48 protein-coding genes and 2 pseudogenes (1 of these 50 only partly in view) are annotated in these 56,806 nt (G+C 72.5%); 27 read left to right on the forward strand and 23 right to left on the reverse strand.

From position 1 onward, the window contains the following. Window positions 1–218: 218 nt before the first annotated feature. Together ACIQOU_RS11295 and ACIQOU_RS11300 are read right to left on the reverse strand one after the other, a co-directional pair. Entirely contained in the window at window positions 219–698 is a 480-nt protein-coding gene (locus ACIQOU_RS11295; protein WP_401536107.1) for a lamin tail domain-containing protein, read from the reverse strand. Window positions 699–1,034: 336 nt separating this feature from the next. After that, the gene (locus ACIQOU_RS11300) at window positions 1,035–2,030 is read right to left on the reverse strand and encodes an aldo/keto reductase (RefSeq protein ID WP_401536109.1); all 996 of its coding nucleotides are present in this window, start codon (window positions 2,028–2,030) and stop codon (window positions 1,035–1,037) included. A gap of 136 nt (window positions 2,031–2,166) precedes the next feature. Between ACIQOU_RS11300 and ACIQOU_RS11305 the strand changes: the two genes are divergently transcribed. Beyond that, a complete protein-coding gene (locus tag ACIQOU_RS11305; RefSeq protein WP_401536110.1) occupies window positions 2,167–3,018 on the forward strand; it encodes a helix-turn-helix transcriptional regulator in 852 nt (283 codons plus the stop codon). A gap of 46 nt (window positions 3,019–3,064) precedes the next feature. Here the strand turns inward: ACIQOU_RS11305 and ACIQOU_RS11310 are convergent, their stop codons facing one another. Continuing rightward, on the reverse strand, window positions 3,065–3,469 hold the full coding sequence (locus tag ACIQOU_RS11310; protein ID WP_401536111.1) for a VOC family protein: 405 nt from the start codon (window positions 3,467–3,469) through the stop codon (window positions 3,065–3,067). Window positions 3,470–3,697: 228 nt separating this feature from the next. Here ACIQOU_RS11310 and ACIQOU_RS11315 point away from each other — a divergent pair, with 228 nt between their 5' ends. After that, window positions 3,698–4,678, forward strand: coding sequence for a threo-3-hydroxy-L-aspartate ammonia-lyase (locus tag ACIQOU_RS11315; RefSeq protein ID WP_401536113.1), 981 nt, complete (start codon window positions 3,698–3,700; stop codon window positions 4,676–4,678). A gap of 73 nt (window positions 4,679–4,751) precedes the next feature. On the opposite strand, the gene ACIQOU_RS11320 is transcribed toward ACIQOU_RS11315, so the two are convergent. Further along, entirely contained in the window at window positions 4,752–6,044 is a 1,293-nt protein-coding gene (locus ACIQOU_RS11320; protein WP_401536712.1) for a VWA domain-containing protein, read from the reverse strand. A gap of 59 nt (window positions 6,045–6,103) precedes the next feature. After that, window positions 6,104–6,961, reverse strand: a complete 858-nt coding sequence (locus tag ACIQOU_RS11325) for an AAA family ATPase (protein WP_401536713.1) — start codon at window positions 6,959–6,961, stop codon at window positions 6,104–6,106. A 246-nt stretch (window positions 6,962–7,207) separates the two neighbouring features. On the opposite strand from ACIQOU_RS11325, the gene ACIQOU_RS11330 reads away from it, so the two are divergent. From ACIQOU_RS11330 to ACIQOU_RS11340, 3 genes are read left to right on the forward strand one after another with little or no spacing between them, the layout of a single operon-like run. After that, complete coding sequence (locus tag ACIQOU_RS11330; RefSeq protein WP_401536114.1) at window positions 7,208–7,888, forward strand: ABC transporter permease; 681 nt, start codon at window positions 7,208–7,210, stop codon at window positions 7,886–7,888. Continuing rightward, window positions 7,885–8,556 (forward strand): ABC transporter permease, encoded by a 672-nt coding sequence (locus tag ACIQOU_RS11335; protein ID WP_401536116.1) that lies wholly within the window; start codon window positions 7,885–7,887, stop codon window positions 8,554–8,556. Before ACIQOU_RS11330 ends, ACIQOU_RS11335 begins: the two co-directional genes overlap by 4 nt. Then, on the forward strand, window positions 8,553–9,491 hold the full coding sequence (locus ACIQOU_RS11340) for an ABC transporter substrate-binding protein (RefSeq protein WP_401536117.1): 939 nt from the start codon (window positions 8,553–8,555) through the stop codon (window positions 9,489–9,491). The genes ACIQOU_RS11335 and ACIQOU_RS11340 overlap by 4 nt, the downstream gene beginning before the upstream one ends. 96 nt (window positions 9,492–9,587) lie before the next feature. Here the strand turns inward: ACIQOU_RS11340 and ACIQOU_RS11345 are convergent, their stop codons facing one another. The 7 genes from ACIQOU_RS11345 to rhaI form a co-directional block, all read right to left on the reverse strand. Continuing rightward, window positions 9,588–10,742 (reverse strand): betaine/proline/choline family ABC transporter ATP-binding protein, encoded by a 1,155-nt coding sequence (locus ACIQOU_RS11345; RefSeq protein ID WP_401536119.1) that lies wholly within the window; start codon window positions 10,740–10,742, stop codon window positions 9,588–9,590. 25 nt (window positions 10,743–10,767) lie between these two features. Continuing rightward, window positions 10,768–11,442: a lactate utilization protein C gene (locus ACIQOU_RS11350; protein ID WP_401536121.1), complete on the reverse strand. Its 675-nt coding sequence runs from the start codon at window positions 11,440–11,442 to the stop codon at window positions 10,768–10,770. Further along, window positions 11,439–12,914, reverse strand: a complete 1,476-nt coding sequence (locus tag ACIQOU_RS11355) for a LutB/LldF family L-lactate oxidation iron-sulfur protein (RefSeq protein WP_401536123.1) — start codon at window positions 12,912–12,914, stop codon at window positions 11,439–11,441. The genes ACIQOU_RS11350 and ACIQOU_RS11355 overlap by 4 nt, the downstream gene beginning before the upstream one ends. After that, window positions 12,911–13,666, reverse strand: a complete 756-nt coding sequence (locus ACIQOU_RS11360; RefSeq protein ID WP_401536124.1) for a (Fe-S)-binding protein — start codon at window positions 13,664–13,666, stop codon at window positions 12,911–12,913. The genes ACIQOU_RS11355 and ACIQOU_RS11360 overlap by 4 nt, the downstream gene beginning before the upstream one ends. Before the next feature lie 506 nt (window positions 13,667–14,172). Then, complete coding sequence (locus tag ACIQOU_RS11365; RefSeq protein WP_401536714.1) at window positions 14,173–15,624, reverse strand: rhamnulokinase family protein; 1,452 nt, start codon at window positions 15,622–15,624, stop codon at window positions 14,173–14,175. Between the two features lie 8 nt (window positions 15,625–15,632). Then, entirely contained in the window at window positions 15,633–17,672 is a 2,040-nt protein-coding gene (locus tag ACIQOU_RS11370; RefSeq protein ID WP_401536126.1) for a bifunctional aldolase/short-chain dehydrogenase, read from the reverse strand. A gap of 55 nt (window positions 17,673–17,727) precedes the next feature. Further along, entirely contained in the window at window positions 17,728–18,888 is a 1,161-nt protein-coding gene (rhaI, locus tag ACIQOU_RS11375; protein ID WP_401536128.1) for an L-rhamnose isomerase, read from the reverse strand. Between the two features lie 344 nt (window positions 18,889–19,232). Here rhaI and ACIQOU_RS11380 point away from each other — a divergent pair, with 344 nt between their 5' ends. From ACIQOU_RS11380 to ACIQOU_RS11435, 12 genes are all read left to right on the forward strand, one after another. Continuing rightward, the gene (locus ACIQOU_RS11380; protein WP_401536130.1) at window positions 19,233–20,528 is read left to right on the forward strand and encodes an MFS transporter; all 1,296 of its coding nucleotides are present in this window, start codon (window positions 19,233–19,235) and stop codon (window positions 20,526–20,528) included. 76 nt (window positions 20,529–20,604) lie between these two features. Beyond that, window positions 20,605–23,238 (forward strand): family 78 glycoside hydrolase catalytic domain, encoded by a 2,634-nt coding sequence (locus ACIQOU_RS11385; RefSeq protein WP_401536132.1) that lies wholly within the window; start codon window positions 20,605–20,607, stop codon window positions 23,236–23,238. 327 nt (window positions 23,239–23,565) lie between these two features. After that, window positions 23,566–24,099 (forward strand): chloramphenicol phosphotransferase CPT, encoded by a 534-nt coding sequence (gene cpt / locus ACIQOU_RS11390; RefSeq protein ID WP_401536134.1) that lies wholly within the window; start codon window positions 23,566–23,568, stop codon window positions 24,097–24,099. A gap of 183 nt (window positions 24,100–24,282) precedes the next feature. Next, on the forward strand, window positions 24,283–25,800 hold the full coding sequence (locus ACIQOU_RS11395) for a sugar ABC transporter ATP-binding protein (RefSeq protein ID WP_401536137.1): 1,518 nt from the start codon (window positions 24,283–24,285) through the stop codon (window positions 25,798–25,800). A 25-nt stretch (window positions 25,801–25,825) separates the two neighbouring features. Then, on the forward strand, window positions 25,826–26,920 hold the full coding sequence (locus tag ACIQOU_RS11400; RefSeq protein ID WP_401536138.1) for an ABC transporter permease: 1,095 nt from the start codon (window positions 25,826–25,828) through the stop codon (window positions 26,918–26,920). Further along, window positions 26,913–27,899: an ABC transporter permease gene (locus tag ACIQOU_RS11405; protein WP_401536139.1), complete on the forward strand. Its 987-nt coding sequence runs from the start codon at window positions 26,913–26,915 to the stop codon at window positions 27,897–27,899. The genes ACIQOU_RS11400 and ACIQOU_RS11405 overlap by 8 nt, the downstream gene beginning before the upstream one ends. 30 nt (window positions 27,900–27,929) lie before the next feature. Beyond that, window positions 27,930–29,009 (forward strand): rhamnose ABC transporter substrate-binding protein, encoded by a 1,080-nt coding sequence (gene rhaS / locus ACIQOU_RS11410; protein WP_401536140.1) that lies wholly within the window; start codon window positions 27,930–27,932, stop codon window positions 29,007–29,009. 33 nt (window positions 29,010–29,042) lie between these two features. Beyond that, window positions 29,043–29,363, forward strand: coding sequence for an L-rhamnose mutarotase (locus tag ACIQOU_RS11415; protein ID WP_401536141.1), 321 nt, complete (start codon window positions 29,043–29,045; stop codon window positions 29,361–29,363). A 19-nt stretch (window positions 29,364–29,382) separates the two neighbouring features. Then, complete coding sequence (locus ACIQOU_RS11420; RefSeq protein WP_401536143.1) at window positions 29,383–30,795, forward strand: BNR repeat-containing protein; 1,413 nt, start codon at window positions 29,383–29,385, stop codon at window positions 30,793–30,795. Between the two features lie 82 nt (window positions 30,796–30,877). Then, a complete protein-coding gene (locus tag ACIQOU_RS11425) occupies window positions 30,878–31,906 on the forward strand; it encodes a LacI family DNA-binding transcriptional regulator (RefSeq protein WP_401536144.1) in 1,029 nt (342 codons plus the stop codon). 102 nt (window positions 31,907–32,008) lie between these two features. Next, window positions 32,009–33,310 (forward strand): alpha/beta fold hydrolase, encoded by a 1,302-nt coding sequence (locus tag ACIQOU_RS11430; RefSeq protein WP_401536145.1) that lies wholly within the window; start codon window positions 32,009–32,011, stop codon window positions 33,308–33,310. Next, entirely contained in the window at window positions 33,307–34,119 is an 813-nt protein-coding gene (locus tag ACIQOU_RS11435; protein ID WP_401536147.1) for a pentapeptide repeat-containing protein, read from the forward strand. Before ACIQOU_RS11430 ends, ACIQOU_RS11435 begins: the two co-directional genes overlap by 4 nt. Before the next feature lie 255 nt (window positions 34,120–34,374). Here the strand turns inward: ACIQOU_RS11435 and ACIQOU_RS11440 are convergent, their stop codons facing one another. After that, window positions 34,375–35,856: a cytochrome P450 gene (locus tag ACIQOU_RS11440; protein ID WP_401536148.1), complete on the reverse strand. Its 1,482-nt coding sequence runs from the start codon at window positions 35,854–35,856 to the stop codon at window positions 34,375–34,377. Window positions 35,857–35,973: 117 nt separating this feature from the next. On the opposite strand from ACIQOU_RS11440, the gene ACIQOU_RS11445 reads away from it, so the two are divergent. After that, entirely contained in the window at window positions 35,974–36,582 is a 609-nt protein-coding gene (locus ACIQOU_RS11445; protein ID WP_401536149.1) for a TetR/AcrR family transcriptional regulator, read from the forward strand. A gap of 98 nt (window positions 36,583–36,680) precedes the next feature. Continuing rightward, on the forward strand, window positions 36,681–37,406 hold the full coding sequence (locus ACIQOU_RS11450; protein ID WP_401536150.1) for a DUF2470 domain-containing protein: 726 nt from the start codon (window positions 36,681–36,683) through the stop codon (window positions 37,404–37,406). Here ACIQOU_RS11450 and ACIQOU_RS11455 read toward each other — a convergent pair. The 3 genes and pseudogenes from ACIQOU_RS11455 to ACIQOU_RS11465 form a co-directional block, all read right to left on the reverse strand. Beyond that, the gene (locus ACIQOU_RS11455; protein ID WP_401536152.1) at window positions 37,374–38,567 is read right to left on the reverse strand and encodes a lactonase family protein; all 1,194 of its coding nucleotides are present in this window, start codon (window positions 38,565–38,567) and stop codon (window positions 37,374–37,376) included. The two genes, ACIQOU_RS11450 and ACIQOU_RS11455, sit on opposite strands and share 33 nt — an antisense overlap. A gap of 105 nt (window positions 38,568–38,672) precedes the next feature. Then, window positions 38,673–38,993 (reverse strand): annotated as a pseudogene (locus ACIQOU_RS11460) (hypothetical protein); the annotation flags it as partial. Between the two features lie 54 nt (window positions 38,994–39,047). Next, window positions 39,048–40,310, reverse strand: coding sequence for an aromatic acid exporter family protein (locus ACIQOU_RS11465; RefSeq protein WP_401536153.1), 1,263 nt, complete (start codon window positions 40,308–40,310; stop codon window positions 39,048–39,050). Window positions 40,311–40,507: 197 nt separating this feature from the next. Here ACIQOU_RS11465 and ACIQOU_RS11470 point away from each other — a divergent pair, with 197 nt between their 5' ends. After that, a complete protein-coding gene (locus ACIQOU_RS11470; RefSeq protein WP_401536155.1) occupies window positions 40,508–41,839 on the forward strand; it encodes an erythromycin esterase family protein in 1,332 nt (443 codons plus the stop codon). Between the two features lie 3 nt (window positions 41,840–41,842). On the opposite strand, the gene ACIQOU_RS11475 is transcribed toward ACIQOU_RS11470, so the two are convergent. Continuing rightward, a complete protein-coding gene (locus ACIQOU_RS11475; protein ID WP_401536156.1) occupies window positions 41,843–42,337 on the reverse strand; it encodes an FBP domain-containing protein in 495 nt (164 codons plus the stop codon). A gap of 84 nt (window positions 42,338–42,421) precedes the next feature. On the opposite strand from ACIQOU_RS11475, the gene ACIQOU_RS11480 reads away from it, so the two are divergent. Next, window positions 42,422–43,360 (forward strand): DUF3626 domain-containing protein, encoded by a 939-nt coding sequence (locus ACIQOU_RS11480; protein WP_401536157.1) that lies wholly within the window; start codon window positions 42,422–42,424, stop codon window positions 43,358–43,360. Here the strand turns inward: ACIQOU_RS11480 and ACIQOU_RS11485 are convergent. Next, the gene (locus ACIQOU_RS11485; protein ID WP_401536158.1) at window positions 43,312–43,935 is read right to left on the reverse strand and encodes a PAS domain-containing protein; all 624 of its coding nucleotides are present in this window, start codon (window positions 43,933–43,935) and stop codon (window positions 43,312–43,314) included. The genes ACIQOU_RS11480 and ACIQOU_RS11485 overlap by 49 nt on opposite strands. A gap of 152 nt (window positions 43,936–44,087) precedes the next feature. Between ACIQOU_RS11485 and ACIQOU_RS11490 the strand changes: the two genes are divergently transcribed. From ACIQOU_RS11490 to ACIQOU_RS11510, 5 genes are all read left to right on the forward strand, one after another. Then, window positions 44,088–47,267, forward strand: coding sequence for a cytochrome P450 (locus ACIQOU_RS11490; protein ID WP_401536159.1), 3,180 nt, complete (start codon window positions 44,088–44,090; stop codon window positions 47,265–47,267). A 24-nt stretch (window positions 47,268–47,291) separates the two neighbouring features. Beyond that, the gene (locus tag ACIQOU_RS11495; protein WP_401536161.1) at window positions 47,292–48,257 is read left to right on the forward strand and encodes a phosphotransferase family protein; all 966 of its coding nucleotides are present in this window, start codon (window positions 47,292–47,294) and stop codon (window positions 48,255–48,257) included. Between the two features lie 91 nt (window positions 48,258–48,348). Continuing rightward, window positions 48,349–49,638: an ROK family protein gene (locus tag ACIQOU_RS11500; RefSeq protein WP_401536162.1), complete on the forward strand. Its 1,290-nt coding sequence runs from the start codon at window positions 48,349–48,351 to the stop codon at window positions 49,636–49,638. Between the two features lie 70 nt (window positions 49,639–49,708). Further along, window positions 49,709–49,990, forward strand: a complete 282-nt coding sequence (locus ACIQOU_RS11505) for a helix-turn-helix domain-containing protein (protein ID WP_401536163.1) — start codon at window positions 49,709–49,711, stop codon at window positions 49,988–49,990. After that, window positions 49,987–51,600, forward strand: coding sequence for a helix-turn-helix domain-containing protein (locus ACIQOU_RS11510; protein WP_401536166.1), 1,614 nt, complete (start codon window positions 49,987–49,989; stop codon window positions 51,598–51,600). The genes ACIQOU_RS11505 and ACIQOU_RS11510 overlap by 4 nt, the downstream gene beginning before the upstream one ends. 6 nt (window positions 51,601–51,606) lie before the next feature. Here ACIQOU_RS11510 and ACIQOU_RS11515 read toward each other — a convergent pair whose 3' ends face one another. Together ACIQOU_RS11515 and ACIQOU_RS11520 are read right to left on the reverse strand one after the other, a co-directional pair. Then, complete coding sequence (locus ACIQOU_RS11515) at window positions 51,607–52,569, reverse strand: SDR family NAD(P)-dependent oxidoreductase (RefSeq protein ID WP_401536168.1); 963 nt, start codon at window positions 52,567–52,569, stop codon at window positions 51,607–51,609. A gap of 114 nt (window positions 52,570–52,683) precedes the next feature. Further along, window positions 52,684–53,700, reverse strand: coding sequence for a PHP domain-containing protein (locus ACIQOU_RS11520; RefSeq protein ID WP_401536170.1), 1,017 nt, complete (start codon window positions 53,698–53,700; stop codon window positions 52,684–52,686). 84 nt (window positions 53,701–53,784) lie between these two features. Here ACIQOU_RS11520 and ACIQOU_RS11525 point away from each other — a divergent pair, with 84 nt between their 5' ends. Next, a complete protein-coding gene (locus ACIQOU_RS11525) occupies window positions 53,785–54,021 on the forward strand; it encodes a hypothetical protein (RefSeq protein WP_401536172.1) in 237 nt (78 codons plus the stop codon). Between the two features lie 16 nt (window positions 54,022–54,037). On the opposite strand, the gene ACIQOU_RS11530 is transcribed toward ACIQOU_RS11525, so the two are convergent. The 3 genes and pseudogenes from ACIQOU_RS11530 to ACIQOU_RS11540 all read right to left on the reverse strand — a co-directional run. After that, window positions 54,038–55,276 carry an RICIN domain-containing protein gene (locus tag ACIQOU_RS11530; protein ID WP_401536174.1) on the reverse strand — a complete coding sequence of 413 codons (1,239 nt, stop codon included), beginning with the start codon at window positions 55,274–55,276 and terminating at the stop codon, window positions 54,038–54,040. A gap of 266 nt (window positions 55,277–55,542) precedes the next feature. Next, window positions 55,543–56,091: pseudogene (locus ACIQOU_RS11535) on the reverse strand (VanZ family protein); the annotation flags it as partial. 164 nt (window positions 56,092–56,255) lie between these two features. Continuing rightward, window positions 56,256–56,806, reverse strand: partial view of a DUF4230 domain-containing protein gene (locus ACIQOU_RS11540; protein ID WP_401536175.1) — the 3' portion only. Its footprint extends 112 nt past the window's final position; 551 of the gene's 663 nt are visible here — the last part of the coding sequence; its start codon lies beyond the right edge, outside the window; the stop codon is at window positions 56,256–56,258.

Consider the following 56,806-nt stretch of genomic DNA (forward strand, 5'->3'; position numbering starts at 1 on the left):
CCGGTTGGCCCCGCCGGTTTGGGCCCCACCATTTGTTTTTGGTGGGGGGTGTGGGGGGGGGGGGGGGGGGGGGGGGGGGGTTGTTGGGGGGGGGGGGGGGGGGGGGGGGGGGGGGGGGGGGGCGCGCCGGCCCCCCCCCCGGGGGGGGGGGGCCCCCCGCCGAGTTCAGGCCCCGCGCGACCGTCGCGCGCCGGTCGCGTCAGGGCCGGAGGTCATGCTCAGTGGCGGCCGCCGTGGTGCCGGCCCCAGGAGAAGTCGGCGACGACGCGACGGTGGTCGTTGCGCAGGGTCACGGTGCCGGCGCGGTTGTCCAGCACCTCACGGCGACGGTCCTGGTAGAGGTCGCGCGCGGTGTCGTGACCCCGGCCGGTGTGGATACGGACGGTGGCCCGGCCGTTGAGACGGTAGTGGTGGAACGTGTAGGTGTGGCCGGCGTTGTCCGACAGCGTCCAGCCGTTCAGGTTCACGGCGCCGCGCGTGGTGTTGGTGACGTCCACCCACTCCTGGTTGAGGGAGCGCGGGGAGTTGTCGTCCCGGCCCGGGGCGTCGTACTGCACGGCACTGATCTCCACGGCCGAACGGTGCGGAGCGGCGTGGTCGGCCGCGGTCGCCGGCAGTGCCGCCGCCCCGACCAGAGCGCCGGCCGCGAGTGCGGCGGCGGCCAGCCGACGGGTGGTGGCGGAAGTGGAAACGGACAAAAGATCCCCCTGCGTGTGCGGCACCTCCGCCCGAGGGCGGTGGCGGTGCGATGTGCGGGTGCGGCCGGTCGGTCGCACACCGCAGACCCTGCCCGCCAGGTGAAGGAGATGGGGGCGATACGTGAATGGTGTTACCGATCGTCCATATCACTGTGATTCTTAGATGTAACGTCCATTTATGTGCCGAATGCACAGGGTTGACGCCCGTCGCGGCCGCCGCCGCTGCGGCACCGGGCCACCCCCGCGCGTCCGCCACGGCACGCCACCCCACCCCGCCCCCGATCTTCACCCCCACGTGGGTAACGGCACCCCCCACCGGCGGCCGGGAGGCTCGGCTCAGTTGCCCACACCGAGGCCGGACATGAACGCCGTCGGATACCGGTCGCCGCGTGCCGTACCCGAGGGCACCGCCTTCTCGATCTCGGCGAGGTCGGCCGCCCCGAGCACCAGCTCCGTCGCGGGCAGCGCCTCCGCCAGCCGCTCCCGGGTCCGCGCACCCACCAGCGGCACGATGTCCGCGCCCTGCGCCGCCACCCAGGCGATGGCCAGCTGCGCGACCGTGCACCCCTTGGCGTCGGCGACCCGGCGCAGCGCCTCCACGAGGGCGAGGTTGTGTTCCACGTTGCCCTCGGAGAACCGCGGGGAGAAGCTCCGCAGGTCACCGAGGTCCGTGCGGCGCCCGGCCGACCAGTGCCCGGAGATCAGGCCCCGGCTGAGGACGCCGTACGCGGTCATGCCGATGCCCAGTTCCCGCAGCGTGGGCAGCACCTCCGCCTCCACCGCGCGGGAGATCAGCGAGTACTCGATCTGGAGGTCGACGACCGGATGCACCGCGTGCGCCCGGCGGATCGTCGCCGCGTCGACCTCGGACAGCCCCAGATACCGGACGTACCCGGCGTCGATCATCTCCTTGACCGCGCCCACCGTCTCCTCGATCGGCACCGCCGGATCGCGGCGGGCGGGCCGGTAGATGTCGATGTGGTCGGTGCCGAGCCTGGTCAGCGAGTAGGCGAGGAAGTTCTTCACCGCCTCGGGGCGGCCGTCGGTCCCGCCGAAGTGCCCGTCGGGGCCCCGCAGCGCCCCGAACTTCACGCTCAGCGTGTAACTGTCCCGGTCCCGGCCGCGCAGCGCCTCGGCGAGCAGCAGTTCGTTGTGGCCCATGGCGTAGAAGTCGCCGGTGTCGATGAGGGTGACGCCCGCCTCCAGCGCCGCGTGCACGGTGGCGATGCTCTCCGCGCGGTCGGTCGGCCCGTAGGCGTCCGACATCCCCATCGCGCCCAGGCCCAGCGCGGAGACGGCCGGCCCGGTGCTGCCCAGGGTTCGTGTCTGCATGACGGTTCTCCTTCGTCGCCTTGATCGTCGTGCTGCCTCCACCGTGCCCCCGTGCGGCGCCCGGGGGCAGCGGAGCGTTGATCGTGGGAGCGCCGCTCCCTGGATCGGCCGGCCCGCCGCGAGGCACGATGGAGGCATGGAACGTGACGAGCTGGCCGACTTCCTGCGCCGCCGCCGTGAGGCGATCCGCCCGGCCGAGGTCGGCATCGCCGACGGCCCCCGCCGCCGCACCGCGGGTCTGCGCAGGGAGGAGGTGGCGATGCTCGCCGGGATGTCGGTGGACTACGTCGTCCGCCTGGAGCAGGGCCGCAGCAGCCAGCCCTCGACCCAGCTGCTGGGCGCGCTGGCCCGGGCGCTGCGCCTCTCCGACGACGAACGCGACCACCTCTTCCACCTGGCCGGGCACCAGCCCCCGCCCGCCGACGGTGTCGCGGCGCTGGCCCGCGCCGGTCTGGTGCGGATGCTCGACCTGCTGGGCGACACCCCGGCCCTCGTCGTCTCCGACCTCGGCGAGATCCTGGCCCAGAACCGGGCCTCCGTCCTGCTGACCGGGGACCACGCCGCGTACACCGGCGACCGGCGGTACGCCGTGTACCGCTGGTTCACCGACCCGGTCTTCCGCACCCTGTACCCGGCCGACGAGCAGGAGGCGCTGACCCGCCGGATGGTGGCCGACCTGCGGGCGGCGGCCGGGCGCCGGGCGGGGGACGCGACGGTCGCCGGGCTCGTGGAACGCCTGCGGGCCGCGAGCGAGGAGTTCCGCCGCCTGTGGGCCGAGCACGAGGTGGCGGTCCGGCGGGCCGACCGCAAGACGATTCTGCACCCGAGGGTCGGCCGCATGCTGATGGACTGCGAGACCCTGGTCACCCCCGACCAGGGCCAGCTGCTCCTGGTCCTCACCCCGGCCGACGCCGAGGCCCGCGAACGCCTCGAACTGCTCCTGGTCCTCGGCACCCAGGCGTTCCCGACGAGCGGCCCGGTGCGCTGACCCGGACCGGCCCGCAGGAGTGGACGGCGGCGGGGCCGTCCGTGGCTCAGCTCGGGTTCGGCTCCGGTGCCTGGAGGGGGCTGCGCACCGAGAACGGGTGGCCCGCCGGGTCCGCGTACAGGCGGTCGTCGGTACGGCCGTGGTCGGCCCGCGTCTCCAGCGGGCGCCCGCCGCGCCCGACGATCAGGCGCTCCACCTCGTCCAGGTCCTCCGGTGCCGCCAGCAGCTCCAGATGAGCCTGCTGGGAGTCGTCGGGGCGCGGCCAACTCGGCGCCACGGCGTTCAGATCGAGCTGGAACGTGATGCGGGTGCCCTGGGTGCCGATCAACTCGACCCGGGTACCGCCCGGTTCGGGACGCACCTCCCCCTCGATCAACTCGCTGTAGAAAGCTGCAAGTTCCAGCGGCTCCGCACAGTCCAGTACCAGTACCGCAGCCTGTATCAGGCCCATGGCCCCTCCCCAACTGACCTCTGTCGCAAGACTTTTCGCGCGAGTACCCCGTCCCCCCGATCCGAACCGGCACCCCGACCAAACCGGCCACCCGGCCCCGCTCGCACGTCCGGCGCGCCGGGGGAACGCGGCCAGTGGACTGTCTATCTACATGCTGGACTCATCGTCTAAAGTGAGGCCTCCGAGCAGGAGCCCGAGCCGCAGCCCCGCTTCCGATGGAGGACACGCGTGACGATCAGCACCCCGCCGGTCACCTTCGACGACATCCAGGACGCCGCCGCCCGCATCAAAGGCGTCGCGCACCGCACGCCCGTCCTGCGCTCGCGGACCCTCGATGAACGCGTCGGCGCCGAGGTCTTCCTCAAGTGCGAGAACCTCCAGCGCGTCGGCGCCTTCAAGTTCCGCGGCGCCTACAACGCGGCCTCCCGGCTGACCCCGGAGCAGCTCGCCCGGGGCATCGCCGCCTACTCCTCCGGCAACCACGCCCAGGCCATCGCCCTGTCCGCCCGGGAGCTGGGCACCACCGCCGTCATCGTGATGCCCGAGGACACCCCCCGTTCCAAGCTCGCGGCGACCGCCGGATACGGCGCCGAGATCGTCACCTACGACCGCTACACCGAGAACCGCGTCGACGTCGGTGAAGCCCTCGCCGCCGAACGGGGCCTGACCCTCATCCCGCCCTACGAACACCGGCACGTGATGGCGGGACAGGGCACGGCCGCCCTCGAACTGCTCGAAGAAGCGGGGGAGTTGGATGCCCTGGTGGTGCCGGTCGGCGGGGGCGGGCTGATCGCCGGAAGCGCCACGGCCGCCAAGGGGCTGCGCCCCGGCATCCGGGTGATCGGCGTCGAACCGGAGGCGGGCGACGACACCCGGCGGTCCCTGGCGGCGGGGCGGCGCGTCAGCATCCCGGTGCCCCGCACCATCGCCGACGGCCAGGCCGCGGAGACGCCCGGCGAGCTGACGTTCTCGGTGAACCGGCGGCTCGTCGACGACATCGTGCTGGTCTCCGACGACGAGATCAGGGACGCGATGCGCTGCGCGTTCGAACGCCTGAAGACCGTCGTCGAGCCGAGCGGTGCCACCCCGCTGGCCGCCCTCCTCACCGGCCGCACGGGCCCCCCGCCGCGCCGGATCGGCGTGATCCTCTCGGGCGGGAACATCGATGCAGTGCGATTCGCCCAACTGCTGGGGGAGGGGGCGGCGTAGCTCGGGGCGAGGGGATGGCTGGCGCGGGCGACCCGGCCGTGCTGCACCCGCAGCGCGCCGCCTGAAGGCTCGCTCAGATGGGCAGCAGGCGGGCGATCAACGCGCCGAGCTGCCGGGCGTTGCGGCACTCGTACATCCCGGCCGCCTCCGCGTAGGCGGGCGCGACGGAGTCGCCGGTACCCCACTGGGCGCGCGGCTCCGGGTTCAACCAGTAGAGACGGCGGGCCTGTTCGGTGATCCGCCGCAACGCCGGAAGGTTCGGGTCGGCGCCGTTCGTACGGGCGTCGCCCAGCACGAACACCGTGGTGCGCGGGCCGACGGCGGCGCCGTACCGTTCCATGAACTCGCCCAGCGCGAAGCCGTAGTCGCTGCTGTCGTGGTGACCGGTCAGCGTCGCCCGCGCGGTGATGCGCGCACCGAGCCCCTCCGGGTCGGCCGCCCCGTGCGTGAGGAGGCCGGTCACCTCGTCGACCCGGTTGACGAAGGCGAACACCCGCACCTTGCTGAACTGGTCGTGCAGCGCCTGCACCAGCAGCATCGTGAAGTCCGAGAACCCGGAGACCGAGCCCGACACATCGCACAGCAGCACCAGTTCGGGCCGGGCCGGACGGCGCCTGCGCAGCACCGGCCTCATCGGCACCCCGCCCGTCGACAGCGAACCGCGCAGGGTGCGCCGCAGATCGATGCCGCCCCGCGCGGCCCGGCGCCTGCGCGCCGCCAGCCGGGTGGCGAGCTTGCGGGCCAGCGGCTGAACGGCCCTGCGCAACTCGGCGAGTTGGAGCTTCCCGGCGTACAGGAAGTCCACCCGGTCCGGCGTCGTGGCGACCGCGCGCCGGGCGATCTCGTCCCGGCCGCGCCGCTCAGCGACCCGGCGCCGCGCCTCCGACGCCACCAGCCGCCTGAACTCCTCGATACGGCCCCGGACTTCGTCCTCCATCAGCCGCCCGTCGAATCCGGCGCCCCGGCCCCGCGCCCGCAGTTCGTCCCGCACCCGCGCGAACAGGGTCTGCGGGCGCAGCCGGTCGAGCGTCTGGTGCGCCGACCAGCCGTCCGCCCCCGGCGAGGACCCGTACCCGCCGAACCCCTCCACCGCCTCCGCCGCCAACTGCCCCATCACGCCGACGTCGTTGTCCGCGAGGGCCGCCGCCAGCCGGTCCCGCAGCTCGTCCCGGTCGGCCGGGCCCGCCTGCGGGGCGCCCACGCCCCTCGGGAAGTACAGGTCGAAGACCGGGTCGAACACCGGCCGTTGGGCCTCGCCGTGCAGCAGGGTCGCCGCCAGCCCCTCCCGCAGCACCTCACGGTCCGCGAGCCCCAGCTCCGCCACCGCACGCGCCGCGTCCACCGTCTCGCCGGTGCCCACCCGCATCCCGTGCGCCCGCAACGCCCCGACCAGCGAGGTCAGTCGGCCGCCGACGCCGGAGGCGGTCACACGGCGTCCAGGTCGAGCTTGGCCGCCGCCTTCAGGACGTCGTCCTGATGCTTGAGCAGCACGCCCAGGGTGTCCCGTACGACAGTCTCGTCCACCGTCCGCGCGCCCAGGGCCAGGAGCGTGCGCGCCCAGTCGATGGTCTCCGCGACCGACGGCACCTTGCGCAGGTCCATGGCGCGCAGGGCGCCCACCACCCGGACCACCGAGGCGGTGAGGGCGTCGTCCAGACCGGGCACCTTCAGCCGGACGATCCGGCGCTCCAACTCCTCGTCGGGGAAGCCGATATGGAGGAACAGGCAGCGCCGTCGCAGCGCCTCGGACAGCTCACGGCTCGCGTTCGAGGTGAGGACGACGAAGGGGCGGCGGGTCGCGGCGACCGTGCCCAGTTCGGGGACGGTGACCTGGAAGTCGCTGAGCACCTCCAGGAGCAGGCCCTCCACCTCGACGTCCGCCTTGTCGGTCTCGTCGATCAGCAGGACCTTCGGGTCGTCGCCCCGGATCGCGGTGAGCAGCGGGCGGGGGAGCAGGAACTCCTCGCTGAAGATGTCCGTGCGGGTCTCGTCCCACGTCTCGTCGCGGCCCGCGCTGATGCGCAGCAGCTGCTTGGCGTGGTTCCACTCGTACAGCGCCCGCGACTCGTCGACGCCCTCGTAGCACTGGAGCCGGATCAGCCGCGCGTCGGCGACCTCGGCGACGGCCTTGGCCAGCTCGGTCTTGCCGACCCCGGCCGGGCCCTCCACCAGCAGCGGCTTGCCCAGCCGGTCGGCGAGGAAGACGGTCGTGGCCACGGCGGGCGAGGCCAGATAGCCGGTCCCGGCGAGCCGCGCGGCGACGTCGTCGACGGATGTGAACAGCAACGGGGCCTCCCGCCCGGGGACCGGTTCCCCGGCCACGTCCGACCAACCTAAGCGCTTGCTCAGCAACTGTGCCACAGGGGGCCGCCCCCTGCCCAGCCGGTAGACCGACCGGTTTGCTCACCGGCTGCCCGGGCTGACCCCACCTCGCCGCCCTGGTCGAGCTGAAGGACCGGCCCGTTGCCGTACCCCCGGACGGGTCACCCCAGCGCGCCGAACTCCGGCCCGGGTCGGTCCAATGGAGCGGTGACCGTGCCTCCGGACGACTGCCTCGCGCGTAACGAGTGGATCTGCGGGGCCTATCTGAGCAGTCGGCGGCAGATCCTGCTCGACGCCGTCCTCCAGCACCTCCAGCTGACCGCGGTCTCCGTGCTGATCGGGCTCGCGCTGGCCCTGCCGCTGGCGGTCCTCGCCCGGCGCTGGGTCGTGACGGCAGGGCCGGTGCTCGCGATCACCACGATCCTCTACACGATCCCGTCCCTCGCGATGTTCTCGCTGCTCCTGCCGGTCTACGGTCTCTCCGCGAGCCTCGTCGTCGCCGGGCTCGTCCTCTACTCGCTGACCCTGCTGGTCCGCAACATCCTGGCCGGCCTGCGCGCGGTCCCCGAAGAGACCCGGCAGGCCGCGCGCGGCCTCGGCTACGGACCCGTCCGTCTCCTGCTCACCGTCGAACTGCCCCTCGCGCTGCCCGCCGCCATGGCCGGACTGCGCATCGCCACCGTCTCGGCCGTCTCCCTGGTCACCGTCGGCGCGATCGTCGGCTTCGGCGGGCTCGGCAACCTCATCTACGCCGGGATGAGCACCTACTTCAAGGCGCAGGTGCTGACCGCGTCCGTGCTCTGCGTGGTCATCGCGATCGCCGCCGACCTGCTCCTGCTCGCCGTCCAACGGCTGCTCACCCCGTGGACCAGGGCGGCCCGCGCATGACGACCCTCACCGACGCCTGGCACTGGCTCACCGACCCGGCGCACTGGTCCGGCGACGACGGGATCGGGCACCGGCTCGTCCAGCACCTCGTCCTCACCGTCGTCTGCCTGCTCATCAGCTGTCTGATCGCGCTGCCCGTCGCGCTGGTCCTCGGCCACCTCGGCAAGGGTGGCGCCCTCGCCGTCAACCTCTCCAACATCGGACGCGCGGTCCCCACGTTCGCCGTCCTGGTGCTTCTGCTGCTGACCCCGGTCGGCAGCTGGGGCGAGGGTCCCACAGTCGTCGCGCTGGTGCTGTTCGCGGTGCCGCCGCTGCTCACCAACGCCTACGTCGGCATGCGGGAGGTCGACCGGGGCATCGTCCAGGCCGCGCGGGGCATGGGCATGACCGGACGGCAACTGCTGTTCCGGGTCGAACTGCCCCTCGCCCTCCCCCTGATCATGAACGGGGTGCGGATCGCCGCCGTCCAGCTCGTCGCGACGGCGACCATCGCCGCGCTGGCCGGCGGGGGCGGCCTCGGCCGGATCATCACGGCCGGCTTCAACCTCGCCAGCACCCCGCAGGTCGTCGCCGGGGCGGTGCTGGTCGCCGCGTTCGCGCTGCTCGTCGAGGCGGTCTTCGAGACGGTGGAACGGCTGGCGCCGAGCTGGGCGAGGGCCGGGCGATGAGACACCTCCTCCTCGCCTGCGCCGCCGTCCTGCTGCTCGCGGGCTGCTCCACGGGGCCGTCCCTGGAGCAGCGCGGCGAGGTCACCGCGCCGCCCGGCGACAGCCACCGGCTGACCATCGGCTCGGCCGGGTTCACCGAGAGCGACCTGCTCGCCCAGATGTACGCGCAGCTCCTCGACCACGCCGGGTACCGGACGTCCGTGCTCACCGTCTCCAACCGTGAACTGTACGAACCCGCCCTGGAATCAGGGCAGATCGACGTCGTCCCCGAATACGCGGCCACCTTCGCCGACTGGCTGAACGCCAAGACGCACGGCGCCCACGCGACCCCGGTCGGCTCACCCGACCTCGACGCCACGATGACCGCCCTGCGCCGCCTGGCCACGCCCCGCGGCCTCACCGTCCTGCCGCCCGGCCGGGCCGTCGACCAGAACGCCTTCGCCGTCAGCGCCGCCTACGCCCGCCGGCATCACCTGAAGACCCTGAGCGACCTGGGCCGCTCGGGCCTGGAGGTACGGCTCGCCGCAGGGGACGAGTGCGTCGAACGCCCTTACTGCGAACCGGGGTTGAAGAAGACCTACGGCATCGACATCACCGCCGTCGACCCCAAGGGCGTCGGCACCACGCAGGCCAAGCGCGCCGTGCAGAACGGTCAGGACCAACTGGTGCTCACCACCACGACCGACGCCACCCTCGCCGACTTCGGCCTGGTCCTCCTCGCCGACGACAAGCATCTCCAGAACGCCGACTACCTCGTCCCCGTCGTCAACCGCGCCCGCGCGGGCGCCCCCGGCGTCACCCGGGCCCTCGGCCGGCTCAACACCGTGCTCACCACGGCCGACCTCGCCTCGATGGACCAACAGGTCGACAGCTGGCGCCGATTGGCCCAGGACGTGGCCCACACCTACCTCAAGAAGAAGGGGCTGCTGGACTGACAACAGCCCACTCACATAAGGCAGGTGGACCGAGTACGGGCCAACCAGCCCCGCACCGAGCCCCCTTGGGGACCGACGCTCCCTTGAGGTCCGGCGTCAGGCGTCCGACACCGAGTCGAACGACACCTGCGTCCGCGCCACTCCCTGCGCGTCCGCGTCCACCGACCGCCGCAGCGCCTCGTGCAGCTTCGCCGGGGTGAGCACCCCGAGGAAGCGGGCCTGGTCCAGCACCGCGACCCACCCGGCGTCGTGCTGGAGCATCACGCCGAACGCCTGCTTGAGCGGGGCGCCCACCGGCAGCCAGGCGTTCATGCGGTGCGCCAGGTCACCGACCGTGCCGCCCGCGCTCAGATCGTCCAGGCCGACCCAGCCGTGCAGATCACCGTCCTCGTCGAGAACGACGGCCCAGCGCGCCCCCTCGGCCCGCAGCCGCCCGGCCGCCCGCCCGGCCGCCTCGTCCAGGCGGGCCACCGGCGGCTGCTCCAGATCACCGGCCTCGATGGCCGTCACCGACAGCCGCTTCAGCCCCCGGTCGGCCCCCACGAACCCGGCGACATACGGCGTCGCGGGCCTGCCCAGGACCGCACCCGGGGTGTCGAACTGCTCGATCCGGCCCTGCCCGTAGACGGCGATCCGGTCCCCGAGCCGCACCGCCTCCTCGATGTCGTGCGTGACCAGCAGCACCGTCTTGCGCACCGCCGCCTGCATCCGCAGGAACTCGTCCTGCAACTGCTCCCGCACCACCGGGTCCACCGCGCCGAACGGCTCGTCCATCAGCAGCACCGGCGGATCGGCGGCCAGCGCCCGCGCCACACCCACCCGCTGGCGCTGACCCCCGGAGAGCTGCTCCGGATAGCGCGGACCGTACAGCGCCGGGTCCAGGCCGACCAGGTCGAGCAGTTCGGCCGCCCGGGACCGCGCCCTGGCCCGCTTCCAGCCGAGCAGCGCGGGCACGGTCGCCGTGTTGTCGAGGATCGTGCGGTGCGGGAAGAGACCGACCTGCTGGATGACGTACCCGATGCGGCGACGCAGCCGGACCGGGTCGACGGTGGAGACGTCCTCGCCGTCGACGTAGATCCGTCCCGAGGTGGGTTCGATGAGCCGGTTGACCATCATCATGGTCGTCGTCTTGCCGCAGCCGGACGGGCCGACGAGGGTGACCAGCTCGCCCTCGGCCACGTCGAGGTCCAGGTCGTCCACCGCCAGGGTGCCGTCCGGATACCGCTTGGTGACCTGCTCGAACCGGATCATCCCCTCACGCTAACCGCGCCGCTCCTCAGCCGCCCTCGGCGTCCGGCGAATGGCTGACCGCGCTCACCAGGACCACGGCGAGGGTGCGCGGGCCGTGCACCCCCTCGACCCGGTCCAGCTCGATGTCACTGGTCGCCGACGGACCGGAGATCCACGTCAACGGGCGGGTCGGATCGAGCCGTTCGAGCGCCTGCGGCACCGACGCGACCACCTGCCCTGGCACCCGCACCACACACACATGGTGATCGGGCACGAGGGTGATCCGGCGCCGTCCCTGCTCCGGTGAGCCGTCCAGGACGATCGTGCCGGTCTCCGCGACCGCCACCGCGCACCCCGTGACCACGCTGTCCACCCGGTCCAGCTCGGCCGGGGTACTCTCGGCCCGGTCGGTGACCTGCTCGACGTCCGCCCCGGCCAGCCACTCCGCGTCCAGACCCGGCGGCACCAGCACCGAGCGCGACCCCCGCTCGGCGAGCAACCACTCGATGACGATGGGGAGTTCGTCCTGGGTGCAGCGGTACACATGGGCCCGGTAGTCGACGAGGTTCTCCGCCAGCAGATCCACCGTCTGCGCCGGGCTCAGGCCACCGTGCTCCCGCACATACGGCCGCTCGACGGCCTGTTCGTACGGGGTGTCGTCCCGCTCGACGTCCGCGAGGGCACGCCGCACCCGCCCCAACACCCTTTCTCTGCTGCTCACTTGGCGTCCTTTCCGCCGTGGGTGCGCTGCCACCAGTCGCGGAACGGCTCCGCGGGAACGGCCGGCAGATCACGGGTGGCGCTCCACGCCCGGCCGGGACCCGGCAGCGTGCGCGGATGCAGCCCCCGGGTACGCGAGGCCAGCCGCTGCCCGGTGCGCAGAACACCCGGGCGGGCGAACGCCCACCGCGACGCCCGCATCGCCGCCCGCTCCGCCGCGTGCCCCTTCGCCGGTTTCAGCACCGCCTTGTTGCCGTCCCGGACGGCCGGGCCGCCCTCCACGACCCGCTCCCGCAGCCGCACCAGCACCTCGGGGATGTCGATGGCGACCGGGCACACCTCGTAACAGGCCCCGCACAGCGACGACGCGTAGGGCAACGAGGCGTCGATCTCGCTGCCGGTTCCCCGGAGTTGGGGGCTGAGGATGGCGCCGATCGGGCCCGGGTAGACCGACCCGTAGGCGTGGCCGCCGGCCCGTTCGTACACCGGGCAGACGTTCAGACAGGCCGAGCAGCGGATGCAGCGCAGCGCCTGCCGGCCGACATCGTCGGCGAGGGTGTCGGTGCGGCCGTTGTCCAGCAGCACCAGGTGGAAGGTGCGCGGGCCGTCCTCGTCGGTGGTCCCCGTCCACATGCTGGTGTACGGGTTCATGCGCTCGGCGGTCGAGGAGCGCGGCAGGGTCTGGAGGAACACCTCCAGGTCCCGCCAGGTCGGCAGGATCTTCTCGATGCCGACGACCGAGATCAGCGTCTCGGGCAGGGTCAGGCACATCCGTCCGTTGCCCTCGGACTCGACGACGACCAGGGTGCCGGTCTCGGCGATCATGAAGTTGGCGCCGGAGACGCCGACCCTGGCCCGCAGGAACTTCTCCCGCAGATGCAGGCGGGCCGCCTCGGCGAGTTCGGCGGGGGTGTCGGTGAGGCCCTCGGGGGCGGGGCGGCCCCACTCGCTCATCTCCCGGCGGAAGATGTCCCGGATCTCACCCCGGTTGCGATGGATGGCCGGGACCAGGATGTGCGAGGGGCGGTCCTTGCCCAACTGCACGATCAGCTCGGCGAGATCGGTCTCGTAGGCGTGCACGCCCTCCGCTTCGAGGGCTTCGTTGAGACCGATCTCCTGCGTGGCCATCGACTTGACCTTGACGACCTCCGACGCGCCGGTCTCCGCGACCAGCCGGCACACGATCCGGTTGGCCTCCTCGGCGTCCGCCGCCCAGTGCACGGTGCCGCCCGCCGCCGTCACCGACTCCTCCAACTGCACGAGATAGCGGTCGAGATGACGCAGCGTGTGGTCCTTGATGCGCTTGCCGGCCTCCCGCAGCTCGGCCCAGTCGGACACCTCCGCGACGGCCCCTGCCCGCTTGGCGCGGATGGTGTGCGTGGCGTGCCGGAGATTGCCGCGCAGCGTGGCGTCGGCCACGGCCGCGCGCGCCGCCTCCGGGAACGCCGGCATGCCCACGAACGTTCCGCTCATACCGCCGGCTCCTCCTCCGTGCTCGCCAGGATCTCCGCGATGTGCACCGGCCGCATCCCCGTGCCGAGCCGGGTCATCGTGCCACCGATGTGCATCAGACAGGAGTTGTCGGCCGCGCACAGCACCTGCGCGCCGGTCGACTCGGCGTTGCGCACCTTGTCCGCGCCCATCGCCGCCGACACGTCCGGGTTCTTCAGCGCGAACGTGCCGCCGAACCCGCAGCACTCCTCCGCCCCCGGCAACTCCGTCAACTCCAGCCCCTTCACCGCCTCAAGGAGCTGCCGGGGCCGGTCACCGAGCCCCAGACTCCGCAGCCCGTGACAGGTCGGGTGATAGGTCACCCGGTGCGGGTAGTACGCCCCGACGTCCGTCACCCCGAGGACGTCCACCAGGAACTCCGTCAGCTCGAACGTCTTCGCCACCACCGGCGCCAACGTCGCCGCGAGGCTCTCCCCCCGCCCCTCCGCCCGGGCCCGTTCCCCCAGCCGCGGATACAGCTCCCGCACCATCGCCCCGCACGACCCGGACGGCGTCACGATCGCCTCGTACCCCCCGAATACATCGGAGAAATGCCGCGCGAGCGGCTCCGCCTCATGCCGGTACCCGGTGTTGTAGTGCGCCTGCCCGCAACAGGTCTGCCCCATCGGAAAGTCGACCTCAACCCCCAGCCTGGTCAGCAGATTCACCACGGCACGCCCGGTATCCGGATAGAGCGTGTCGTTGACACAGGTCAAAAACAGCGCGACACGCATCACGACTCCTCCCAACATTCATCGGACCCCTAACACCCCCCACCCCCACCAACACCCAGAGTAATAGCCCCCCACCACGCTAAGGGCCGCACCACTACATCCCCCTACGTCCCCACCCCCCGACCACACCCAGCAGGCGCCGAACTCGCACCCCACGGCCGGGCAACGCCGCTAAGGGGCGCGGGGCTGCATCGACCTACGACTCCGCCACGCGGCCGCGCCCAGCAGGCGCCGAACTTGCAGCCCACGGCCGGGCAACGCCGCCAAGGGGCGCGGGACTGTATCGATTTGCGGCTCCGCCGCGCGGCCGCGACTAGCAGGGGCCGAGCTTGCAGCCCACAGCCCGGCAACGCCGTTGAAGGGGGCGAGACCAGCAGGGCCCGAGCCTGCAACCCACGGCCAGGCAACGCCGCCAAGGGGCGCGGGGAACTGCGCGACCAGCCACAACGGCGCCGCAGCCGCCCGACAACCCTGCCAACCCCACCGCGCCGCAGCCGCCCGACAACCTACCGGGGCCCACGGGGCGACGCCCCGAGACGACCCCGCGCGGCCCGCCAGGGCCCGACATCCCCCCGAGGCTCGTACCGAGTCAACGCCTGCGTCCGCACCAACAACCGCCGCATCCCCACAAGATCCCCCACCAGCCCGCGCCCGCGACCTTGCATCAGCACATTCCCCAACGCCGCAGCCTCCGCAGGCCCCGCCACCACAGGCACCCCACAAGCATCAGCCGTCAGCTGACACAACAACGCGTTCCGCGTCCCACCCCCCACCATGTGGACGACGTCCACAGCCCGATCGGCCAGCCGCTGAGCCTCCAGCACAGCCTCACCGTGCGCGAGCGCCAACGAATCAAGAACGCACCGCGTCACCTCAGCGGGCGTGACCGGCACAGGCTGCCCCCCCACCCGACACGCCTCAGCGATCCGCTCCGGCATCCGCCCCGGCGCAAGAAACCCCGCGTCACCCGCGTCCACCACGGACCGCAGTCCCGGCACCTTCGCGGCGTCCAGCAGCAACGCGCCCAGGTCGGGGTCACCCCAGGCCCGCACGGACTCCTGGAGCAACCACAGCCCCATGAGATTGCGCAGATACCGCACCGTCCCGTCGAGCCCCAGCTCATTGGTGAAGTTGGCGGCCCTGCTCTCCTCGCTCAACACCGGCGCGTCCAGCTCAAGCCCGACCAGCGACCAGGTCCCGGACGAGATGTACGCGAACCGCTCACCCGTCGCCGGAACGGCGGCCACCGCGGACGCCGTGTCGTGCGAGGCGACCGCGGTCACCGGCACCGGCCCCGCGAGCCCCGTCTCCTCCAACACCTCCGGCGTCAACACCCCGGCAGGATCGCCGGGTTGCCGCAGCGGCGCGAACAACCCGAGGTCGATGCCCAGCCGTTCGGCGACCCCGTACGCCCAGTCCCGGGTACGCGGATCGATCAGCTGGGTCGTCGACGCGTTGGTCAGCTCGGTGCCCTGCGTACCGGTGAGCCAGTACGTGAGCAGATCGGGAACGAGCAACAGGCGCCGTGCGTGGGCGAGTTGAGCGGTACCGGCGGCGGACGTCAACTGGTACAGGGTGCTGATCGGCGTGTCCTGCGACCCCGTCGCCGCGTACAGCTCGGCCGCCGGCACGGTCGCCCACACCTTCTCCGCGACGCCCTGGGTGCGGGCGTCGCGATAGTGCACCGGGTTGCCCAGCAGGGCGCCGTCCGCGTCCAGCAGCCCGTAGTCCACGGCCCAGCTGTCGATGCCGACCGACGCCACAGGGCCGGCCGCCCTGAGCCCGTCCAGGACACCCCCGTACAGCGCGAGCAGGTCCCAGCGCAGCCCCTCCGGCACCCGCACCGGCCGGTTGGGAAACCGGTGGACCTCCGTCATCTCCAGCCGGTCCCGGCCGACGCGGCCCACCATGACCCGCCCGCTGGACGCGCCCAGATCGACCGCCGCGAACGCCTCCATGCCCGCGCTCACCGCAGGAAGGCGGCGGCGACGCCGGCGTCGACCGGGACGTGCAGCCCCGTGGTGTGGGTCAGATCGCCGCCGGTCAACGCGAAGACGGCGTTGGCCACATGCTCCGGCAGCACCTCCCGCTTGAGGATCGTCCGCTGGGCGTAGAACGCGCCGAGCTTCTCCTCCGGCACCCCGTAGACGGCCGCCCGCTGCGCGCCCCAGCCGCCCGCGAAGATCCCGGAACCCCGCACCACGGCGTCCGGGTTGACGCCGTTGACCCGAATGCCATGCTCGCCCAACTCGGCTGCCAGCAGCCGGACTTGGTGGGCCTGGTCGGCCTTGGTCGCGGAGTACGCGATGTTGTTCGGGCCGGCGAACACGGCGTTCTTCGACGCGATGTAGACGACGTCACCGCCCAGCCCCTGCGCGATCATCACCCGGGCCGCCTCACGCGAGACGAGGAACGAACCCCGGGCCATGATGTCGTGCTGGAGGTCCCAGTCCCGGGCCGACGTCTCCAACAGGGGCTTGGAGATGGAGATACCGGCGTTGTTGACGACCAGGTCGACCCCGCCGAAGGCGAGCACCGCCGCCCGGAACGCCGCACCGATCTGCTCCTCCGACGTCACGTCCACGGTCACCGCGACGGCCCGGTCCGCGCCGCCCAACTCCTCGGCCACGGCCGCCGCGCCCGCCGCGTCCACGTCGGCGACCACGACACACGCGCCCTCGTCGACCAGCCGCCGCGCGATGGCCTTCCCGATCCCGCTGCCCGCGCCGGTCACCAGCGCCACCCGCGTCGCCAACGGCCGCGGCCGGGGCTGCCGTTGGAGCTTGGCCTCCTCCAGCGCCCAGTACTCGATGCGGAACTTCTCCGACTCCTCGATCGGCGCGTACGTCGACACCGCCTCGGCGCCCCGCATCACCTGGATGGCGTTGACATAGAACTCGCCGGCCACCCGGGCGGTCTGCTTGTCCTTGCCGTAGGAGAACATGCCGACGCCGGGCACCAGCACGATCGCCGGATCGGCGCCGCGCATCGCGGGGGAGTCGGGCTCCGCGTGCCGCGCGTAATAGGCGGCGTACTCCTCGCGGTAGGCGGCGTGCAGTTCCTTGAGGCGGCTGATCGCCTCGTCGAGGGGCGCGGTCGGCGGGAGGTCGAGGACCAGCGGACGCACCTTGGTGCGCAGGAAGTGGTCCGGGCAGGAGGTGCCCAGGGCGGCGAGCCTCGGGTGCTCGGCCCGGGCCAGGAAGTCGAGGACGACGTCGGTGTCCGTGAAGTGCCCGACCTGCGGCCGGTCCTGAGAGGCGAGGGCCCGCACATAGGGCGCGAGCGCCGCCGCCCGCTCCCGCCGCCGGGCCTCGGGCAGCGCCGCGTACCCCTCCAGCACCGGCCCGAACGGCTCCGCCTTCCCGCGTGCGACGAGGAACTCCTCGGCGGTGCGGATGAGGTGCAGCGAGTTGCGCTCGCACTCCTCGGAGGTGTCACCCCAGGCGGTGATCCCGTGACCGCCCAGCACACAGCCGATGGCCTGCGGGTTGGCCGCCTTCACCGCCGCGATGTCCAGGCCGAGTTGGAAGCCGGGCCGCCGCCACGGCACCCAGGCCACGGTGTCGCCGAAACACGCGGCGGTGAGCTTCTCGCCGTCGGCCGCGCAGGCCAGCGCGATGCCCGAGTCCGGGTGCAGATGGTCGACATGGGCCGCGTCGACCAGACCGTGCATCGCCGTGTCGATGGAGGGAGCCGCGCCGCCCTTGCCGTGCAGGCAGTAGTCGAACGCGGCGACCATCTCGTCCTCGCGCTCCACCCCCGGGTAGACGGCCTTGAGGCCGCGCAGCCGGTCGATCCGCAGCGCGGCGAGCCCGCCCTCGGTGAGCGTGCCGAGGTCGCCACCCGACCCCTTCACCCACATCAGCTCGACCTCGTCGCCGGTCGCGGGGTCGGTGTCGGTGCCCTTCGCGGAGGTGTTGCCGCCCGCGAAGTTGGTGTTGCGGGGGTCAGCGCCGAGCCGGTGGGAACGGGCCAGGAGGGCGGCGGCTGCCGGGTGGGGTGCCATGGTTCGGTCTCTTCCTTGCGTCGTCGGGGCGGTGCGGGTGAGCGGGATGGACGGGTCAGGCTCCCCAGCCGGCCTGGGTGCCGCCGACCCGGCTGGCGGCGAGATGCTCCTGCCAGCCGGAGCGACGGTAGGCGCCGACCGGGTCCGGGTCGAGACCCATTCCGGTACGAACGGCGGCGAGCAGTGGCCGGACATCGGTGTTGTAGGCGTCCATCAGCACGGCGTTGGCGTCGAGCACCTCACCGGAACGCTGCGCGAGGGCGAGCGCCTCCCGGTCGACCAACAGGGCTTTGGCGGTGGCCTCCTGGACGTTCATCACGGAGCGGATGATCGCGGGGATCTTGGCCTCGATGTTGTGGCACTGGTCGAGCATGAAGGCGATGTCGGAGGTGAACCCGCCGCCCCGGACGACTTCGTACATGATCCGGAAGAGTTGGAAGGGGTCGGCGGCCCCGGCCATCAGGTCGTCGTCGGCGTAGAAGCGGGAGTTGAAGTCGAACGCGCCGAGCTTCCCCTCCCGGAGCAGGGTCGCGACGATGAACTCGATGTTGGTGCCGGGTGCGTGGTGCCCGGTGTCGACGACGACCTGTGCCTTGTCGCCGAGCTTGAGGCAGTGGGCGTAGGCGGTGCCCCAGTCGGGCACGTCGGTGGAGTAGAAGGCGGGCTCGAAGAGCTTGTACTCCAGGAGCAGGCGCTGGTCGTCGCCGAGGCGCTCGTAGACCTCGGCGAGTCCCTCGGCCAGCCGGTCCTGTCGTTCCCGAAGGTCGTCCTGGCCGGGGTAGTTGGTGCCGTCGGCGAACCACAGCTTGAGGTCCTTCGAGCCGGTGGCGTCCATGATGTCGACGCACTCCAGCAGATGGTCGACCGCCTTGCGACGCACCGCCGCTTCCGGATGACAGACGCTGCCCAGCCGGTACGCGTCCTCCTGGAAGGTGTTCGCGTTGATGGTGCCGAGCCCGATGCCGTGCTCCCGCGCGAACGAGGCGAGCTTGGCGTAGTCGTCGACCTTGTCCCACGGGATGTGCAGGGCGACCGTCGGCGCCACCCCGGTGAACTCGTGCACCTTCGCCGCGTCCGCCAGCTTCTCCCACGGATCACGCGGGACCCCCTCCTGGGCGAACACCTTGAAGCGCGTACCTGAGTTGCCGTAGCCCCACGAGGGGGTCTCGATCTGCTGGGTCGCGAGGGCCGAGTACACGGCGGACGGGTCTGGCATGACCACCCCTGAATGTCGCAGGCCACGGCGGGGCCACGAGGCCGGGGCGCCGGTGCCGAGGGAACGGTGACGGAACGGTGTTGAATCGTTTCAGGGAAGCTATCCGGGCGCCTGGGGCCCGTCAAGGCCGCTGACGCGATCCGGCCGGAACGATCACTCGGCTGGTCGGCCGGTTCGGCCGGAAAGGGGCAGGTATTTGCTCCGCGACCCCTTGACGGCCGGTCGCCTGCGTCCCACCATGCCGTGAAACGTTTCATCGATGTTTCGGACATGGGTGACTCGTGTCAGGACTGACCGCCTCCCCGCTCTCCGTCCCTGGATGTTCCCTCCGAAAGGCCGCCTCGATGAGCAACGACGCCATCTCCAGCGGGCCCCACAAGCCCCCCGTGACCCGCGCCCAGTGGCGCCTGGCCGCCCTGTCCGGCATGGCCTCCTATCTGGACTCCGGCATCATCGTCTCCTGCGGACTCTCCCTGTCCGCGTGGCAGACCCGCTTCGACCTCTCGCCCTGGGGCCTCGGCGCGCTCAGCGCGGCCCTGACCTTCTCCATCGCCGCGGGTTCCCTGATCGGCGGGCGGCTCGCCGACCGGTTCGGACGCCGGCGCGTGTACGGCATCGACATCCTCGTCCTCGCCCTCGGCGCCGCCCTGGTCGTCCTCGCCCCGAACAGCGCGGTGCTGTTCGCCGGCCTGATCGTCGGCGGACTCGCGGCCGGCGCGGACCTGCCCACCTCGCTCGCCATGGTCTCCGAGCACTCCCCGCGCGCGGTGCGCGGCCGGCTGATCGGCGCGACGCAGACCCTGTGGATGGCCGGCATCACCGTCACGATCCTGATCGGCTTCGGCACCTCCACGCTCGGCCATCTCTCCGCCCAACTCCTCTTCGGCCACCTCACCGTCGTCGCCCTGGCCAGTTGGGTGCTCCGCAGCCGCCTCACCCTCTCCCCGGTGGCGGAGGCGGCGGAACGGGGCGGCGGGGCCGAGGGCATCGACGCGCGGGCGCTGCGCAGCCTCGCCGCGCGGCCGATCCTCGTCCCGCTCCTGGCGACCGGCGGTTTCTATCTGTCCTGGAACCTCGCCGCCAACACCATGGGCCAGTACGGCACGTACTTCCTCACCACCGTCAGCGGCGCCTCCCAGACCCTGGCCACCGGACTCGGCCTGGCCGCGCTGCCCGTCGGCCTCGTCTGCTCGCTGGCCTTCGTCCGCCTCGCCGACTCGCCCTGGCGGGACCGTCTCTTCTACGTCTGCGCCCCGCTCCAGGTGCTGGCCTTCGCCGTGGCCGCCGTCACCGGCGGGGCCGTCATCGCGGCGATGGTCTTCTTCCTGCTGCTGAACAACGTCGTCAACCAGTTCTCCGGCGAGGCCACCTACAAGGTCTGGTCCCAGGAGGCCTTCCCCGAGCAACTCCGCGCCACCACCCAGGGGTTGACCTACGGCGCCAGCCGCGCCCTGTGCGGCCTCGCCGGTCTCGCCACCCCGGCCCTGATGGAGGCCGACGGCGCGGCGGTCCTCTGGATCACCACGGCCTGCGTCGCGGTCTCCGGGACCATCGGCGTGTGGATCGTGCGCCGCATCGCACCCCAGGGAGCCCATGAGCCGGTCGCGCCCGCACCGATCCTGACGAAGGAAGCGATCTGACCAACCGTCAACTCCCTTATCCAGAGAGCCCTTTCCTCTCATCCCTCGGCCTGTCCCTCCGGCAGAAAGTGATCACGTGAACGTCACCGCTCCCGTCCTGGAACACCACCGCGAGCCCCTCGGCATCGGCGAGTCGCGGCCCCGGCTGAGCTGGCGCACCGAGACGGACACCCCCGACTGGACCCAACAGGCCTACCGGATCGAGATCACCGCCGCCGACGGCACCGTCCGCACCGACACCGGGCGGGTCGAGGGCACCGACTCCGTGCTGGTGGCCTGGCCGGGCGACCCGCTCGGCTCCCGGGACCGCGCCGACGTCCGGGTCCAGGTGTGGGGCGCGGGCCCCGAGCCGTCCGCCTGGTCGCCGCTCACCCGGGTCGAGACGGGGCTGCTCAGCCGTTCCGAGTGGACGGCCCGCCCGGTCACCCCCGACCGCGAGACGTCCGAAGGGCCGCTCCCGACAGCCCTCCTGCGCCGCGACTTCACGCTCGACGGGCCCATCGCCAGGGCCCGGTTGTACATCACCGCGTACGGCGTCTACGAGGCCGAGATCAACGGCGTCCGCGTCGGTGACCATGTCCTCGCCCCCGGCTGGACCTCCTACCGGCACCGGCTGCGCTACCAGACCTTCGACGTGACCGGCCTGCTGCGCGAGGGCGACAACGCGATCGGCGCCCTCCTCGGCGAGGGCTGGTACACCGGCCGCCTCGGCTTCAACGGCGGCCGACGCGACCACTACGGCCAACAGCGCGCCCTCCTGGCCCAGTTGGAGGTCACCCACCCTGACGGCGGCGTCACCACCCTCGGCACGGACGGCACCTGGCGCACCGCGACCGGAGCCGTCCTGACCTCCGGGATCTACGACGGTGAGGTGTACGACGCGCGCCGCGCACGCCCCGGCTGGTCCGCGCCGGGACACCCCATCGCCGACTGGTCGCCCGTCACCGAACTGCCAGCGCCCGGGGCCGAGTTGGTCGGTCCGACCGGCCCGCCCGTGCGCCGCACGCAGACGCTCGACCCCGTCGAGATCCTCACCACTCCCACCGGGAGGACGGTCGTCGACTTCGGCCAGAACCTGGTCGGCCGGCTGCGCATCCGCGTCTCGGGCCCGGCCGGGCACACCGTCACCCTGCGCCACGCCGAAGTCCTGGAACACGGCGAACTCGGCGTGCGCCCCCTGCGGTTGGCCGCCGCCACCGACCGCTACACCCTCGCCGGGGACGGCGTGGAGACCTACGAACCGCGCTTCACCTTCCACGGGTTCCGCTACGCCGAGGTCGACAACTGGCCCGGCGCCCTCGACCCGGCCGACATCAAAGCCGTCGTCCTCCACACCGACCTGGCCCGCACCGGATGGTTCGCGTGCTCGCACGACCAGGTGAACAAACTGCACGAGAACGTCGTGTGGGGCATGCGCGGCAACTTCCTCGACGTCCCCACCGACTGCCCCCAGCGCGACGAACGCCTCGGCTGGACCGGCGACATCCAGGTCTTCGCCCCCACCGCCTCCTTCCTCTACGACACCTCCGGCATGCTCGGCGGCTGGCTGCGCGACCTCGCCGCCGAACAGCTCGAACGGCCCTCCGGTGTACCGCCGTTGGTGGTCCCTGACGTGCTCCCCGAGACGTTCTCGCAGCCGCAGGCGGTCTGGAACGACGTCGCCGTCCTGCTGCCCTGGACCCTGTACCGGCGCTACGGCGACCTCGGCGTGCTGCGCGCCCAGTACCCGAGCATGCGGGCGTGGGCCGAGGCGGTGGCCGACTTCACCTCGAACGGCGGTGCGGTGTGGCGCCAGTCCTTCCAGCTCGGGGACTGGCTCGACCCGGCCGCCCCGGCCGACGACCCCGGTGCCGCCCGCACCGACGGTGACCTCGTCGCCAACGCCTACGCGGTCCGCACGGCCGACGTGATGGCCGAGACGGCACGGCTGCTCGGGCAGAAGGAGGACGCCGTCCGGTACGAGGAGCTGGCGCGGGCGCTGCGGGGCACGTTCGCCGAGGAGTTCGTCACGCCGGGTGGGCTGCTGGCGAGCGACGCCCAGACCGCGTACGCCCTCGCCGTCTGCTTCGCGCTGCTGCCGACCGAGCGTCAACGGCGGGGCGCGGCACGCCGGTTGGCGGTCATCGTGCGCAAGGCGGGCTTCCGCATCGCGACCGGGTTCACGGGGACGCCGTTGATCTGCGACGCGTTGTGCGCGGCCGGTGAGCCGCAGCTCGCCCACCGGATGCTCGTCGAGCAGAGGTGCCCGTCCTGGCTGTACCCGGTGACCATGGGGGCGACGACGGTCTGGGAGCGCTGGGACTCGATGCTGCCCGACGGGACCATCAACCCCGGGGAGATGACGTCGTTCAACCACTACGCCCTCGGTGCCGTCGCCGACTGGCTGCACCGCAGGGTCGCGGGTCTTGAGGCCGCCGAACCCGGCTGGCGCCGGCTGCGGATCGCGCCCGTCCCCGGCGGCGACCTCACCTTCGCGAAGGCCGCCCACGAGACGCCGTACGGCCGCGCGGAGGTGGGGTGGCGGATCGACGGCGACACCCTCGTGGTCGACGTCCGGGTCCCGCCCAACACCCGGGCGGACGTCCAACTCCCCGTCGGCGAGGAGCCGTTCGAGATCGGCGCGGGCACCCACACCTTCCACCGCCCCTACCAGACCCCGCCCTGGCCCCCGTCCCCGATCCACAACCCACTCGGCCCCCCGGAGGACTGACGAAGGAACGGTGACCGCCGAACTGACGGAACTGCACGTCGCACACACGGAGTTCGGGGCCGTACTGGTCGACGAGGTCGGCGGTGGGCAGCGGGGTGAGTGCCTCGGGCATGGGACGGGATCGCCTTCCAGGAAGGGCGGGCGGGACAGCCGTTGAGAAGGCGCACCACCTTGCCGCGCGCCCTCCTCCAGCAGTGGGCATGGTAGGTCAGCTGTCTTTCGGCAGGCCGGAGCGGTCTTCGTGGTTCTCGTGCGGGTCGGCGGGTACGGGTCTGCGGTGCGTGAAATTCGTTTCGCCCGGTGCGCGGGGCGCTCTAGGGTGGCGCGGTGGCTACTCAGGTGATCGTTCTCAACGGTGGTTCCAGCGCGGGGAAGTCCGGGATCGTCCGGTGTCTCCAGGCCGTACTGCCCGACCCGTGGCTGGCGTTCGGCGTCGACGCGCTCATCGAGGCGATGCCCGCCGCGCTGCGCAGCTCGGAAGCGGGCCTGGAGATCACGCCGGACGGGGGAGTGGCGGTCGGCGCGGAGTTCCGGGCGTTGGACGAGGCGTGGGCCGAGGGCATCGCGGCGATGGCCCGGGCGGGCGCCCGCGTCATCATCGACGACGTGTTCCTCGGCGGGGCGGCCTCCCAGCGGCGGTGGGAGAAGGCCCTCGCCGGACTGACCGTGCTCACGGTCGGCGTCCGCTGCGAGACGGCCGTCGCCGAGGGGCGGGAGATCGCGCGCGGGGACCGGGTCCGGGGCATGGCCGCGCTCCAGGCGGAGACCGTGCACCAGGGCGTGACCTACGACCTGGAGGTGGACACGACCCGTACGGAGTCACTGGAGTGCGCGCGCACCATCGCCGCCCACGTCGACTGACGGCCCCTGCCCCCCGGCGAGCCATCCGACCGGGCCTCGGCGCCGCCTCCTGGATGTTCGACGACGCCCCATTGACGTGACCTGGCGCACACGCCTAACGTCCCGGCAACCAGGTTGAAACCTTTCACGACGGTGTCGGGACCACCTCCGCCGCGTCGTCGAGGAGCCGCCGAGGAGCCCCTCATGACCCACCCGTCCGACACGGGTCCGCCCCCGGTGCTCGCCTTGGAGGACATCTCCCGGTCCTTCGGTGCGGTGCGTGCCCTGCGGAACGTCTCTCTGAAGCTGTTCCCCGGCGAGGTGCACGCCCTCGCCGGGGAGAACGGCGCGGGCAAGTCGACCCTGATCAAGACCCTCGCCGGGGTCCACCGGCCGGACACGGGACGGGTCCTGCTCGACGGCGCACCCGTCGTCTTCCACGGGCCCGGCGACGCCCGCGACGCCGGGATCGCCGTCATCTACCAGGAACCCACGCTCTTCCCCGACCTGTCGATCGCCGAGAACATCTTCATGGGCCGCATGCCCCGGCGCTCCCTCGGCCGCATCGACCACCAGGCCACCCACGTCTCAACGGCCGCCCTGATGAAGCGACTTGGAGTCACCCTCGACCCGGACCGGCCCGCCCGTGGCCTGTCCATCGCCGACCAGCAGATCGTCGAGATCGCCAAGGCCCTCTCCTTCGACGCGCGCGTCCTGATCATGGACGAACCCACCGCCGCGCTCACCGGCAGCGAGGTCGCCCGGCTCTTCGGCGTCGTCCGCGCCCTGCGCGACCAGGGCGCCGCCGTGCTGTTCATCTCCCACCGGCCGGCCGAGATCTTCCAGATCTGCCGACGGGTCACCACCCTGCGCGACGGCGCCCTGATCGCCACGGAACCCGTCGACGGCATGACCGAGGACGACCTCGTGCGGCGCATGGTCGGCCGCGATCTCGACGAGCTGTACCCCAAGCAGCCCGTCACACCCGGCGAAGTCGCCCTGAAAGTCAGCAGGTTGACCCGCGAGGGCGTCTTCACCGACGTCTCCTTCGAGGTGCGGCGCGGCGAGATCGTGGGCCTCGCCGGACTGGTCGGCGCGGGGCGCACCGAGGTCGCCCGGGCGGTGTTCGGCGTCGACCGCCGGGACGCCGGGACCGTCGAGGTCGGCGGCCGGGCCCTGCCCAACGGGGCGCCCTCCACGGCGATGGCCGCCGGGCTCGCCCTCGTCCCCGAGGACCGGCGGGCCCAGGGCCTGGTGATGGGCATGTCCATCGAGCGCAACATCGGCCTCACCGGACTGCGCACCACCGCGCGGGCCGGCCTGATGGACCGCGCCGCCGAACGCGGCCGTTCCCTCGACTGGGCCCTCAAGCTCCAGGTCAAGTACGCCCGGATCGCCGACGCCGTCTCGACCCTGTCCGGCGGCAACCAGCAGAAGGTCGTCCTCGCCAAGTGGCTGGCCACCGGACCCGAGGTGCTGATCGTCGACGAACCCACCCGGGGCATCGACGTCGGCACCAAGGCCGAAGTGCACCGGCTGCTCAGCCAGTTGGCCGCCGACGGGGTGGCCGTCCTGATGATCTCCTCCGACCTGCCCGAGATCCTCGGCATGGCCGACCGGGTCCTGGTGATGCACGAGGGACGCCTCACCGCCGAGATCCCCCGCGCCGCCGCCACCGAGGAGACCGTGCTGGCCGCGGCGACCGGGAGGACCTCCGCATGACCCCACCCGTACGGAGGGCCGCCGCATGACGCTGACCGCGCCCCCACCGGCGCCCGCCGCCGAACGCCCCACCGCCCGCGCCACCCGGCTGCTCGACCGCGTCCTCACCCTGCGTGAACTCGCCATCCTGGCCGTCCTCCTGGTGATGATCGCCGTCACCCAGGCCGCCAACAGCGCGTTCCTGTCCGCACAGGGCATCAAGGACCTGCTGCTCAACGCGGCCATCCTGGTCCTGGTCGCCACCGGCCAGTCCCTGGTCGTCCTCACCCGCAACGTCGACCTGTCGGTCGGCTCCACCCTCGGCATCAGCGCGTTCGCCGCCGGTACCGTCCTGCACGGCGGTGGCGACGCCGTCGTCGCGACCCTCCTCGCCGTGGCGCTCGGCGTCGGCTGCGGGCTGCTCAACGGGCTGCTGGTCAGCCTCGGCCAGGTGCCCGCGCTCGTCGTCACCCTGGGCACGCTGTACATCATCCGGGGCGTCGACTCCCTCTGGGTCGGCTCCCGGCAGATCACCGCCGCCGATCTCCCGGGCGGATTCGTCGACTTCGGCTCCGGCGGCATCTCGGCGGTGCCCTGGCTCGCGCTGATCGCGCTCGCCGTCCTGGCGGTGACCGCCTACTACCTCCACCACGTCGGCGGCGGACGGGAGTTGTACGCCCTCGGCTCGAACCCGGAGGCCGCCCGGCTGGCCGGTATCCCGGTCCGCCGACGCGTGCTCACCGCGTACACCTGCTGCGGCGGACTCGCGGGCCTCGCCGGGGCGCTGTACCTCGCCCGGTTCGGGAACGTCGACTCCGGCACCGGCACCGGCTACGAACTCACCGTCGTCAGCGCGGTCGTGGTCGGCGGCGTCGCCTTCACCGGCGGCTCCGGCACCGTCCACGGCGCCGCCCTCGGCGCGCTCCTGCTGACCAGCGTCAACAGCGTGCTGCCCGCCCTCGGCGTCAGCTCCGTGTGGGTCCTCGCCATCAACGGCGTCCTGCTGCTCCTCGCCATCGCCGTCGACCGGATCGTGGCCCTGCGGGTGGCGTCCGCCCTGAAGAGGCCCGCCGCCAAGAGGCCCACGGGCAACGGCAGTTCGCCGCCCGCCAGGGAGAAAGGGGACGCCCGCCATGCCTGAGTCCGTCGCGCGCGCCGTCCGCTGGGACACCGTCGTCGGCGCCCTCCTGATCGCCGTGCTGCTGCTGTCGTTCTCCTTCGTCGACGGGTTCGGCAACGCCTTCAACGTGTCGTTCCTGCTCGGCAACACGCTGCCGATCGCGCTGATCGCCCTGCCGATGACGCTGCTCGTCGTCGCCGGTGAGATCGATCTGTCGGTGGCGTCGACGGCCGGTCTGTCGGGCGCGGTCATGGGCCGGCTGTGGAACGAGGGCCTCGCGATCGAGTCGATCGTGCCGCTGTGCCTCCTGCTGGGCGTGGCGTGCGGGCTGGTCAACGGCCTCCTCGTCACCCGGCTCGGGCTGCCCTCGCTGGCCGTCACCATCGGCACCCTCGCCGCCTACCGGGGCATCGCGCAGATCGTGCTGGGCGCCGACGCGGTCACCGACTTCCCCACCTCCTACCTGGACTTCGCGGCCGGACGCGTCGGTGACACCTTCCTGCCGCTGGCGTTCCCGCCGTTCCTCGCGCTGCTGGCCGTCGCCGTCGTCGCCCTGCACGCCACGCCGTTCGGGCGGTCACTGTTCGCGATCGGCGCCAACGAGGAGGCCGCCCGCTTCGCCGGAATCCGGGTCAGGCGGCAGAAGCTGATCCTGTTCACCGTGACCGGTCTGATGGCCGCGCTGACCGGCGTGTTCTGGGCCCTGCACTACGCCAGCGCCCGCTACGACAACGCCACCGGGCTCGAACTCTCCGTCGTCGCCGCCGTGTTGCTCGGCGGCATCGACTTCGACGGCGGCAAGGGCACCCTCGGCGGCGCGATCGCCGGGGTGTTCCTGCTCGGCGCGCTCCAGAACGTGATGAGCCTGCTCGACGTCTCCGCCCAGTCGCAGATCGTCGTCACCGGCGTCCTCCTCGTCGTCTCCGTGCTCGGCCCCAAGGTCGCCCGCCGACTCGCCCTCGCGCGCGCGGGCCGCAGGGCCGCCGCCCCGACGCCGTAAGCCCGCTCACCCCCGTAAAGGACCCCCACGATGCGCCCGTCCTCGCTCCGCCGCAGCTGCGCGGCCCTCGCCGCCGTCACCTCCCTCGCGCTCACCGTCACCGCCTGCGGGGGCACCACGAAGAACGACGTCAAGGACGCCGCCTCCGCCGCCACGAGCGCCCAAAAAGCGGACCCGAAGGCCGAGTTGAAGAAGGGGCTGACCGTCGGCTTCCTGCCCAAGCAGGTCAACAACCCCTACTTCACCTCCGCCGACCGGGGCGGCGCCAGAGCCCTCGCCGAACTGGGCGAGACATACAAGGAGGTGGGCCCCTCCAGCGCCACCGACACCTCGGGGCAGGTGAGTTACGTCAACACGCTCACCCAGCAGCAGGTCGACGCGATCGCCGTGTCCGCGCAGGACCCCGGCGCCCTGTGCACCGCGCTCAAGCAGGCCATGAGGAACGGCATCAAGATCGTCACCTATGACTCGGACACCAAGCCCGACTGCCGTGACGCCTTCGTCTCGCAGGCCGCCGCCGAGGACCTCGGCCGCACCCAGGTGCAGTTGCTCGCCCGGCAGATCGGCTACCAGGGCGAGATCGCCGTCCTGTCCGCCGCGCAGACCGCCACGAACCAGAACACCTGGATCGGGTTCATGAAGGACGAGCTGAAGGACCCCAAGTACAAGAACATCAAGCTGGTGAAGGTCGCGTACGGCAACGACGACGCCCAGCAGTCCTTCCAGCAGACGCAGGGCCTGCTCCAGGAGTACCCCGACCTGAAGGGCATCGTCTCCCCGACCACCGTCGGCATCAAGGCCGCCGCCCAGTACCTGTCCGGCTCGAAGTACCGGGGCAAGGTCAGGCTGACCGGCCTCGGCACCCCCAACGACCTGCGCACGTACATCAAGAACGGCACCATCGACGCCTTCGAACTGTGGGACCCGGCCAAGCTCGGCGACCTCGCCGCCCGCACCGCCGTCGCCCTCTCCTCCGGCCAGATCACCGGCAGACAGGGCGAGACCTTCACGGCAGGGGGCACCGAGTACACCCTCGGCAAGGACGGCGTGATCAACTTGGGCAGGCCGACCGTGTTCGACGCCGAGAACATCGACCAGTTCGACTTCTGAACAGCCAAGTCCCGATCCAGCGAAGGGGTGTTGATGCAGCGCGTGTGCTTCCTGCTGAAGGTCCGGGCGGAGCGGCTCGACGAGTACCGCGCACGGCATGCCGCCGTGTGGCCGCAGATGCTGGAGGCGCTGCGTGCCACCGGCTGGCACAACTACTCGCTGTTTCTGCGCGAGGACGGTCTCCTCGTCGGGTACCTGGAGACCGAGGACTTCGCCGCGGCCCGGGCCGGCATGGAGGCCACGGACGTCAACGCCCGCTGGCAGGCCGAGATGGCGCCGTTCTTCGAGTCGCTGGACGGCACCCGGCCCGACGCGGCGATGACCCCCCTCACCGAGGTCTTCCACCTCGCCTGACCCCCACCAGGAGCCCCCCATGAGAAGACGTGCCGTGCTCACCAGCGCCCTGCTGGCCGCCGTGGCCGCCCCCGGCACCGCGCGGGCGGCCGCCCCGGGACCCGCCGTCACCGCCCGAGGCACCAGCCAACTCGACGCCCGCGCCCTGTACTTCGTGTCCTACGACGGACTGGTCAACAACAACTCCTTCCAGAAGAGCGGCCTGTTGACCTACCAGGGCCATCAGTACGCGGCCTGGTACACGGCGGACCGCAGTGCCGTCGTCGGCCGCCGGGCGCTCTCCTCCACCAGCTGGGCGACCGTCACGCTCGGGCACCGCCTCAAGAGCGACGACTCCCACAACGTCATCTCCCTGGGCCTGTCGAAGACCGACGGGCGGCTCCATCTGAACATGGACTCGCACAGCGACGGCTTCTTCTACGTGAAGTCGGTCGCCGGACTCCTCGACAACCCCGGCTCCACAAGCTGGAGTTCGGCCGCGTTCGGCGCCGTCCAGACGACGCTGGACGGGCTCGCGCTCACCAACCAGTTCACCTACCCGCAGTTCATCGCCACGCCCGAGGGGCGCCTCCAGCTCAGCTACCGGGTCGGGATCTCCGGCAACGGCCGCAACGCCCTTGCCGAGTACGACGGTTCACGGTGGACGGCGCTGGGGGAGTGGACCAGCTCCACCGGCACCTACACCAGCGCGCACGGCTCCAGCACCGCCCGCAACATGTACCTGCACGGCATCGACTACGACACCGCGGGCCGCCTGCACGCCCTCTTCACCTGGCGCGAGCAGAACAACGCGGTGATGTGCAGCGGCGGCGGCATCACCAACCACGACACCGGCTACGTCTACTCCACCGACCGGGGCCGCACCTGGCGCAACGACGCCGGGACCGTCGTCGCCACCACGGGCGGCACCGACCAGGTCGCCGTCACTGACGCCGGGCTCGTCGTCGACCCGCTCGACCCCGACCACTCCCTGATGAACCAGGAGAGCCAGGCCACCGACTCGGTCGGCCGGCCCCACGCCCTCATCAGCTACGTCCCCGGCCGCTTCGGCCAGTGCACGACGAACTACGTCGCCGACCGCACCGCCAACGGCCGCGTCTTCCACCTCCGCAAGAACGCCTCCGGCAGCTGGCAGAAGACCGAGATCCCCGTCCCGCTCAACTCCACCCAGCGCACCAAGCTCGTCCTGGACCGCTACGACAACGCCTACGCCGTCCTCCCGCACGGCAGGATCGCCGCCGCCTCCCAGTCCTCCGGGTACACCGACTGGACGCTCCTGCACGACGGGAGCGGCCTGAACGCCTTCGGTGAGGTCGTCGTCGACGAGCTGCGGGTGCGCGCCGACAACGTGCTGTCGTTCCTCTACCAGGAGAAGTCCAGCGGAACGACCCCCTCCGCATTGCGGGTGGCGGACTTCGCGCTGCCCGCGTGACCCGTCCCGACGCGCCCGGGGACGGCGGTACTGTGAGGGTCTTGCGCCCGCCGTCCCGCGTCACTCTGGAGGTCCCTGCCTGATGGCTCAGTCGGTGGGTATCAAGGACGTCGCCCGCGCCGCCGGGGTCTCCGTGGGCACGGTCTCCAACGTCATCAACCGTCCCGACTCGGTCGCCGCCGAGACCCGGGCCCGGGTGCTGTCCGCGATCGACCGGCTCGGCTACGTGCGCAGCGAGTCCGCCCGCCAACTGCGCGCCGGACGCAGCCGCATCATGGGGCTCCTGGTGCTCGACATGGGCAACCCGTTCTTCGTCGACGTGGCGCGCGGTGCCGAGCGCGCCGCGCGCGACGCCGGGCTCGGCGTCATGGTCTGCAACAGCGCCCAGAGCGCGAGCGAGGAGGCCGAGTACCTGTCGCTCTTCGCGGAGCAGCGGGTGCGCGGCGTGCTGCTGACGCCCGCCGACGCGACCGGCCGCAACATCGCCACGTTCCGGCGGCACGCGATCCCCTTCGTCCTCGTCGACCGGGTCGCGGAGGGCACCACCGAGTGCTCCGTCTCCGTCGACGACGTGGCGGGCGGCGCCCTCGCCGTGCGCCACCTCGTCGACGCCGGTCACCGCCTGCTGGCCTACGTGAGCGGGCCGCCCGGACTCAACCAGGTCCGTGACCGGCGCACCGGCGCCCTCAGCGCCCTCGCGGAGGCCGGCCTCGGCCCGGACAGCCTGCGCGAACTGCCCACCGAACGGCTCGACGTCGCCGCCGGACGGGACGCGGGCGCCCGGCTGCTGGGCCTCGCCGACCGGCCCACCGCCGTCTTCTGCGCCAACGACCTGCTCGCCCTCGGCGTCCTCCAGGCCATGTACGCGGCCGGGGTCCGGGTCCCCGACGACCTCGCGATCGTCGGCTACGACGACATCGAGTTCGCCGCCGCCGCAGCGGTCCCGCTCACCTCGGTCCGCCAGCCCGCCGTCACCCTGGGCGCCCTCGCCGCCGAACTCCTCCTGGAGGAGACCGAGGACGCCGAGTCCGGCGCGCAGAGCCACCACCACCGCCGGGTCGTGCTCCAGCCCGAACTGGTCGTCCGCAGATCGAGCCTGGCCTCCCGCTGACCGCCGGGTCAGTAAAAGTCGCTTGATCCCGGCCCCGGTGACCGCACACCATGTGCTGAACTGGACGGCGTTCCCCGGCCCGTCCGCGTCCCTGGAGACCTGTTGAGCGCCACGTACCGCCAGCCCGGAGTCGTCCTCACCGACCACACCTTCACCGTCCCCCTCGACCACGCGGACCCGGCCGGGGAGACGATCGACCTCTACGCCCGTGAGGTCGTCGCGAGCGCCAAGGCGGACCGTGACCTGCCGTGGCTGCTCTACCTCCAGGGCGGTCCCGGCTTCGGAGCGAACCGCCTCGTCGGCCGCCCCGGCTGGCTGGACCGGGCCCTGGACGAGTACCGCGTCCTGCTGCTCGACCAGCGCGGCACCGGCCACTCCACCCCGGCCACCCGGCAGACGCTCCCGCTGCGCGGCGGCCCCGCCGAACAGGCCGCGTATCTCGGGCACTTCCGCGCCGACTCGATCGTCCGGGACTGCGAGGCGATCCGCCCCCGCCTCACCGGCGGCGCCCCCTGGACGGTCCTCGGCCAGAGCTTCGGCGGCTTCTGCACCGTCACCTACCTCTCCACCGCCCCCGAGGGCCTCGCCGCCGCCGTGATCACCGGCGGGCTGCCCGCCCTGGACGCCCACGCCGACGACGTCTACCGGGCCGCCTACCCCCGCGTCGCCCGCAAGGTCGCCGCGCACTACCGCCGTTACCCGCAGGACGTCGAACGCGCCCGCCGCATCGCCGACCACCTGCTCACCCACGAGGTGACCCTGCCGAACGGCTACCGGTTCACCGTCGAGGCCTTCCAGTCCCTGGGCATCCTCCTCGGCACCGGCGACGGCAGCCACCGGCTCCACTTCCTCCTGGAGCACGCCTTCGTGCCCACCCCGGCGGGACCGCGCCTGTCCGACGCCTTCCAGGAAGAGGTCCAGACCCAGCTCTCCTACGCCGGGCACCCCCTCTACGCCCTCGTCCACGAGGCGACCTACGGTCAGGGCGACCGGCCCACGAACTGGTCCGCCGAGCGGGTGCGCGCCGAGTTCCCGCAGTTCGACGCGGCGAAGAGCCTCGTGGGGGAGGGGCCGCTGTTCTTCACCGGCGAGACGATCCACCCCTGGATGTTCGACGCCGACCCGGCCCTGCGCCCGCTGCGCGAGACGGCCGACCTCCTCGCCGCCCGCGCCGACTGGCCCCGCCTCTACGACCGCGCCCGGCTGGCCGAGAACGACGTCCCGGTGGCCGCCGCGATCTACCACGACGACCTGTACGTGGACACCGCCCATTCCCTGGCGACGGCCGCCGCCATCCGAGGCCTACGCCCCTGGATCACCAACGAGTACGAACACGACGCGGTCCGAACAGCCGGCCCCCACGTCCTCACCCACCTCCTGACCCTCACCCGAGACGAGGCATGACCCCCTTACAAGCCAACTGCGCCCAGTGCTTCGCCCTGTGCTGCGCAGCCCTCCCCTTCACCCGCTCCAGGGATTTCGCCACCGACAAAGAACCCGGCACCCCCTGCCGGAACCTCACCACCACCCACCGCTGCGGCATCCACCCCCGGCTGCGCCAGGAGGGCTTCACGGGCTGCACGGTCTACGACTGTTTCGGCGCGGGCCAACAGGTGTCCCAGGTCGTCTTCGCCGGCCAGGACTGGCGCACCGGCCCACCCGGCCACGCCGACCTGATGTTCGAGGTCTTCCCGCTGGTCCGCCAACTCCACGAACTGCTCCACTACCTCACCGAGGCGCTCACCCTGCCCCCGGCGCGCCCCCTCCACGCGGACCTGAGCAGCGAGTTGACGAGAACCGAGGCCCTCACGAACCTCCCACCCGAGGAACTCGCCGCCCTCGACGTCGACACCCACCGACAACAGGTGAACGCCCTCCTCCTGCGCACCAGCGAACTGATGCGCGCCGGTGCCCGGGGCCGGGCCAAGAACCGACGCGGCGCGAACCTGATGGGCGCCCGCCTGAAGGGCGCCGACCTCAGCGGAGCCGACCTGCGCGGCGCCTACCTGATAGCGGCAGACCTCACCGAGGCCGACCTCAGAGGCGCCGACTTCATAGGCGCGGACCTGAGAGACACCAACCTCACCGACGCCGACCTGACAGGCGCCTTCTTCCTCACCCAACCCCAACTGAACGCAGCCCAAGGCACCCAGACAACCCACCTCCCCCCTCACCTAACCCACCCCCCACACTGGCCCCCCACCCCACACTGACCAGCCCACCCACCCAGGAACACGAGGAACGGCGCGCCAAGCCCCCCGACCCGCACTGAACAGCGAAGCTCACCCCCCACCCACCCAGGGGCGCGGGGAACTGCGCGACCAGCCCCCACGGCCGGCACTGAACAGCGAAGCTCAAGTCCCCCCACCCAGGGGCGCGGGGAACTGCGCGACCAGCCCCCACCGCCCCGCACCCGCCAACTCTCCCCAACCCAACACCCCCCAACGCCCCCCCCCGCCCGGCAAGGGCTAACGCGCTGCCGCCCGAGACCCCACCCCCCGCCACCCCAGCCGCAGCAGCAACCCCTCCGGCATCAACGTCAACCGCTCGGTGACCCGAAGCCGATACCCCGGGTCCGGAACCAACTCGTACCGCCGCAGCAGCAACCCCAACACCAACGTCGCCTCGTGCAGAGCGAATTGACGCCCGATACACGCCCGAGCCCCCGTCCCGAAGGGCTTGAAGACGTGCCCGGGACGCCCCCGCACAGCCCCCGGCTCGAACCGATCCGGATCGAACCGCTCCACATCGGCCCCCCACACCGAGGTGTCCCGATGCAGCATCGCGGTGAGCACCAGCGCCCACGCCCCCCGCCGCATCGGATGCTCCCCGGCGAGCACGGTGTCGACGGTGGCCTCGCGGGCGTACGCGGGCGCCGTCGGCCACAGCCGCAACGCCTCGTCCAACACCCGCCGCAGATAACGCAACTTGGCGACCTGGTCGTACCCGGGCACCTCCGCGTCACCCCAGACGGCGTCGATCTCGGCGCGGGCCCGGGCGGCGATCTCGGGGTGCCGGGAGAGGTAGTGCAGGGCGAAGGAGAGCGCCCCGGACGTCGTCTCGTGCCCGGCGACCAGGAACGTGATCACCTGGCGCCGGACGTTGAGCGCCGACAGCCGCTCGCCGGTCACCGGATGGGCCGTCGCCAGCATCCGGTCGAGAAGGTCGCCGACCCGGTCGCCGTCGCCCTCGCCGCCGCCCGTCGTACGGCGGGCCCGCACCAGCGCGTCGACGGTGTCGTTGAGGCAGGCGATGTCGGCCGCGTTGCGGCGGGTGGCGGCCCGCAGCAGATAGGGGGCGAGCGGCGCGGGCACGGTGTTGCGGCGCTGCGCGTAGGTGAGCGTGCCGACCATCGCGGTCACGAAAGGATGCGGCCGGGACCGTTCGAAGGAGCCGAAGTCGTGCCCGAAGCCGGTGCGCGCGATCGTCTCCAGGGTCAGCTTGGTCATGTCCCCGGGCACGTCCACCGCCCGCCCGGCCGCCACCGCACGGTCCCAGTGGTCGGTCAGCCGCCCGGCCACCGCCAGCATCATCGGGTGGTACCCGGCCATCGCCTCCCGGCTGAAACCCGGGGCCAACACAGCATGCGCCAACTGCCAGTTGGGCTCTTCGTTGTACGCCGTGAACAGCCCGTCCCCGGCCACAGGCCGCAGGTTGGCCACGCCGAGCCCGACATGCTTGGCGAACCGCGACTCGTCCGCGAGGTCGGCGACCTCCCGCGCACCCCACGCGAAGACGAACTCCTTGCCGAACGCCTTGCGCCGGAAGACCGGACCGAGGTCACCGGCGTAGCGCAGGGTGTCCTGGAGCGGGGTGCGCCGGCTGGCGCCGAGCACATCGCCGAGGAACGGCAGGCGGCGCGGCGGGTGGGGGATGCGGTGCAGCTCGGGCCAGCCCTGCTCGGCGCCCCGGAACCCCTTGGGCAGTCCCGTGGCCGTGGTCTCCGCCATGACGCGATCTCCCTCGGTGCAACGGCAGACGGTGCGTGTTGTACGTGGATTCAATAGCGCGGAACAGTCTGATCCGGTGGTCGTATCGACGTCAAGTAAGTCAAGTAGGGTGCCGCCATGGCCGCGAACCAGGGTGAACGCACGCGCCGCAGGCTCAGCACCCAGGAGCGCCGCGAGCAACTCCTCGCGGTCGGGGCGGGGTTGTTCTCGGAGAGCCCGTACGACGAGGTGTGGATCGAGCAGGTCGCCGAGATCGCCGGTGTCTCCCGCGGACTGCTCTACCACTACTTTCCGACCAAACGTGACTTCTTCGCGGCCGTCGTCGAACGCGAGAGCGAGCGGATGCTGCGCCTGACCGAGGCCGTGCCCGGCGTGCCCGCCCGTGAGCAGCTCGCCGCCGGACTCGACACGTACCTGGAGTACGCGCACACCCACGCGCACGGCTTCCGTGCCTTCCATCGCGCGGACGCCACCGGCGACCAGGCCGTACGGGCCGTCTACCAGCGGGCGTTGGCCGCCCAGGAGCGGCAGATCCTGGCCGCGCTGACGGCGGACCCGGAGTTCGGCCCGGCCGTGCGCGAGCGCCCCGAGACCGCCCTCGCGGTGCGCGGCTGGCTGGCGTTCACCACCTCCGTCTGCCTGGAGTGGCTGCGCGGTTCCGGCCTCTCCCGGGAGCAGGTCCGGGACCTGTGCGCGCGGGCGCTGCTCGGCGTCCTCGGCCCCTGAGAGGTCGGTGTGACGGCTGACATTGCCGTCCTGTGGTTGGCGTACTCCTCGATCTTCGGTAGGTTAGGCAAGGCTTACCTAATGAGGAGGTTTTCTGGATGGGCGACAGCGACAGCTGGACGGCCGCGCCGGCGGCGGCGGAACGGGCCCGCTCGGTGCTCGCCGCCTCGTGGTCCTGCGCGGTGACGGCGGACGGCGGACGGGAGGAGTTCGTCGGGGCGCACACCGTCACGGAGGACGGCCGGGTACTGCTCCAGGTGCCCGAGGACAGCGCTCTGCTCACGGCCGCGATCTGCGCGCCACGCGGAGAGCCGTCCGCCGTACTGGAGTTCGCTGACGTCGCGCCCGTGCCCGTCCGCAACCGCATCCGGGCCAGACTGTGGCTCGCCGGGTACTTCACCCCCGAGGACGACCAACTCGCCTTCCACGCCACCCGCGTGGTGCTGCGCCCGCCGTCCGGCGCGGTCGTGATCGACCTCGACGACTTCGCCACCGCCCGGCCCGACCCGCTGGCCACCGCCGAGGCCCAGTTGCTGACCCACCTCGCCGACTGCCACGCCGACGCGGTCGAACGGCTCACCCGCCTCGTCGACCGCGACAGCCTGCACGGCGCCGTCCGCGTCCAGCCGCTCTCCGTCGACCGGCACGGACTGGTCCTGCGGATCGAACGCAACAGCGCCCACGGCGATGTCCGGCTGCCGTTCCACACGCCCGCCGACGACGTGGGCCAGCTCACCGAGCGCATGCATGTGCTGCTCACCCAGGCGAGCGCGGCCTCCTGCCCGCGCGCGCTACAGCGGCAGCGCACAGACCGCGACGGGTGACGCGAACGGCTCGCCCGCGAGCCGCAGTTCACCGGCGCCGTCGACGTGGAAGACGCTGACGGTGCCGGAGCGCTGGTTCGCCGCGAACAGCAACCGCCCGTCCGGCGAGAAGGCGATCTGGCGCGGGAAGTCCCCGGCCACCGACACCGTGCCGAGCAGCCGCAACCGGGCCCCGTCGGCCTCCACCGCGTACCGCGCGAGGGTGTTGTGGCCCCGGTTGGCGAGAAAGGCGTGCGTGCCGTCGGACGTCACCAGGATCTGCGCGGGGTGGTTGGTGCCCGTGCCGGAGCCGGTGGACTGCGGGGTGCCGATGGTGAGGCGGCCGGTGGCGAGGGCGTAGCCGCAGACGGTGACCGAGTCGTCGTTCTCGTTGACCAGATAGGCGTGCCGCCCACCCGGATGGAACGTCAACTGCCGTGGCCCGGCGCCCGGTCGGGCGGCGGCCCGGGACGTCTCGGTGAGCTTGCCGGTGTCCAGGTCGAGGCGGTAGCTGTAGACGGTGTCGGTGCCCAGGTCGACGGCGAGGACATGGCCGCCGTCCGGGCTCGTGATGAACTGGTGGGCGTGCGGGCCCTGTTGGCCGGGGCCGGGCGCCGGACGGGTGTGCGTGACCTTGTCGGTGCGCTCCCCGAGGGCGCCCGATGCGTCGATCGGGTGCACGGCCACGCTGCCGGAGCCGTAGTCGGCGCTCAGCAGCCACCGCCCGCCGGGATGCACCGAGAGGTGGCAGGGGGCGGAGCCGCCGGTGCTCCGGCTGCCCAGGATCGCGCGGTCGGCGAGCCGGACGGCGGTCACCGCACCGGCGGTGGCCTCGTCGACGGCGTACAGCGTCCGGCCGTTCGGATGCACCGCGAGGAACGACGGGTCGGGAACGCCGGTGAGCGTGCCCGTGCCGGTGATGCGGCCGCTCTCGGGGGAGTAGGTGGCCAGCCCGATGCCCTTGCCGCCACCGCCGTTGGACGCCGTGTAGGTGCCGATGTACAGGGGGCGCGGGCCGGTCGGCGCGGGCGTCGGGGTCGGCTCGCTGCCGGACGCCCGGTGGGTGGCGGTGGCCTCGGGGGCGGCCCCGGAGCGGGTGCAGGCCGGGAGCAGCGCCGCCGTTCCCACCAGGGCGGCCGCGAAACGGCGCCTGCTCCAGTCGGCGTTCGCCCCACTGCCCATGCCCACCCCTTGGTGATCGTCGGCCCCGTCAGGCCACCTTGACGTGGATCACCGCTCGTACGCAACACAGGGCGCCGCCGGTCACCTCCCGCAGGCCGAAAACGCCCGCTCCTGCCACGCCTCGCCGGTCACCGCGCACACCGTGCCGACGCCGATCCGGAGCGCGGCCGGCTGTACCGTCCCCGCGAAGCTCAGCCACATCGCCTCCCGCGGATACACCGGCAGCATCACCCCGCCCCGCGCCCGCCACTCCTGCGGCACCGTGTCGGGGAAGTCGGCGACCCGCCGCACCGGGAACCGGCCGAGCCCCGGCGGCAGCGGATGCGTCCCCGACTCCGGCAGCCGCAGCGTCCGGACGAACCGCACCGCCACCCCGCCCGGCAACCGCACCGTGTCCCCGTCGATCCGCACCGCGCCGTCACTCATCGGCCGCCCCCCAGCTCCCGTTCCCGAAGGCGTTCGCCGCCCCCGGTGACTCCGTCACCTGGAACGTTTCGCGCCACCGGGATGGTTCCGGTGCAGGGCACGGAGGATGCGGGAATCGCGCACGCTGTCCCAGACCCGGTGCAGCCGGGGCATCCGCGCGCGCTGCTCGCTGGAGACACGGTCCAGCTCCTCCAGAAGCCGGTGCGAACGGTGTTCGGTGTCCAGCTCGTCCAGGATGCGGTCGACCTCGGTGAGCAGCGCCCCGTGCAGCTGCCACTGCCGCTCGTCCCGCCTGACCTCCTCCAGCAGCAGCTGGGCGAGCTTGTCCCGGGTGGCCGTCGCCGCCTGCAACTCCGAGGCGAGCCGCGCCTCCGCCGACTCCGCGTTCTGGCTGACGTCGGTCGTCACCAGCACCGCGAAGCTGACGAGGGCGTCCGCGACCTCGCCGAGCACCTGCTCGACGACCGCGCCGGTGCCGGGCGCGAACAGGGGGTCGGGGTCCCGCCGTGTGGCGAGGTCGGCGAAGGTGCGCGCGAGGACCCGCAGCACCACCGTGCAGATCTCCAGCGTGTCCAGGCCGGTGCGCAGCACCACCCGGTGCAACAGCCCTTCCCGCACGCGGGGGTTGAGCCGCAGGCTGTCCTCGGCCTGCCGCAGCGCCGCGTCCACCTCGACGATGTCGTGGTCGATGCGGCGCGCCTCGTGCAGCCGCTCCGTCGCGTGCTCGACGGGGGTGCGGCCCGCCGCCTCCTCGCCCATCCGCAGCATCAGCCGCCGCACCCGTCGCGCGAGGCCCTCGATCGACTCGCCGGCCTCGTCCACCCACACCGGCGGCGCGAGCAGCAGATTGCAGCCGAGCCCGACGACCGCGCCGATCAGCGTCTCCGCCACCCGGTGCCAGGCCGTGTCCGAGACGGTGGTGACACCGAGGACGAGCATCGCGCTGATCGCCACCTCGGGCACGTACTCGTGCACCCGCACCAGATGCCCCACGCCCAGCGACGCCAGGATCAGCAGCGCGAGACTCCACCAGGTCAGCCCCACCAGAAGACTGAACCCGATGGCCACCAGCACCCCCGCGACCACCGCGTTCACCCGGCGGAAGCTGCTCTTGAGCGTGGCGTAGAGGGTGACCTGCACCACCAGCAGCGCGGTGAGCGGAGCGGTCAACGGCGCCGGTTTTGAGCCCAGATGGACGGCGACGACGTACGCGACCGTCGCCGCCACCGCCGACCGCAGTGTCTGCACGACCACCGGGTCCCGGAACCGTTCGAAAAGGCCCCCGAAGGACGCCGGCCACTCACGCACATCACGCATCCTCGGGCTTTTCCCCGCCCACGGCGAGATCGAACACGATCACGAGAAGGGAACGATCGAGCGTGCGGGACCGGGGTGCCCTTCGGGGCTCCGGAATCGGAGGCCTCCGACCCCTCGCCGCCCTGGGGAGAACCCCCTCCCGGTGCCGGTGGGCAGCCGGATGGTCCGACGACGGCCCCTCGCACGAGGGTGGGGGCATGAGACGGAAACGAACCCCGATCACGCTGGCCCTGCTCCTGAGCCTCGGGGCGGCGGCCCTCGGCACCCCGGCCACGGCCGCGACCGCGCCCCGGCCGGACGCGGCCGTCGTCGACGCCCTCGGCCGCGCCGCCCACCCGCTGCGCACCGTCGAGCCCGGCGGCGACACCCGGGACCTGCGCGCCCTGGACCGCGTGATCGGGGCCGCGCCGGTCGTCGGGCTGGGCGAGGCGACGCACGGTTCCCATGAATTCTTCGCCCTCAAGGACCGCGTCTTCCGCCACCTCGTCGAGGAGAAGGGCTTCCGCACCTTCGCGCTGGAGACGAGCTGGAGCACGGGACTGCGCCTCGACGCCTATGTGGTGCACGGCACGGGGGAGCTCCGGCGCATCATGCGGGACGAGTTCCAGCGCGACTACCTGTGGTGGAACAACACCGACTATCTGCGGCTCATCGAGTGGATGCGCGCCTACAACATCCGTCACCCCGGCGACCCCGTCCGATTCCTGGGCGACGACCTCGCCTGGACCGGACCCGAGGTGTACGACGAGGTCCAGACCCGCGTCCGGGCCGCCCGCCCCGCCGACGCCGCCCGGCTCGCGGAGCTGTACCGGGGGCTGCGGCCCACCAGGGCGACCGGGACCTATATCGAGCGGTACCTGAACACGCCGCTCGCCGCCCGCCAGGACATGGCCCGCCGCACCGGCGAGGCCCTGGCGCTGGTGCGGCGGCTGCCCGCGACCGACCCGGCGGACCGGGCCCGGCTCGTCCAGCAGGCCACCGCGATCGACCGGACCGCCCGCCAGTACGCCTTCGACTTCGAGGACCCCGCCCAGCTCGCCGACGCCATGCGCTACCGCGACGAGGCGATGGCCGCCAACGTCCTGTGGTGGCAGCGGCACACCGGGACCAAGGTGCTGCTGTCGGCGCACGACGCGCATGTCGGCCTGGTCCCGCAGGACCCCGCGCACTATCCGAAGGTGCAGGGCGCCTACCTGCGCGACCACCTCGGCCGGGGCTACGTGAGCGTCGGAGTGACCTTCGGGCAGGGCTCGTTCAACGCCACAGGACCCGACGGCACGATCCGGCGCTGGACGCTCGGCCCGGCCCCGTCCGGCGGCAACGAACAGCTCCTCGACCGCGTCCGGCCCGGTGACTACGTTCTCGATCTGCGGTCCGTGCGCTCCCCGGCGCGCGCGTGGCTCGCCGTGGCCCGGCCGACCCGCATGATCGGCACCGCCTACCCGCAGGGCCCGAGCGAGATCGCCCTCGCCCGCAACCACGACGTCCTGATCCACCTCCACCGGGTCGCGGCGGCGCGGCTGCGGTGAGCGTCAGCCGTACAGCTTGTCCAGGAAGGCGGACAGGTTGGCCGTGGTGCGGGTGATCTGCTGCTCCACCGTGAGGCTCTCCTCGATGCGCATCCCGCTGTCCGGGAGCTTCCGGCCGCGCACATAGAGGGAACAGGCCAGGTCGGTGCACATGTACAGGCCGATCGAGTTGCCCTCGCGGCCCGCCGTGCCCGCCTTGCGCGCGGTCATCAGGGAGACCCCGCCGCCCGGGTGGGTCGTCAGGCACAGGGAGCACATGCTGCGGTGCAGAAATCCGCGCCGGGCGGCCGGGAACCGCAGCGTGACCCCGACGGGCCCGCCGTCCCGCTCGGCGACCAGACAGCTGCGGTCCGGTGCTCCCGGGTCCCGCCAGCCCAGGAAGTCCAGGTCGTCCCAGGGCCGGTCGTCGAGGTCGCGGGGGACTGCGAGACGCTTGGCCTCTCCCTTGGAGCAGTTGACGAAGGAGGCACGGATCTCCTGCTCGGTCAGCGATTTCATTAGGGACACTCCTGAAGGGTGACGGTCAAAGCCTAGGGCTCCTAGGTTTTGATCAGGGTAGAGGGCAGCGGCGGAGGGAAGCCAATGGATTACCCGGACGTCGATCCGACCCGGGCACCGCGGGCGGCGCGGGCGCTGCGCCATGTCGCGGCGCTCTCGGCCGGACCGCCCGTCGCCCCGGAGCTGCGGATCACCCTGAACTTCCACCCCGACCGCGCCACCGGCGGTCTGCCGATCCTCGACGCGCTCGCCGCCGACGGCGTCTACCGCTCCCAGTTCGTCACCGGCACCAGCAACGGCGGTCTCACCGCGCACCCCGGCGGCGACCGCTGGCGCTGGGAGAGCCGGATCTTCGGCGGCGCCTACGACGACGCCGACCCGCACGAGCGACCGGTCTACGGCGCCCTCGACTTCCGGCGCCAAGTCGTGGGCGCCGCACCGAGGTTCGGCTCCTCCCACTTCCGGCTCGACGCCCGGGCGACGGCCCGTGCCACCTTCTGCTACCCGGACAGCGCGGCCGAGCCGACCGACTTCGGCGTCGCCGCCGCGCTGCCCCTGATCGCCCTCGCCGAGGCCGACGAACAGGACGCCCTCAACGACTACATCGAGGCCCAGGTCCACGGTGGCCTCCACCTCGCCCGGGACGTCGAGGCCCTCGTCCTGGACGCCTGCTACCGGGGCACCCCCGTCGAGGCGGCGGCCCGACGGCTGCCCTGCCCCGTCGCATGGCACCCCGGCTACCGCCTCACCGTGCCCGAACTGCGGCGCCACGCCGACTACCGGGGGCAGGAGTACGCCGACCTCGGCGCCCGCATCGCCCGGGACGGCGTCATCGACCCCAGGGCCCTCGGCGACGCCTCCCGCACCGGCCGCCACGAGATCCAGGACCTCAAGATGGTCTGGCACACCCTGGCCCGCTTCGGCGCCCCGCAGGGCGCGGGCACGGCACGGTCCGACGGCCGGCCCCCGGCCCCCTACGCCTCCGGTGGCCACACCCCCGGCGTCAGGACACCCAAGGCGTAGGCGCGGGCGACGAGTTCGGTGCGGTTGGCCGCGCCCCAGCGGGCGGTCAGGCGGCGCAGATGGTAGGTGACGCCGTCCGTCGTCAGGCCGGTCTCCCGGGCGGCCCGCGCGGTCGTCGCGCCCCCGGCGAGCAGCGCCAGGATGCGGGCCTCCGCCGGAGTGACCTGCTCCGGGGCCGCAGGCGCCGGTTCACGCACGCCGAGCACCCGCAACATCACCAGCAGGGCCGGTGTGTCCTCGGAACTGTCGCTGACCGGGTCGGCGGTCAACTCCCCGTACCGCTCGGTGCCGTCGGCGCCCGGCCAGCACACCGACACCTGATAGCGCGACCGGTGCCGCAGCCGCAGCGCCTCGGCGATCCGCTCGACCTGCGTGGCCTCCTGCGGCCGGAACAGCTCCAGGACGTCCCGCCCGCGCAACCGCCCGGGACTGGTCCGGCACTCCGCCGCCATCGCCGGGTTCGCCAGCAGCACCGCCCCGTACACGTCACACACCGCGACCGGCGTCACCACCCGGTCGAACAGGATGAGCGCACGGTTGCGCCACACCACCGGGTCCTGCCCGCCCAGATCCATGTCCGCCTCCTGCCACGTCACGGCGCCCCGTGCAAGGGCGCCCCACCTCCATGTACTACACAATCATGTAGCGGCGCCGCCCCGGCGCGGCGGTGCCGTGAACCACCCTGGAAGGGCAGGTCTTCCGTACCGTGAAAGGCAGTTGTCGCGCCATGTCCCGCACCGCGCCGCACCCCTACACCGCCGACGCCCTCGCCGCCGTCCCCGTCGTCGACATCACCGCCACCGGACCGGGACGCGCCCCGCTCCAGCAGGTCATGCGGCTGATGCGGGAGCACGGGCCGGTGCTGATCCGCCGACTGCACGGACGGGACGCCCTCTTCGTCGCCGATCTCGACCTGGTGACCGACCTCGCCGACGAGACCCGGTTCGCCAAACACATCTCGCCCGCCCTGGAGAACGTCCGGGAGTTCGCCGCCGACGGCCTGTTCACCGCCTACAACGACGAGCCCAACTGGGCCAAGGCGCACGACATCCTGATGCCCGCGTTCGCCCTCGGCTCGATGCGCACCTACCACCCCGTCATGCTGGACGTGGCCCGCCGCGTCATCGACTCCTGGGACCGGGCCGCGCACACCGGGACGCCGGTGAACGTGCCCGAGGACATGACCCGGATGACCCTCGACACCATCGGACTCGCCGGGTTCGGCTACGACTTCGGGTCCTTCGAGCGCACCGAGCCGCACCCGTTCGTCGACTCCATGGTCCGCTGCCTGGAGTGGAGCATGACCCGGCTCGCCCGCGTCCCCGGCAGCGACCACACGGCGGCCGACGCGGCCTTCCGCGACGACGCCGACCACCTCGCCCGGGTCGTCGACGACGTCATCGCCTCCCGGGCCGGCACCGACCAGAGCGGCGCCGACGACCTGCTCGGCCTGATGCTCGGCGCCACCCACCCCTCCGACGGCACCACCCTGGACACCGCCAACATCCGCAACCAGGTCATCACCTTCCTGATCGCGGGGCACGAGACGACCTCCGGCGCCATGTCGTTCGCCCTGTACTACCTCGCCAAGCACCCCACCGCGCTGCGCCGGGTCCAGCAGGAGGTCGACGCCCTCTGGGGCGACCGGGCCGAACTCGACCCCACCTACGACGAGATCGGCCGTCTCACCTACACCCGCCAGGTCCTCAACGAGGCGCTGCGGCTGTGGCCGACCGCCGCCGCCTTCACCCGGCACGCGCTCGACGACACCCTGCTCGGCGGGCGCATCCCGCTGCGCGCCGGACAGCCCGTCAGCGTGATCGCGCCGATGCTGCACCGCCAGCCCGTCTGGGGCGACAACCCCGAGCTGTTCGACCCCGACCGGTTCACCGCCGAGGCCGAGGCGGACCGGCCGGTACACGCCTTCAAGCCCTTCGGCACCGGTGAACGCGCCTGCATCGGACGGCAGTTCGCGCTGCACGAGGCGACGATGCTGCTGGCCATGCTCGTGCACCGCTACCGGCTCGGCGACCACGCCGACTATGTGCTGGAGGTGAAGGAGACCCTCACCCTCAAGCCCGAGGGCTTCACCCTGACCCTCACCCCGCGCACCACCGCCGACCGCACCCGCCCGGCCGCCACGGCGTCCGTGGCCACCGGCGCCCCCGACCCGCTCGGCCTACCGGCCCGGGTCCGCCCCGGCACCGGCGCGCTCTTCCTGCACGGCAGCAACTACGGCACCTGCCGCGAGTTCGCCGCCCAACTCGCCGACGCGGCCGCCGAGATCGGCTGCGAGACGCAGGTCGCGCCCCTCGACGACTTCGCCGCCGGACTGCCCACCGACCGTACGGTGGTCATCGCCGCCGCCTCCTACAACGGCCACCCCACCGACGACGCCACCGCCTTCGCCGCCCGCCTGGCCGAGACCCACGACCTGACCGGCGTGACCTACGCCGTCCTCGGCGTCGGCGACCGCAACTGGGCCGCCACCTACCAGCACATGCCGACCCGCATCGACGAACGCCTCGCCGCCCAGGGCGCCACCCGCCTCATCGACCGCGCCGCCGCCGACGCCTCGGGCGATCTCACCGGCGCCGTACGGGAGTTCACCGCCCGACTGCGCACCGCCCTCCTGGAGCGGCACGGCGACCCGGACGCCCTCGCCCCGCAGGACGACGAGCCCACCGCCGCCTACCAGGTCCGCACCCTCACCGGCGGCCCCCTCGACGCCCTCGCCGCACGTCACGGGCTGGTGCCGATGACGATCACCGACGCCCACGACCTCACCGCCCCCGGCCACCCGCGCCGCAAGCGGTTCGTACGCGTCGCCCTCCCCGACGGCACCGCCTACCGCACCGCCGACCACCTCACCGTGCTCCCCGCCAACACCCCGGCCCTCGTCGACCGTGCCGCGGCCGCCCTCGGCGTCGACCTCGACACCGTCCTGGACATCCGCGCCGGCCGCCCCCGCCGCGACGGCCTCGCCGTGGACCGACCGCTGACGGTACGTCAACTCCTCACCCGGCACATCGAGTTGCAGGACCGCCCGACGCCGGACCAGTTGGCCGTCCTGGCCGCCGCCAACCCCTGCCCGCCCGAGCGCGCCGCCCTCGTCGCCCTCACCGCGGACGACCCGCGCACCCTCCTCGAACTCGTCGAGGACCACCCCGCCCTGCGCGGCGCCCTCGACTGGCCGCACCTCCTCGACCTGCTCACGCCGTTGCGCCCCCGCCACTACTCCATCTCCTCCTCGCCCGCCGTCGACCCGGCCCACGTCGAGCTGATGGTCTCCCTCCTCGAAGCCCCCGCCCGCTCCGGCAAGGGCGTCTACCGGGGCACCGGCTCGGGCCACCTCGCGGACCTCGCCCCCGGCGACACCGTGTACGCCCGCGTCCAGCCCTGCCGCGAGGCCTTCCGCCTCGACACCGCCGACCCCACCACCCCGGTCATCATGGTGTCGGCCGGTACCGGGCTCGCCCCCTTCCGAGGCGCCGTCGCCGACCGGGCAGCCGCCCTCGCCGACGGCGCCGAACTCGCCCCGGCCCTCTGCTACTTCGGCTGCGACGCCCCCGACGCGGACTTTCTGCACGCCGAGGAGCTGCGCGCCGCCGAACAGGCCGGGGCCGTCACTCTGCGCCCGGCCTTCAGCGCCGTCCCCGAGAACGGCGCCCGGTTCGTGCAGCACCGCATCGCCGCCGAGGCCGACGAGGTCGGTGCCCTGCTCGACGCCGGTGCCCGCGTCCATGTCTGCGGAGACGGCGGCCGGATGGCACCGGGCGTCCGGGCCGCGTTCCGTACCCTGTACCGGGACCGCACACCCGGCGCCGACGACGCGGCCGCCGAGGCCTGGCTCAACTCGCTGGTGGCGGACGGGCGTTACGTCGAGGACGTGTACGCGGCGGGCTGACCGAGAGGGAGAGGCGGGCGCACGGTGACGGACTCCTGGACACGGGCCCGACGCGTACTCCAGGCGGCGGGCATCCCACCGGACCACCTCGCCCACCTCACCCCGCTGACCGGCGGCACCTACAACACCGTCGAGGAACTCCGCCTCACCGACGGCGACCGGCACATCCTGAAGGTCGCCCCGGACGCCGAGGGTCTGCGCCACGAACGCCGACTCCTGGTCAGCGAGGCGGAGTTCTGCGCGGGAGCGGCGCGGGCCGACGTGCCCGCGCCGCTCGTCCTGCTGCCGGGCGACGGACTGCTCCTGCTGACCGCCTGCCCCGGCACCCCGTGGGACGACTCCCTCACCGAGGCCGAACGAGCCGACCTGCGCGGCGAGTTGGGCCGTCAGGTGGCCCGCCTGCACCGCGTCACCGGGCCCGGCTTCGGCTACCCGTCCGGCGCCCTCGGCCCCCTCGCCCCCGACTGGCGCACCGCGTTCACCACGATGCTGGCCGCCGTCCTCGCCGACGCCCACGACCACCGGCCCGAACTCCCCTTCCCCGTGGGCGACATCGCCGCGAGGCTCGCCCCGGCCCACGACGCCCTCGACGCCGTCGCCGTCCCGTGCCTCGTCCACTTCGACCTCTGGCCCGGCAACATCCTGGTCGACCGCGCCACGGGCACGCCCCGCATCGGCGGACTCATCGACGGCGAGCGGATGTTCTGGGGCGACCCGCTGGCCGACTTCGTCTCCCTCGCCCTGCTCGGCGACATCAGGAAGGACGACGCCTTCCTCGCCGGGTACCGGGAGGCGGGCGGCCGGGTCGCGTTCGACGCCGGGGAACGACTGCGGCTCGCGCTCTACCGGGCCTACCTCTACCTGATCATGCTCACCGAAGTGGTCCCGCGCGGCCTCGGAGCCGACCGGGTCCGCTGGGCGCGGCAAGCGGTTGCCCCCGAACTGGCCGCCGCCCTCGACGAGATCGACGAGCTGACCTCCGGCTCTTAGCTCACAGCGTGAACTAAGGGGTGGCGGAATATCGCGCCGGGCCCGAGCCCGGAGGTAGGTTGCAGGTCGGACAGGGTGTGAAGGGGACGCAATGGCGGAGCGGAGCGGACGCACGGTACGCGACCTCAGACGGGCCAACCGCACGGCCGTGCTGCAACGGCTCTACTTCGACGGCCCCCTCAGCCGCTTCGAACTGGGACCGGTCACCGGCCTCAGCTCCGGTTCGGTCAGCAACGTCGTCGCGGACCTGGTCGCTGACGGGCTCGTCGAGGAGGCGGGCAGCGTCGACTCCGACGGCGGCCGACCGCGCACCCTGCTGCGGGTGGCACCCGGCAGCGGCCATCTGATCGGCGTCGACGTCGGTGAGACCCGCGTCAGGATCGAGCTGTTCGACCTCACCCTCACCGAACTCGCCCGCACCGAACGCCCGTTGACCCAGCAGCGCTACGAGGTCGAGGACATCGTCGGCCACCTCCGCGACGGCGTCGCGGAGGTGCTGGCCGAGGCACGCGTCGCCCCCGAACACCTTCTCGGCGTCGGCATCGGCGTCCCCGGCATCATCGAACACACCCCCGACCGGGGCGCGTTGGTGCACGGCCAGACCATCGGCTGGGACGCCGTCCCGCTGGAGCAGCTCCTGCGCGCCACCTCCCCGCTCCCCGTCACCGTCCCGTACTTCATCGACAACGGCGCCAAGACCCTCGGCCAGGCCGAGATGTGGTTCGGCGGCGGACGCGGCGCCCGCAACGCGGTCGTCGTCCTGTTCGGCTCCGGCGTCGGCGCCTGCCTCGTCACCCCCGAGGTCGAACACGGCCGCGCCGTCGAGTGGGGGCACCTGACCGTGCGGGTCCGAGGGCGCCGTTGCCGGTGCGGGGCGCTCGGCTGTCTGGAGGCGTACGCGGGCGCCGAGTCGCTGCTGCGCCGCTGGCACGAGCAGGGCGGCCGTCCGCCCGAGGGCGCCGACGAGGAGACCGCGCTGACCGCGCTGCTCGCCGCCGCCGACCCGCCCGAGGGCACGGCCGCCGACCCCGTCGCGCTGGCCGTCCTGGAGGAGACCGCCGAGTATCTGGGCGCCGGGCTGTCCGACCTGATCAACCTCTTCCAGCCCGAGCGCATCCTCATCGGCGGCTGGGCCGGTCTCCAGCTCGGCGCCCGCTTCCTGACCGCCGTACGCCGCCACGCCCGCGCCTACGCGCTGCGCCACCCCGCCGAGAAGGTCACCGTCGAACTCGGCAGGCTCGGCCCGGACGCGGTCACCGTGGGCGCCGCGATCCTCCCCCTCGCCGACTTCTTCACCCGGGGCGGCCGCCGCGTCCCGCCCGCCCCCGAGGGCCCGACGCCCGCCTGGCGCACGGCACTTGAGGAGCGGGCGCCGCACTGACCGTCGTTGCCCCATGCGTGGTGGGCATGGCGTATGCGCGGGGCGCATCGGCTCCGGATAGGGTCGGATCATGGGACTGACCTCGGGAGAGCGCGTGCGCTCGGCGGTGGCCGCGCTGATGCAGGCCACCGGCGACTCCCAGGCCGGGGTCGCGGACGCGCTCGGGGTGAGCCAGGCCCAGGTCAGCCGCCGTCAGTCCGGCAGCGCCGCCTGGACCCTCGCCGACTGCGACGCGCTTGCCGCGCACTTCGGCATCGACGTCCTGGATCTGCTCGCCGGACCCACCCGCGCGTGCGAGACCCTGCCCGCACGGCGGCGCCGACGCGGCGGTACGAGAGAGGTGACCCGATGACGGACTTCCAGGCGATCGACGCGTTGCTCGCCGCCGCCCGCGAGGAGGCCGCCCTGCCGACGGCCGAGGAACGGCGCGCCCTGCGCGAGGGCCTGAACCTCTCCCGCGCCCAGCTCGCCCACGCCCTCGGGGTGAGCCCCTCCACGGTCGGCGGCTGGGAGAGCGGCCGCGACCCCGGCGGCGAGGTCCGCGAGAAGTACGCGTACTTCCTCGAAGGCGCCCGCACGAAACTGACGGCCAGAACCGAACCGGAAGCTCCCCTTGCACCGGCCGCCGACGCAACAGCCGTTGACGCAGCGGGTGTTGACGCGCCGGACCTCGACGCACCCGGCGTCGCGGCATCCGACGCCGACGGACCGGACCTCTCGGGCGACGACGTCGAAGCCCTCGCCGCCCCGCAGCCCTGCGTCCTGTGCGGTGGCCCCGCCCGCCATCAGGTCGCCGGTTTCCCGCAGCACCTGGACCCGACGGAATGCGGAACCCCGGCACCCCAACAGCCGGAACCGGAACCGGAATCCGAGGAGCCCCCCGGCACGGCGCGCACCCGACGGCCGGAACCGGAACGGGACGGGACGCGCGGCACGGCGCGCACCCGACCGCCCGCACCGGTGGCGAAGTCCGTGAAGGTCCATCCCGTGGGCCGTCGGATGCGGGCCGCCGATGCCGCCGAACCCGATCTGATCGCGGCCGCCGTCTCCGCCGCGCTCGCCGAGCACGAGGGCGATGTCGAGGCGGCCACCGCCGCCCTGCTGAAGCGGGCCATCCCCGACGCGATGGCGCTGCTCGACCACACCCGCAAGGGCGGCCGGTACGACGTCATCGCCCACCCGTGGATTCCGGACGTGCTGCGCAAGCAGTCCGCACGCGGCCCCGACCGGATCTGGGAGGCCCGCCCCAAGTGGGCGCGGCCCGAACTCCCCGCCGGCGCCCACCGGGTGACCGCCCTCGACATCAACGGCGCCTATCTGTCCGCCCTCAAGACCCATCTGCCGATCGGCCAGTTGGAACACTCCGAGGGCCCCGGCCACGACCGCCGCCGGGCCGGCGTGCACCTGATCACCCCGCCGGAGTGGGAGCACGACGACCACCTCCCCCACCCGATCGGCAACCGCGACGAACCCGGACCGCTCTGGGTCACCGAACCCACCCTGCGGCTCCTGCTGCGGCTGTCGGGGCCGAAGTACGGACTGTGCGAACCGCCCGAGATCCACGAGTCGTTCACCTCCGGCGCCACCGAAGGCCTCCTGGAGAAGTTCCGGGTCGCCCTCAAGGACGCCCGGGACCGGGCCATCGCCGAGGACGACGAGGTGACGTTGGAGTATGTGAAGGCGATGTACTCCAAGTTCGTCTCCACGATGGGCGAGTCGAACTACAACCGGGAGCTGTACCGCCCCGACTGGATGCACCTCATCCGCTCCCAGGCCTTCGCCAACCTCTGGACCAAGGCCTTCAAGGCCTACGACGAGGGCCTCACCGTGGTCCGCGCCATGGGCACCGACGAACTCCACGTCATCGGTGACTGGCGCGCCGTGTTCCCGGAGGGCCGGGGCGTCACCGAGGTGAAGGTCAAGGACGTCTACGACATCGGTGAGGACACCCCGGCGAGCTGAACCGCCCTATCCGGCAAAGGCGTTGACGCCGGTGAGGTCGGCCGAGAGGGTCCACAGCCGGGCCGCGAGGTCGGGGTCGATGGCCCAGGACCTCACCCCGGAGCGTTCGTCGCCCTCGACCGCGGGCTCAGCGATGTCGCAGTCCTCCAGGTAGACGCCCCCGAGACCGTCCAACTGGGGCGAGGTCGCCGCCCACACCTGGGTCGCCGCACCCTGCGGCGGGGTCTTGAAACCCTTCGGGTTGAGGGGCGTGCCGTCCGCGTCGATCCAGCCGCGCTCCACCATCTCCGCCCGGGCCAGGTGCCGTTGGAGCGGGGTGAGGATGCCGCCGGGGTGCAGCGCGAAGGCACGGACCCCCGCGTCGCGGGCCAGCCGGTCGAGGTGGACGGCGAACAGGACGTTGGCGGTCTTGGCCTGCCCGTAGGCCTGCCACTTGTCGTAGCCGTGCTCCCACTGGAGGTCGTCCCAGCGGATGCCGGAGAAGTGGTGGCCGCGCGAGGAGACCGACACCACCCGGGCGCCGCCCGGCGCGATCGCCGGCCACAGCCGGTTGACGAGGGCGAAGTGACCGAGGTGGTTCGTGGCGAACTGCGCCTCCCAGCCGGGCCCCACCCGGGTCTCCGGGCACGCCATGACGGCGGCGCTGCCGATGACGATGTCCAGGGAACGTCCGGTGGCGAGGAACCGTTCGGAGAACGCGCGCACGCTCTCCAGGTCCGCGAGGTCCAGCTCGTCCACCTCGACGCCGTCCAGGTCGGCCAGCGCCTCCGCGGCGACGGCCCGGCGGCGGGCGGGGACGACGACCTGGGCGCCGGCCCGGGTGAGCGCGCGGGTGGTCTCCAGGCCGATGCCCGAGTAGCCACCGGTGACGAGCGCGAGTTTGCCCGTCAGGTCGATGCCCCGCAGGACGTCGTCGGCGGTGCTGGTCGCGCCGAAATCGGAACCGATCGTGTGCTGTGCAGTGCTCATGTCCGGAACGCTACGGATTGGAGTGCTCTCGAAGTCAAGTGGCGAAGCGGGGCCACGTGGGGAAGCGGGGCCACGTGGGCAAGCGGGGCCACGTGGCGAAGCGGGCCCCGCCCCTCACCCTCCCCTGCTCCACGCGAGCAGTCGGTCGACCGGCCAGGTCGTCACCACCCGTTCGGCGGGCACCCCGCACTCCTCGGCGCGGGCGCATCCGTACGCCTGCCAGTCCAGCTGTCCGGGCGCGTGCGCGTCCGTGTCGATCGAGAACAGCACCCCCGCCGCCACGGCCCGCCGTAGCAGCCGACGCGGCGGGTCGAGCCGTTCCGGACGGCTGTTGATCTCCACCGCCGTGCCCGCCCGCGCGCAGGCCGCGAACACCTCGTCCGCGTCGAACGTCGATTCCGGCCGCCCGCGCTCGCCGATCAGCCGTCCGGTGCAGTGGCCCAGGATGTCCGCGTGCGGATCACTGACGGCGGCCACCATCCGGCGGGTCATCGCGCGGGTGTCCATGCGCAGCTTGGAGTGCACCGACACCACGACGACGTCGAGCCGGTCGAGCAGCTCGGGTTCCTGGTCGAGCGTGCCGTCGTCGAGGATGTCGCACTCGATGCCGGTGAGCAGCCGGAACGGCGCCCAGGAGGCGTTCAGCTCGGCGACCACGTCCAGCTGCTCGCGCAGCCGTTCGGGTGACAGACCGCGGGCGACGGTCAGGCGGGGGGAGTGGTCCGTGAGCACCGCCCACTCATGGCCGAGCCGGGCCGCCGTCCGACCCATCTCCCCGATCGGGCTGCCGCCGTCCGACCAGTCGGAGTGGAGATGGCAGTCGCCGCGCAGCAGGGCCCGCAACCGCTCGCCGCCCGGTACCGGGACAGCGGCGGCCGCGTCCTCGTGCTCCGCCTTGGTCAGATATTCGGGCACCTGCCCGGCGAGGGCCTCCCGCACCACCTGGGCGGTCTTCGGGCCGACACCCTTGAGGGACTCCAGACAGCCGTCCTCGGCACGCTCGCGCACCTCGGCCGGGGACAGGGCGCCCAGCACCCGGGCGGCGGTACGGAAGGCCCGGACCCGGTAGGTCGGGGCGAGGGAGCGTTCCAGCAGGAAGGCGATCCGGTCCAGCGCCTCGACGGGGTCCATGGCCGCCTCCTCCGTTGCCCCGGCGGCCGCCCCCGAGGGGCTCGGATCGGTCGTGACCGCGGGATGCGTTCTAGGCTCTATTGCATGACCGAAAACGCGAGCCCGCACCTCTCCTTCCCGCGGATCATGGTCCTCGGCGTGCAACCGGGCAGGCATCCGTTCCGGATCGTCGAGATCGACGGCGAAGTGGTCGGGGAGGCGACGTCCCTCACCGACGTCCTCGTGGTGGCCGCCCGGCACGGCATCCCGGTCCACGACCTGGACGACCCGGCGGTGGTGCGCTGGGTGGGCGGCGACAAGTTCACCTGGCAGATCCACTGACCGCCGCCCAGCTCTCTCAGCCGACCGTCCACTTCTGGTTCGCGGTGCCCGCGCAGGTCCAGAGCTGGAGGCGGGCGCCGTTCGCGGAACTGTTGTCCTTGACGTCCAGGCACTTGTTCGCCTGCGGGTTGACGATGTCGTTCGCCCCGGAGACGGCCCATTGCTGCGCGGGCCCGCCGGTGCAGTCCCACAGCTGGAGGGGCGTGCCGTCCGCGGTGCCGCCGCCCGCGACGTCCAGGCACTTGCCCAGCGCCCGGATCGTCCCGTCGGCCCCCACCGTCCACCGCTGCGCGGCACTGTTGTTGCAGTCGTAGAGCTGAACGGGGGTGCCGTTGGCGGAGTTCGCCTCGGCCACGTCGGCGCACTTGCCGGCCAGGCCCCGGATCGCGCCGCCGGACGCCGAGTCGCCGGTAGTCACCGACACGGAGTCCACCACCAGTTGCTGCGGGAAGGCGGTGGAGCCGTCCGGGTCGCCGGGCCAGTAGCCGCCCACCGCCAGATTCAGGATCAGGAAGAACGGCTTGTTGAACACCCAGCTGCGACCGCCCAGGTCGGCGGGGGTACGGCGCTGGTAGACGTTCCCGTCCACGGTCCAGGTGATCGAGTCCGGCGCCCAGTCCACCGCGAAGGTGTGGAAGGCGTCGGCGAAGGCCTGGCCGTTCGGCAGCGAGTACGCGGCGCCGATGCCGCCCGAGCCGGAGTAGCCGGGCCCGTGGATGGTGCCGTGCACGGTCGACGGTTCAAAACCGACGTTCTCCATGACGTCGATCTCGCCCGAGTCCGGCCAGTTGACCGGCGCGCCGAGCATCCAGAACGCCGGCCACATGCCCTGCCCGCGCGGCACCTTCATGCGCGCCTCGACATGACCGTACTGCGCGCTGAACTTCCCCGACGTGTTGAGCCGGGCCGAGGTGTACTCACATGTGCCGTACCAGCACTGGTAGGCGGCGGGGTTCTCGCGGCGGGCGGTGATGACCAGATGGCCCTGGCCGTCCAGGGCCGCGTTGCGGTTGCCGGCCGTGTAGTACTGCCGTTCATGGTTGTTGACGTTGTCGCCGGTCTCGATCTGCCACTTCGATCCGTCGACGGCGGCACCGGCGGGACCGTCGAAGGAGTCGGAGAACGCCACCGCGGCCGAGGCGGCGGGGGCGTCCTTCGCGGTGCGGGCGTCGGCCGGCGCGGTCGCGACGGACGCGACGAGGACGGCGGGCAGGACGGCGAACAGACATCTGCGGAGCAGGAGTGGGGAGGCCAACGGCTCTTCCTTCCGGCGAGGGTGGGGGGTGAAGACGTGGCCTCTTGATTTAAGGAGTGAGATAAGGGCCACGTCAAGACCTTGGTCTGTACCAAGATCCTGACGTGGTCGGGTCAGGCGCTCTTCGTGCGCTTGAGGGACCGGGGAAGCTTCGAGAACGCCGAAGTAGCCCTGGAGGAACGGGAGTTAGCGGGCGCCTTCGACGGCTTCGCGTTCTTCGACGGCTTAGAGGTCTTCGTCGGCTTCGCGGTCCGCCTGGCCGTCTCGCGGGTTTTGCGGGCGTGCACCGCGCGGCCCATCCGCCGTCCCAGCAGCAGGTAACCCACCAGCGCGCCCGAGGTGTTGAGGATGACGTCGTCGATGTCGAAGGCGCGCCCGGTGATCAGCGCGCCCTGCGCGAACTCCACCAGCAGCATCACCATCGCCGTCAGCAGCAGCACCCGCAGCAGTCCCCGGGCGCGCGGCGCGAGCACCGGCACCAGGATGCCGAACGGGACGCCGAGCACGACGTTGCCGCCGATCTGCTTCACCGCGTCCCGCAGCGCGGGCTGGTCGATGTAGGCGCGCAGCGAGCTGCCCGGGTGGAGGTTGGTGTGGACGAGCGACACCGAGGCCGGGGACGGCTCCAGGGTCAGCTTGGCCAGCACCACCGCGAACGCCACCATGAACCCGAACGCGCACAGCATCGCCAGGAACCGGACCGGGAACGGCAGTACATGCCGTTCCCGCTCGGCGGGCGGTGGCGCCGAGCCGCCGCCCGGCTTCGGGGCGCGCGGGCGCCATCCCCTGCGCGGCCTTGCCTCTGCCCGGGCCATGTCCGTCCTCCGGTCCACTCGTCGATCGATCGGCTGATCGCTCGGTCGGTTGTCGGTTCTCGGCTGCCAGCTGTCGGCTGGTAGCTCTCAACGTCTCTGTGTCGCAACCCGGTTACCCGCGAACCGGCCCGCGATGCCCGGCCGGCCGACCGGGCATCGCGCGGTCATGAGCCGTAGCTGACGTGCACCTCCTTGAAGCCCAGCGAGTGCAGCAGGCCCTGGAGCATGTCGGTGGTGTTGGTCTCGGCCCGCTTGGTCAGACCGCTGTCCTTGGCCGCGTCACCGATGTGCTGGACGGCCACCTTCTGCACGGCCTGCTCGCTGTTGGGGTTGTCCGAGAAGAGGTCGCCGAGCCGGTCGAGCAGCCCGCGCTGCTTGGACACCGCGTACGAACGGTCCGGGTTCAGGGCCGGTGTGCCCAGCGCCGCGTGCGGCAGCCGCAGCGTGGCCGACGTCCGGTCGGCGTCGACCTTCACGTCGTCCTCGCCGATCTTCCCGAGGTCGACATAGGCGTCCACGGTGCCCGCGCCCACGTACAGGACGCGCGAGCCGCGGATCGCGTCGGGCAGGTACTTGGTGTCCTTCTCCAGGTCCACGACGACCTGGAAATTGCCGGACGCGGCGTCGTAGCGGCTCATGTCCTGGATGGACTGGAGCAACGTGGGCCCCGTCCGGTCGTGCGTCTCGGTGCCGAACAGATCCTTGAGCCCGGGCA

The sequence above is a fragment of the Streptomyces sp. NPDC091279 genome (assembly GCF_044757465.1).
Classification (GTDB): Bacteria; Actinomycetota; Actinomycetes; order Streptomycetales; family Streptomycetaceae; genus Streptomyces.

What these genes read in the sequence shown, in the direction of transcription:
- ACIQOU_RS11300 (WP_401536109.1), bottom strand. Translation starts at nt 2,030, where the DNA reads ATGCAGACACGAACCCTGGGCAGCACCGGGCCGGCCGTCTCCGCGCTG.
- ACIQOU_RS11305 (WP_401536110.1), top strand. Translation starts at nt 2,167, where the DNA reads ATGGAACGTGACGAGCTGGCCGACTTCCTGCGCCGCCGCCGTGAGGCG.
- ACIQOU_RS11310 (WP_401536111.1), bottom strand. Translation starts at nt 3,469, where the DNA reads ATGGGCCTGATACAGGCTGCGGTACTGGTACTGGACTGTGCGGAGCCG.
- ACIQOU_RS11320 (WP_401536712.1), bottom strand. Translation starts at nt 6,044, where the DNA reads ATGCGGGTGGGCACCGGCGAGACGGTGGACGCGGCGCGTGCGGTGGCG.
- ACIQOU_RS11335 (WP_401536116.1), top strand. Translation starts at nt 7,885, where the DNA reads ATGACGACCCTCACCGACGCCTGGCACTGGCTCACCGACCCGGCGCAC.
- ACIQOU_RS11340 (WP_401536117.1), top strand. Translation starts at nt 8,553, where the DNA reads ATGAGACACCTCCTCCTCGCCTGCGCCGCCGTCCTGCTGCTCGCGGGC.
- ACIQOU_RS11345 (WP_401536119.1), bottom strand. Translation starts at nt 10,742, where the DNA reads ATGATCCGGTTCGAGCAGGTCACCAAGCGGTATCCGGACGGCACCCTG.
- ACIQOU_RS11355 (WP_401536123.1), bottom strand. Translation starts at nt 12,914, where the DNA reads ATGAGCGGAACGTTCGTGGGCATGCCGGCGTTCCCGGAGGCGGCGCGC.
- ACIQOU_RS11360 (WP_401536124.1), bottom strand. Translation starts at nt 13,666, where the DNA reads ATGCGTGTCGCGCTGTTTTTGACCTGTGTCAACGACACGCTCTATCCG.
- ACIQOU_RS11365 (WP_401536714.1), bottom strand. Translation starts at nt 15,624, where the DNA reads ATGGAGGCGTTCGCGGCGGTCGATCTGGGCGCGTCCAGCGGGCGGGTC.
- ACIQOU_RS11370 (WP_401536126.1), bottom strand. Translation starts at nt 17,672, where the DNA reads ATGGCACCCCACCCGGCAGCCGCCGCCCTCCTGGCCCGTTCCCACCGG.
- rhaI (WP_401536128.1), bottom strand. Translation starts at nt 18,888, where the DNA reads ATGCCAGACCCGTCCGCCGTGTACTCGGCCCTCGCGACCCAGCAGATC.
- ACIQOU_RS11380 (WP_401536130.1), top strand. Translation starts at nt 19,233, where the DNA reads ATGAGCAACGACGCCATCTCCAGCGGGCCCCACAAGCCCCCCGTGACC.
- ACIQOU_RS11395 (WP_401536137.1), top strand. Translation starts at nt 24,283, where the DNA reads ATGACCCACCCGTCCGACACGGGTCCGCCCCCGGTGCTCGCCTTGGAG.
- ACIQOU_RS11400 (WP_401536138.1), top strand. Translation starts at nt 25,826, where the DNA reads ATGACGCTGACCGCGCCCCCACCGGCGCCCGCCGCCGAACGCCCCACC.
- ACIQOU_RS11405 (WP_401536139.1), top strand. Translation starts at nt 26,913, where the DNA reads ATGCCTGAGTCCGTCGCGCGCGCCGTCCGCTGGGACACCGTCGTCGGC.
- rhaS (WP_401536140.1), top strand. Translation starts at nt 27,930, where the DNA reads ATGCGCCCGTCCTCGCTCCGCCGCAGCTGCGCGGCCCTCGCCGCCGTC.
- ACIQOU_RS11415 (WP_401536141.1), top strand. Translation starts at nt 29,043, where the DNA reads ATGCAGCGCGTGTGCTTCCTGCTGAAGGTCCGGGCGGAGCGGCTCGAC.
- ACIQOU_RS11420 (WP_401536143.1), top strand. Translation starts at nt 29,383, where the DNA reads ATGAGAAGACGTGCCGTGCTCACCAGCGCCCTGCTGGCCGCCGTGGCC.
- ACIQOU_RS11425 (WP_401536144.1), top strand. Translation starts at nt 30,878, where the DNA reads ATGGCTCAGTCGGTGGGTATCAAGGACGTCGCCCGCGCCGCCGGGGTC.
- ACIQOU_RS11435 (WP_401536147.1), top strand. Translation starts at nt 33,307, where the DNA reads ATGACCCCCTTACAAGCCAACTGCGCCCAGTGCTTCGCCCTGTGCTGC.
- ACIQOU_RS11440 (WP_401536148.1), bottom strand. Translation starts at nt 35,856, where the DNA reads ATGGCGGAGACCACGGCCACGGGACTGCCCAAGGGGTTCCGGGGCGCC.
- ACIQOU_RS11445 (WP_401536149.1), top strand. Translation starts at nt 35,974, where the DNA reads ATGGCCGCGAACCAGGGTGAACGCACGCGCCGCAGGCTCAGCACCCAG.
- ACIQOU_RS11450 (WP_401536150.1), top strand. Translation starts at nt 36,681, where the DNA reads ATGGGCGACAGCGACAGCTGGACGGCCGCGCCGGCGGCGGCGGAACGG.
- ACIQOU_RS11455 (WP_401536152.1), bottom strand. Translation starts at nt 38,567, where the DNA reads ATGGGCAGTGGGGCGAACGCCGACTGGAGCAGGCGCCGTTTCGCGGCC.
- ACIQOU_RS11465 (WP_401536153.1), bottom strand. Translation starts at nt 40,310, where the DNA reads ATGCGTGATGTGCGTGAGTGGCCGGCGTCCTTCGGGGGCCTTTTCGAA.
- ACIQOU_RS11470 (WP_401536155.1), top strand. Translation starts at nt 40,508, where the DNA reads ATGAGACGGAAACGAACCCCGATCACGCTGGCCCTGCTCCTGAGCCTC.
- ACIQOU_RS11475 (WP_401536156.1), bottom strand. Translation starts at nt 42,337, where the DNA reads ATGAAATCGCTGACCGAGCAGGAGATCCGTGCCTCCTTCGTCAACTGC.
- ACIQOU_RS11480 (WP_401536157.1), top strand. Translation starts at nt 42,422, where the DNA reads ATGGATTACCCGGACGTCGATCCGACCCGGGCACCGCGGGCGGCGCGG.
- ACIQOU_RS11485 (WP_401536158.1), bottom strand. Translation starts at nt 43,935, where the DNA reads ATGGATCTGGGCGGGCAGGACCCGGTGGTGTGGCGCAACCGTGCGCTC.
- ACIQOU_RS11490 (WP_401536159.1), top strand. Translation starts at nt 44,088, where the DNA reads ATGTCCCGCACCGCGCCGCACCCCTACACCGCCGACGCCCTCGCCGCC.
- ACIQOU_RS11500 (WP_401536162.1), top strand. Translation starts at nt 48,349, where the DNA reads ATGGCGGAGCGGAGCGGACGCACGGTACGCGACCTCAGACGGGCCAAC.
- ACIQOU_RS11505 (WP_401536163.1), top strand. Translation starts at nt 49,709, where the DNA reads ATGGGACTGACCTCGGGAGAGCGCGTGCGCTCGGCGGTGGCCGCGCTG.
- ACIQOU_RS11510 (WP_401536166.1), top strand. Translation starts at nt 49,987, where the DNA reads ATGACGGACTTCCAGGCGATCGACGCGTTGCTCGCCGCCGCCCGCGAG.
- ACIQOU_RS11515 (WP_401536168.1), bottom strand. Translation starts at nt 52,569, where the DNA reads ATGAGCACTGCACAGCACACGATCGGTTCCGATTTCGGCGCGACCAGC.
- ACIQOU_RS11520 (WP_401536170.1), bottom strand. Translation starts at nt 53,700, where the DNA reads ATGGACCCCGTCGAGGCGCTGGACCGGATCGCCTTCCTGCTGGAACGC.
- ACIQOU_RS11525 (WP_401536172.1), top strand. Translation starts at nt 53,785, where the DNA reads ATGACCGAAAACGCGAGCCCGCACCTCTCCTTCCCGCGGATCATGGTC.